Here is a 41,903-nt window from a genome sequence, read left to right as displayed (position 1 = left end):
CCACCGTCGCCGAGAACCTGCGCCGGGACGCCCCGCTGCGCACGGCCACGAAGGACCACGTCCGTGTCTGAGCCCTACGACTCCCGGTTCACCCTGCCCTCGATCGACGACGCCCCCTCGACCGAGGCCGGGGTGATCCTGATGGGCCTGGACGCCGAGCGGCTGCTCGCCGGTGTCGGGCTCGCGCGGCTGGCCGACGAGCCCGCGCTGGTCGCCCTCGCCGTGGACCAGGCCCGGCACGACGCGCTCGACCTGAGCACCGAAGCGCTGGCCGAAGCCGGGATCCTGCGCTGGCGCGCCGTCCGCCCGCTGATCGAAGCAGGTCCGGAGATGACGGCGGCCGGTTCCCTGCGCCGAGAATGGGAACACACCACCGCGCGGGTCACCGCCACGGTGACCGGGCTGGGACCGGCGTCGGTGGCGTGCCTCGCGGCCTGCTGGCTGCGTCGCGACGACATCGACGACTTGGCGAAGTCCGCCCGGCACGGGCGGGCACCGGAAAAGGGGAGCGGTACACACGATGTCCTATCTCGGGTCTTTGCCGACTGACGCCACCTTGCTCCAGGTCTTCCAGAAGTTCCCCGCCCCCGCGTCGAAACTGCTGGACTTCCACGAACTGATCATGCGGGCGCCGTCGGCGTTCGACGCGGGGCAGCGGGAACTCATCGCGGCCTACGTCTCCGGCGTCAACGATTGCCGTTACTGCCATGGGGTCCACACCGTCACCGCGGAGGCTTTCGGTGTGCCGGAAGGACTTCTGGCGGCCGCGCTGGCCGATCTCGACTCCTCGCCCGTGGACGCGCGCATGAAGCCCGTGCTGGCCTATGTGGGCAAGCTGACGCGCACGCCGTCCCAGGTGACCGACGAAGACGCCGAAGCCGTCTTCGCGGCGGGCTGGGACGAAAGCGCGCTGCACGACGCCGTACTCGTGTGCGCCTTGTTCAACTTCATGAACCGGATGGTCGAGGGGCTCGGGATCCGCGCCGACGCCGCTTACGCGCAGACCTCGGGCGTCCGGTTGAAGGAGGGCGGGTACGCCGGCCTGGCGCGCCTGCTCGCCGGATGACTACGCCATCCAGGTGATGAAATCGGCATGGTGACCACAAGCGGTCACCATGCCCCCAAAGGCTCAGTCAGACACGTTCCGTAATCGAAAACGGCCTCCACTACTCCGTTCGACGTCCATGATCGCGGAAGTGGAGTAGCCGACCCCAACCTTCTGGCGTAGGCGAAAAGCACATCTTCACGGTGATGCATGCCACTGGCCGCGAACAGGCCCCGCGAGCACGATTTCCTCATCGAAGGAAAACCGCCGAAACGTCTGGGAGCCACTCGATGAAGAACGCTGTGACCGACAACGTCCGCTCGCTCTTCGCCGTCCAGGGAATCGACACCGGTACCGCGGGGGACCAGGTGGAGCTGGTCATCGACCGTTTCGACCACTGGACCAACAAGTCGCGTGGTGAAGCCTTCAACTGTTTCACCGGCGCCTGTTGTACCGCTCCGCCGCTGGCGGAGGCGAGCTGAAGGAGCCCCGGCCGGCCGTTTCCCGATGGCGGGAAACGGCCGGTTTCGCGCGTGGGAGGGAACCGTGATGAGCACAGCCGGGCCGAATCCATGGCGCGTCCTCGGCGTGCTCTGTATCGCGAATTTCCTCGTGTTGCTGGACACCACCATCGTCAACACCGCCGTGCCCGACCTGATGACCCGGCTCGACGTCGGGATCGGCGAGATCCTCTGGATCCTCAACGGCTACCTGCTGGCACTGGCTTCGCTGCTGGTCTTCTTCGGCAGGCTCGGTGACCTGGCAGGGCCGCGGCGGCTGTTCGTACTGGGGCTCGCGGTGTTCACCCTCGCCTCCGCGCTCTGCGGCCTGGCGGACGACCCGGCCTGGCTCATCGCCGCCCGTGTCGCGCAGGGGATCGGCGCGGCGATCCTGAGCCCGCAGGCGTTCGTGCTGATCGCGGCGATCTTCCCGCCCGCCCGGCGCGGTGCCGCGTTCGGCCTGTTCACCGCCGTCGCCGGGATCGCCGCCATCAGCGGGCCCACCCTCGGCGGGCTGCTGGTCACCGAATTCGGCTGGCAGTCGGTGTTCCTGCTCAACGTCCCGGTCGGCCTCGCCGGAATCGTCCTCGCGCTGCGGGTGGTGCCGGACGCGCGGACCGGCAGACCGCACCGCTTCGACGTCGTCGGCGTGCTGCTGGTGACCGCCGGCCTGGTCGGCGTCGTCTACGGGCTCATCGAGAAGGCGGGGACGGTCGAGGGCTTCGCCGTCGCGATCGTCGCGCTGACCGCGTTCGTCCTCTGGGAGCGGGGGAGAAAGGATCCCCTGATCCCGCTGGGGCTCTACCGCGACCGCGGCTACCGGATCGCCACCGTGCTCACCGGTGCGACGGCGTTCTCGATCGCCGGTTTCCTGCTGGTCTTCGTGCTCCTGACCCAGAACCTGCTCGGGATGAGCCCGCTGATGTCGGGCGTGGCCGCGTTGCCGTGGACGCTGGCGCTCAGCGCGGTCGCCCCGGTCGCGGGGCGGCTGGCCGACCGGTTCGGCGGCCGCTGGCTGCTCGTGGGCGGCCTGGCCTTGTACGCGGCGGGCGTGGCCGCGACGGCGTTGCTGCCGGACGAGACCTCGACGGCCGCGGTCTTCCTCGCTCCGCTGATCGCCGTCGGCGTCGGACAGGGTCTCGCGATCGCGCCCGCGACGACCGAGGCGCTCCGCGCCATCCCGCCGGACACCGTCGGTGCCGCGTCGGGCGTGCTCAACACCGCGCGCCACGTCGGATCGGCGCTCGGGGCCGCCGTCTCGGGCGTGCTGTTCCAGGCCGGTCTCGCCGACGGCGAACTCGCCGCGGCACGCACCACGTTCCTCGTGCTGGCGGTCGTGCTCGCGGCCGCGGCGCTCCTCGCGGTGCGGATCCCAGCCAGGACGACGGAAAGTCACCGACCGAGTACGGAATCCGTAGCCGTGTGACTCGTTTGCCGTAACGCCTTCGAAGTGGACCAAGCCGACTCACCACCCGAACGGTGGAACGCGTTCCGTGCGGGCGTGTTTATGTTGGGGCGCGGGGGCGTGCTCGAAAAGGGGGCGACGCGATGGTGATCAGAGTTCTCGTGGCCGAAGACATGCACATCGTCAGGGGAGCGCTCGTCGCGCTGCTGCGGTTGGAACCGGATATCGAAGTGGTGTCCGAAGTGGCGTCCGGAGACGAGATCCTCACCTCCGCCAGGACTTCTCGCGCGCAGGTCGCGATCATCGACATCGATCTGCCCGGTAAGGACGGGCTCACCGCGGCCACGGAACTCCACGAACAGCTCCCCGAGGTCAGGACGCTGATCTTGACCAGCCTCGGCAGGCCCGGGACGCTCCGCCGGGCCCTGGCCGCCAAAGTGAACGGGTTCCTGTTGAAGGACGCGCCCGCGGAGAAACTCGCCAGCGCCGTGCGCGGGGTCGCGGCCGGACGGCGGATGGTCGACGGCGATCTGGCGCTCGCCGCCTGGGACACCGTGGAATGCCCGCTGACCCCGCGAGAGATCGACGTCCTGCGGCTGACCGCGGAAGGCCGCGACACCCTGGAGGTCGCGGCGAAAGCCTTTCTCTCCACCGGAACCGTGCGGAACTACCTGACCACCATCGTTTCGAAGCTCAACGCTCGCAACCGGGTCGACGCGATCCGCATCGCCAAAGAGTCCGGCTGGATCTGACCGCGAGCTAGACGGGCACCACCGCGCGCAGCCGGAACCGCCCGTCCGCCTCGACCCCCGCGGTCAGTTCGCCGCCCAGCCCGGCGACCCGGTCGGACATGTTCGTGATGCCGCTGCCCGCGGCCTCGACCCGCACCGGCTGCTCCGGCTTCGGCCGCCCGTTTTCGACGCCGTCGTTGACGATGTCCAGCGCGACCCCGTCGCCGATCCGCCGCACGGCGATCTCGCAGCGTTCGACCTTGCTGTGCCGCAATACATTCGTCACGCCCTCACGCAGCACCACGGCCAGCACCGTCCGCACCGTCGCCGGCAGGTCCTCGTGCTCGATCTCCAGCCGCACCTGGACGTCGGCGGCCACCAGGACCGCCTGTGCCGACCGGGACTCCTGATCCAGCGACAGTTCGCGGTAGCCGCTCGCCACCGAGCGTACGTCGGTCAGCGCCTGCCGGGTCAGCCCGAGGATCTCCAGCAGCTCGTCGGAGGCACGCGTGGTGTCGATGTCCATGATCCGGCTGGTCAGCTCGCTCTTGAGGGCGATCGCCGACAGGCTCATCCCCAGCAGGTCGTGCAGGTCGCGGGCGAACCGGAGCCGCTCCTCCGCGACCGCGACCTCGGCGAGCCGCTTCCTGGTCTCGCCCAGTTCGGTCACGAGCCGGATCAGCCAGATGAGACCGAAGACCATCAGGCCCGTGTTCAGGATGGACGCGAAGCTGTAGAAGGCGCCGATGAAGTCGGTGCCGTATTCGAACCGGACCAGCACCACGCTGGCGGCGGTGAGGGCGAACGCCGACCATCCCAGCAGCGGCGGCAGCACCAGCAGCGCGGTACCGGCGAACAGGCTGGGCAGGCTCACCCAGGTGCTCCCGAGCGGGATCAGCGGCAGGAAGGTCAGACAGGCCTGGACGAGCAGCAGCGCGTAACTCTGCCGTGAGCGCAGCCGGACGTTCGGCCGGGCGAAATAGGACAGTTGCAGGGTGACCAGCGCGATGAGGTAGCCGGCGGTGAACGCGATGTACCAGGTGTCCTGGGTGAGCGCGGTCCACAGGTCGGCGTACCCGGTCAGCATGAAGGCGCGGGCCATCGCGGACAGGCCGAAGAGGATGAAGACCGCCGTCAGCGTCCATTGGACGTTCCTGGCGTCGATCCGGGACCAGTGGTCGGACGCCTGGGCCAGCGCGGTCTCGGTGGGTTCGGCCTGGTCGGGCACCGGGAGCTCCGCTTGCAGCCGCCACCGGCCCGCCGCGTCGGGGCCAGCGCACAGCGTCCCGCCGTGCCCGGAGACCTCCGCGGTCACCTCGCGCAGGCTCTCGGCCGTTTCGGCCGGGACGTCTTCGTGCGCGCTTCCGTCGTGGACGATCTCCAGCACGACCCGGCCCGCGCTCTCGCGCACGGTGATCTCGCACTGCTCGACGCCGGTGTAGCGGAGCACGTTCGTGACGCCCTCCCGCAGCACCTTCGCCAGCAGCGTGCGCAGCTTCACCGGCAGTTTGACCTGCTCGAGGTCCAGCCGCACCGCCACGTTCGACGCCGAGAGCAGCGACACCGCGGTCCGCGATTCCTTGTCGAGCGACAGCTCCCGGTACCCCCGGGCCACCGACCGCACGTCGGACAGCGTCCGCTGCGCGATCCCGGTGATCTCGGCGAGTTCCTCACGCGCCCGGTCCAGCGACTTGCGCAGCAGCCGGTGCACCAGCTCGCCCTTGAGCGCGATCGCGGACAGGCTGAGCCCGAGCAGGTCGTGCAGGTCCCTCGCGAAGGCCAGCCGCTGCTCGGCCACGGCCCGCCTCGCCAGTTCGGTCCTGGCCTGGTGCAGCTCGGTGACCAGCCTCGCGAGCCAGGTCAGCAGGTAGACGACCAGCGCGTAGAAGATCGCGGTGATGATGTCGAAGATCGCGCCGAGCCAGGTGTCGTCGTAGGTCCACAGGATCCACGTCGTCCCCGCCATGAACACGGCGAACACCGTCCAGCCGGTCCGTGGCCGGAACAGGAGCAGCGCGCTGCCCGCCGCGAGGGTGGTCAGCGAGCTCAGCGCCGCGTCGAAGTGCAGTGTCGGCAGATAGGCGAGGCACGCTTGGATCACCAGCATGGCCTTCGCGAGCCTGGTGTCCAGGCGGACCGCCGGACGGCTGAAGAACAGCAGCTGGATCGCCAGCACGGGCGCGACGTACAGCACCGCCAGCAGGCCCTGCCAGAAGTCCACCCCGGGTCGCAGGAGCACCGCGAGGAGACCGAACAGGCAGGAGTTGACGAAGACGACGGTGATGATCAGCCCGGCGAGGAGCAGTGCTCTCCGGGGGCGCCGGTCGATCCCGGCGGTACCCAGAGGTTCGGCGGTCACCGCGAGCTGTTCCGGCACAGGCACCCCAGTGGTAACGGAAGACGTCTTGATCCTTGTCGTGCGGCCCTCGCGGCGGAGGCCGCCGCGCGACCTCCATCGCGGTGTGATTCGGATCGTAACCCATGTTCGTTACCCGGGTTGCCGCTTTCGAGGAGGGGAAGAGGCGGATCGAGGAGAAGTTTTCCCTCCGGGGACAGGGAAAATCACCATGCTCACCCGTGCGAGTGTGGGACATTCGGCCCACGCGGAGGATCGCGGAACACGCCACGATGGAAGACATGGGCGGTTCCGGGATTCCATTGTGTACGCCACCGCGTACGCCACGCCGGGCGGGCTCTCGCGGCGGGCGAGGGCCACTGGCCCTAAGCTCGGCGCATGGCCAGGTATTTCGACGTACATCCGGAAAATCCGCAGCGGCGCGCGATCGGACAGGTCGTCGACATCCTGCGCGAGGACGGGCTCATCGCGTATCCGACGGACTCCTGTTTCGCCCTCGGCTGCCAGCTGGGGAACAAACAGGGCATCGACCGCATCCGGAGCATCCGCAAACTGGACGACCGCCACCATTTCACCCTGGTGTGCCAGGACTTCGCCCAGCTGGGGCAGTTCGTGCACGTGGACAACGCGGTCTTCCGCGCGGTCAAGGCGTCCACGCCGGGCAGCTACACGTTCATCCTCCCGGCCACCAAGGAGGTTCCGCGCCGTCTGCTGCACGCCAAGAAGAAGACCGTCGGCGTGCGCATCCCGGACCACGTGGTCACCCAGGCGCTGCTGGGCGAACTCGGCGAACCGCTGCTGTCGAGCACGCTGCTGCTGCCCGACCAGGAGGAGCCGATGACCCAGGGCTGGGACATCAAGGAACATCTGGAACACGTGGTGGACGCGGTGATCGACTCCGGCGACTGCGGGGTCGAGCCCACCACGGTCATCGACTTCTCGTCGGGCGAACCGGAGATCGTGCGCCGGGGCGCCGGCGACACCTCGCGCTTCGAGTGACCGTGCGGGACCGGTCGCCCGGTCCCGCCACGGAGGCGCCTTCAGTGCGTGAGGAGCCCTTCGACCTTCGACGGGGCCGAGGGGATGTGGAACAGCCGGGTGAACAGGTCCAGCATCGCCGGGTCGCCCTTGATGGCGACAGCGCCGCAGGTGAGCGCGCTCGTGGCGTCCAGCTCGCCGTTCAGCAGCTTGAGCATGACCGGGCCGCGCGGCTCGATGACCAGGTCCGGGTCCGGATGCGTGCCCTCACCCGCGGTGATCGCGCCGTCCTCGACCACCGCGTGGACGATCATCTGGTCGCCGTAGCGCAGCTCGAAAGCGCGCCGGACGCCGCGTGCCGCGTCCGGCTGGAACGTCGTGTACAGCGACAGGATGGCGGCGTCGAGGGTGAACAGGTCGTCCGCCGCCGGTTCGGTGAGCGAACGGGCGCCCCACAGGCCCAGTTGCAGCACGATCTGGTCGAGGTCGTTGCCGTACTCGGTCAGCTCGTAGACCACCCCCGCGTCGAGCTGCGAGAGCACCCGGCGCTGGACGACGCCGTGCCGTTCGAGTTCGTTGAGCCGGGTCGACAGGATGCTCGTCGGGATCTTGGGCAGGCCCTGCTGGAGTTCGTCGAAACGTTTGGGGCCGAGCAGCAGGTCGCGGATCATGAGGAGGGACCAGCGTTCCCCGATGATCTCGAGCGCGCGGGCGAGGCCGCAGAACTGGCCGTAGGTGCGAGCGGTCATGCTTGACTCCTCAACTTCCTTGATCTGGTGGCGGGGTGGTGCTGGTTCAGCGGATCGGGTTTCCCTCGGAAAGCAGTTCGCGGTGCAGCTCTCGCAGTTCGGCGCAGGGTTCCACCCCCAGCTCGTCCTCGAGTCGCGTCCTCAGCCAGTGGTAGGCCGCCAGCGCGTCGCTGCGCCGCCCGCTGAGTCCCAGCGCGCGGATCAGCTGGCCGTGCAGGGTTTCGTCGAACGGGTTCGCGGTGGCTAGCGAGCGCAGCACGCCGAGCATCTCCCGGTGCCGCCCGGACCGGATCTCGGCCTCGATCCACAGGTCACGGGCGTTGCGCCGGTGCTCCAACAGATAGACGGTGTACGCGGCCAGGGTCGGTCCACAGTGGATGTTGGCCAGTGGGGGACCGGACCACAGGTCCAGCGCGGTACGGAACGCTTGCGCCGCGGCGGTGTTGTCGCCTTCGTCCAGCAGATCGCGCCCGAGCCGGTGCAGTCGCTGGAACTCCGACACGTCGACCATGGCGGGATCGACGTCCAGCCGGAACCCGGGCGGGCCGGTGACCAGGATCCCGCCGTCGCCGCCGGGGTCGAGGTGACGGCGGAGGTGGTGGACGTAGGTGTGCAGGGTCCGGCGGACACTGCGCGGGGGAGCGTCGTTCCACAGCTCGTGGACCAGGGAGTCGACGTGCACCGTCTTCCCGGGACGGATGAGCAGCATCGCCAGCAGTTGCAGGAGTTTCGGCGTGGTGGGCGCGCGATCGGCGCCGCCGGCGTGCAGTTCCAGCGGTCCGAGCAGCCGCGCGCGCACCGGGTCCGGCTCTCGGTTCGAGGCGACCGGCGCGGCGGCCGAGTCTCCCGGTTCGATGGTCATCGCGTGCATCCCCTGCCCCTCCGGCGGACTCCCCCTCTGTGACGGTGACAGAGTCCGAACCTCCGGGACAGTGCCGGAAACACCGGCGAACCGTGATTTCTCCGTTGCGCCGTATGCGATCGTCACGACCGGGGGTCGCGGAACCTTTGCCGCAAAGGAGAAGACGCGGTGTGGGTCAGAGCCAGTCGGAATCGGTGGCGATGCGGATGGCGTCGACCCGGTTGCGGGCGTTGAGTTTCGTGACCACCGTGGCGAGATAGTTCCGCACGGTGCCCGGTGAGAGGAACAGTTCCGCCGCGATGTCGGCGACCGTGCGCCCGTTCGCGGCGAGGCGGAGGATCTCGGCTTCCCGCGGGGTCAGCGGACAGTCTTCCGTTTCCCACGCGGACAACGCGAGTTCACTGTCGATCACCCGGCGGCCGATGGCGACCGAGCGGACGGCGTTGGCGAGTTTGTCGGCGGGCGCGTCCTTGAGCAGGAAGCCGTTGACCTTCGCGTCGAGCGCGCGGCGCACGGTGCCCGGGCGGCCGAGCGAGGTGAGGATCAGCGTGCGGACGCCGGGAAGTTGCTGGTAGAGCTCGCAAGCGGCGGAGAGTCCGTCCTTGGCTGGCAGGTCGATGTCGATGATCGCGACGTCCGGGAGGTACTCCGCGGCCATCGGGAGGATCTTGTCACCCGAGCAGACCTCCGCGACGACCTCTATGTCCTGTTCGAGGTTCAGCAGAGCGACCAAGGCACCGCGGACCATGTGCATATCCTCGGCCAATAGGACTCGGATCACTCCGGCCTCCTCTTCCCCCAAATGCCCCCAAAACGCGCTAACTCTCAGTGTACATAGCAAACCCGGAAGAGTGAATCTGAATCGCACGATTCAAGGTTGTGCTTTTCCGGGCGACCTGGGCGGGCGATCAGTGCCCTGGTGAGCTGCGGTGATGGCAAAGGTTCGACGTTCATAGAACTGCTATCGATCGATTACTCAGTGTCAGGCCAGGAGACGGTAAAATTGCCACCACGAGTGCTTTCCATTCCTGGTCGAGTACGTTCCACTCCGGTGAATTCATCCGGCGAACGGGTGAAATCCTTATTGTCGGAGTGTGGGGATCGACTGTTCGGCGGTACCGGCGCCTGCCTCGATCGGCCGTCGAGTGGGCGGCCAGCGCGACGTGGTCTCCTCGGCGGGAGCCGAGTTCGCGCGAAGCCGCCACTATCCACAAAGGACGTATGTGATGAGCTCATTGCTGGGTGCCCTCCGACAGGCCCTGTTCGCCCCTTCGCTGGCCTCGGTCGGTTTCGAGGGACGCGGCTTCGGGGTGCCGCCGACGCCGGCGACCGCCAGGCTGGAGTCGATCCCGCAGGCGGTGGTGTGCGGGTTCGAATGGGGGATCCACGGACCGGCGCTGTGGGAGGCCGAGCGGCGCCTGGACATGGTCGAGCAGGAGATGCGTGGCTTCGCCTACGAGGGCGCGGCGATGGCGTTCACCATCCTCGACGTCATGCCCGGCGGCCGGAAGGACCGCACGGCCGAACTGATGAGCGGTCCCGGCCTCCCGCACGTGTTCCTGACCTACATCGGCATCGGGTTCGCGATGGCCCGGCTGCCCCGGCCGCTCTGGAAGAAGGTCCTGCCGGACCTGGACGGGGTGCCGTTCCACCCGACGATGAGCTGGCTGGCCGTCGACGGCTACGCGTTCGACCGCGCGTACTTCGACACGCGCAAGTGGGTCGATGGGCAGTTCGTCCCCAAGCCGTACCCGTGGGCGGACGCCCCCGCGTACTTCCCCCGCGCCTGCGATCAGGGCATCGGGCGGGCGCTGTGGTTCATCAACGGCGCCGACCCGGTGAAGGTCGCGGCGGCGGTGAACCGCTTCCCCGCCGGACGCCGTCCGGACCTGTGGGCCGGGGTCGGGCTGGCCTCGACCTTCGCGGGCGGCTGTGACCAGCCCGGGCTGGCCAGGCTGCGCGAGTCGGCGGGGGAGCATCAGGACGAACTGGGGCTCGGCGTCGTGTTCGCGGTGAAGGCGAGGACGTTCTCGTCGTTCGTCCCCCCGCACACCCGCCGCGCCGCCCGGGCGCTCGCCGGGCTGAGCATCGAGGAGGCCGTCGACCTGGCCGACTCGACAGAGGTCGTCGTGAACGCCGCGGACGGGACGCCCGCCTATGAACTCTGGCGGCGGAACATCCGGGAGGGTCTCGCGCCTTCGGTGGGCCGTCTGTCCGCCTGAGGTCCCGCGGATGTCATGAGGGGTCCCCTTCGGACATTTTTCGTCCGATGGGGACCCCTCATGACACCCGGGAGCGGGGTCAGGCCGCGTGCTTGACCGGCTCCGGGCGGTACCGCAGGTCGGGCAGCGCGATCAGGACCGGAGGGTCGAACAGGCGCTTCGGGCGCACCCGCAGGTCGGCCAGCCGCGCGGTGACGCCCGGCTCGACGGTGATCGGGCCGTGGTGCCCGGTGTAGCCGGTGCCGCGGCGGGTGAGCGGCCCGGTCGCGCAGTGCGCGACGAGGTGCCAGGTGCCCTCCGGGACATCGGTCAGCTGGTAGGCCCCGGGAGCGTCGATGACCGTGTAGCGCACGGGCGCGCCCTCGGGGATGCGTGTCGGGAAAAGACCGACGAAGACCAGTCCGGGCGAGATCTCCGGCGGCGCCGACACGAAACCGCGGACGATCGCCGGCCTCGTCCCGGGACGAGGTTCGCCCGTCAGGCGGCGCTGGAAACCGCCCTGCTGGCGGTACGCGGAAGGAGAGAGCCCGACGCGGCCGCTGAACCGGGTGCTGAAGGTGCCGACACTGTTGTAGCCCACGCGGTGGCTGATGTCGGCGACCGTGATCGAGGTCGTCAGCAGCAGGCGCTTGGCCTCGTCGAGCCGGAGCGCGGAGAGAAACCTGCCAGGCGAGACACCGGTGGCCTGCTGGAACACCCGGGTGAAATGAAATTTGCTGAACGTCGCGGCGCGGGCGATGTCGTCGATAGTGAGCTCTTCGCCCAGTTTCTCGTTCATGGCGGCAATGGCTCGCTCCACGGCTCGCCGGACAGTCTCATCCATTGTACCGTCCTTTCGCTCGAGGAATTCTGGCGTGCTTTGCGGTTTCCGACAGTAGTGTTCGCCGCCGCTTCTCCTGAAGTGCTTGATTCACCGGCGGATATGGATTCATGTGTGCGATGACGTGAAAATTTCACGGTCGCCGTGAGGTGTCCGGGGAGGCCGCACATCATGGGATGACCATGCGAAAAGCACAGGTCGGCGGTGGTGCGAACACTGGATCTTCCTGGTGGGAGGCCGCAAAATTCCTGGTAGCGCATTCACGCCGGAACAACCCGGCCGTGTTGGCGCGGTCCGAAGAACGTATTCCCGCGGCAACACAGAACCGGCCCTTGACCGCGACCCCCGCGGCGGTCAAGGGCCGGTTTCCATTTCGCGGTAAGGTTGTGTGAGGATAGTATTGTCGGCCCGTGGGGCGGGCACAGGCGAAAGGCAGATGGGGTCGATGATCAAGGTCCTGGTGGCGGAGGACATGCACATTGTCCGTGGGGCCCTGGTCGCGCTGCTCGGACTGGAAGCCGACATCGAGGTCGTCGCGGAATGCGCCAGCGGTGACGAGATCCTCCCGCTAGCCCAGTCCGCGCGCCCCGACATCGCGCTCATCGACATCGACCTGCCGGGCAAGGACGGCCTCACCGCGGCCGCCGAGCTGCACGAGCAGCTGCCCGGAGTGCGCACGCTGATCCTCACCTCGCTCGGCAGCCCCGGCACCCTTCGGCGGGCGTTGGCCGCGAAGGTCAACGGTTTCCTTCGCAAGGACGCACCCGCCGACAGGCTGGCCAACGCGGTCCGCGGGGTCGCCGCCGGCAGGCGCGTCGTCGACGGCGATCTCGCGCTCGCCGCCTGGGACAGCGAGGAATGCCCGCTCACCACCCGCGAGATCGAGGTGCTCCGGCTGGCGTCGGTCGGCTCCGACCCGACCGAGATCGCGGCGGAACTGTTCCTGTCCGCCGGTACCGTGCGGAACTACCTGACGACGATCGTGTCGAAACTCAGCGCCCGCAACCGGGTCGACGCGGTGCGGATCGCGCGGGAGTCCGGCTGGCTGTGACGCCGGTCCGCCTCACCGGGTCGGCACGTTCATCGTCGCGTGGGCGAGATCCGCGGCGAATTCACCCGGGGAAGCCGCTTCCGCGAGCAATCGGCGTTGCCGCGCCGCGCCGGTCCCGTGTTCGAACAGCGAGTCCAGTCCTCGTTCGACGTCCTCCGTGTCACCGGCGGCGTCGAGGGCGGGCCGGATGAAGGCGACGAGTTCGCCGAGCAGGTCCCGCTGATCGGCCTCCTCACCGGTGAAGACGTCGACGCCGGGCCCGTCGAGGCCCCGGCGCGCGGCGGCCGTCAGCGCCGCTCCGATCCGCGATCCGCGGGCTCGCGGCAGTACCGCGGTCTCGGCGCAGGTCGCGACCAGCCCGCGTACCAGCGCCGCGAGGAGTACGGCGTCGTCGACGGCCAGGCAGACGTCGGCGATCCGTACTTCCACAGTGCGATAGCGAGGGGAAAGGCGGGCGTAGAAGTAAACGCCCGCCGCGTCGAGCGCGGCGCCGTGACGCAAGGCGTCCCGGATGCTCCGGTCGTAGGCGGCCGCGCCGGGCCATTCGTCGGGCGGTCTCGCCGTCGGCCACCGGTCCCAGATCGGGAAGCGCCTGCTCGACCATCCGGAATCGGCGCCGTGCTCGACCGGGGAGTTGACACTGAGCGCCAGCAACGGCGCGAGCCACGGCCGCAGCCCGGCGAGGACCCGCGCGCCGACGTCCCGCGACGGCAAGCCGACGTGCACGTGGCAGGCGCACGTTCCCGCCGCGTCGATCAGCTCGGGGAACGCCTGGGCCAGCCGCCGGTACCGGGGTTCGGGCGTGAGCGCGTCTCCCCGCAGGTCACCGGGCGGGACCCCCGCCGCCACCATCAGGCAGCCGTCGGCCTCCGCCGCCTTCGCGACGGTCTCCCGCAGCCGGGTCAGGTCCGAGCGCACTTCGTCCAGTCCGTGGCAGATGCCGGTCGCGGTCTCGATCTGGAACCGCATCAGCTCACCGGTGACGTCCGTTTCGGGGGCGAGGTTTTCGAGGAGAGCGGGCGCGCGTAACGCGACCGAGCCGTCCGACGGGTCCAAGAGGACGAACTCTTCTTCCACGCCAAGGGTGAAGTTCATACCGTCAAGCGCCATGGTTCTCCGTTTCTGGTGATTTCGCCGGTATCGATGAATCTCCCCCTTCCGACGCGGCGAAGAAAGGGCCGGTGTGCTGAACTTCGTTGCGGCGAAAGTGTTTCGCGCTCTCACGGACGGTCTAGGCTGGCTTCATGATCGACCTGTATCCGCCCGTCGAGCCTTACGACGAGGGGCTGCTCGAAGTAGGTGACGGCAACCGCGTCCACTGGGAGACCTGCGGGAACCCGGCCGGGAAACCCGCGGTCGTGCTGCACGGCGGTCCGGGACAGGGCTGCACGCCGGGCATGCGGCGGATGTTCGACCCGGCCCGCTATCGCGTCGTGCTGTTCGACCAGCGAGGCTGCGGCCGCAGCACCCCGCACGCGAGCGATCCGGCGACCGACATGCGCCACAACACGACGGCGCATCTCGTCGCCGACATGGAACGTTTACGAGAACACCTGGGCATCGAACGCTGGCTCGTCACCGGCGGTTCGTGGGGTACGACGCTCGCGCTCGCTTACGCCGAACGCTTTCCGGAGCGGGTCACGGAGATCATCGTCAGCTCGATCAGCACGACACGTCCTTCCGAGATCGACTGGTTGTATCACGGTGCCGGCCGGTTCTTCCCCGAAGAATGGGCCCGCTTCCGCGGTGATCTCACCGGCGACCTCGTGGCCGCCTACGCGCGGCTCATGGCGGATCCCGACCCGGATGTGCGCACCGAGGCCGCTCGTTCCTGGTGCGCCTGGGAGGACACCGTCCTTTCGCTCGAACCCGGCGCGACCGTCCACAATGGTCCCATCGGCGAATGGGAACTGGCCTTCGCGCGCATCGTCACGCACTACTACTCCCACGCGGCCTGGCTGGAACCCGGCGCGCTGATCCGCGACGCCGGTCTGTTGAAGGACATTCCCGGTGTGCTGATCCACGGGCGCCGGGACCTGAGCTGCCCGGTGGACACGGCCTGGGAACTCGCCCGCGCCTGGCCCGGCGCGGAACTGCTGATCGACGACGACTCGGGACATCATTCGAGCGACCTGAAACGCGGCTGGAAGCTGGAGGCGCTGGACCGTTTCGCCGGCTGATTCCCGGAGCGTCTCGGGGGCGGATGGTCCCCAATGTGGCATTGGGGACACTCAGCGTCTCCAATGCCACATTGGGAACGGGGTTCGGAAACAGGCGACACGGCACGGTTGCCTTACCCCTCAACAGAACTCAGGCGGCGCGCTGAACGACGATGTCGTCAAGCCGAGTGCGCGCGTACACCTTGACCCCGCCCTCGCCGCCCGCCGCGAAGGAGTTGCGCACCGAACCCTTCTTGCTCTCGGCGTCCACCGACGCGGTGTCCCCGTCGATGCCGACCTCGATGCCGCCGGACGCGTTCACGAGCTGGGCCGCGCCGTGCGACAGCCGTCCGACGCGGATCGGGCAGTTGGCCGCTTTCGCGATGACGTCGCCGTCGGCGCGGTCGATGTCGAAGCTCCCGCTCGAACCGGCGAGGTCGACGCTGGACCGGGCGTGCCCGATCCAGATCTTCCCGGTGGCACCCACGTACTTGACGGCGCCTTCGGCCTCGCCGATCCGCAGTCCCGCCGTGCCGCCCTCGACGTTCACGGTCCCGGAGACGTGCCGGACGACGACCTCGCCCGCCGCCACGTTGCCTCGCACCGCCGCGACGCGGTCGACCTGGATCCGGCCCGATCCCACCTCGAGTTCGCAGTCGCCGAACCGGCCTTCGGCGAGGATCTCCGACCAGGCCGTGTTCAGGACCAGTTTGGAACCGGTGGGCACCTCGATCGTGATCGCCACTGATCCGCTCTTGCCGCCGGCCTTCTTCGTCTCGATCGAGAGCTCGCCACCGGCGAAGTCGACCTTGGTGTTCTCGGCGACCTTCACGTCCGACTTGCTCGTGCCGTCGATCGGCTCGACGAGCACCACCGTGTCCGGGCGGTCGCTGGCGGCGACGCGCACCCGGGCGCCGGCGGTGGTCAGGATGGCGGTGATCGGCGACGGCGTGGTGAAGACGGACATGATGGGGACTCCCTCGGTGGTGGTGATCTCTTGCTGGTGAAGCAACGATCGCCGACCGCCCTGACACCGGACCGCCACGGCGCTGACACGCCGGGGACACGGCGTCAGTCGTGCGAGTGGACCCGTGCGCCGAGCGCGATCACAGGTACGGGGTAGGCGTCTCGCCGCCACCGGCCGTGCTCGAACAGGACGACCATCGAAGAGGCCGTGCCGCCGACCCAGGCTTCGAGCAGGCGCTGCCCTTCCTTGTGCTGGGCACGGTAGGTCGACTCGACCGTCCGCAGTTCGATCGTGCTGCCGTCCTCGAACCCGACGGTGATCACGGCCGGTCCGAGGAAGCCGTCCTCTTCCCTCCGGACGGTGACCCATTTCGCGGGGTGCCAGCCGGTTTCCAGCACCGCCCGGTGTCTTTTCGCCCAGCCTCGCGCCGCCGCCGCGTTCATCGGAACCGCGAACACGGCCACCACCATCGCGAGGAAATGCACCGCCGCCTGGAAGCCGTTGAAGACACCGGCGCCGATGCCGACGCTCGTGCCCGCGACCAGGAAGGTCACCGCCCAGAACGCGGCGAACCGTCCCGCGTTCCGGCTCAATACGCGCAGCCTCCGGGTGGCCGCCTCGATCGCGACGCCGTCGGTCCGGCTCAGCCAGGTGGTCTTCGCGAACCGCCGGATCCGGCGGCCCTGTCGCGCGGCCGCGACGCCGGCCACCACGCCCAGGATCGCCGACGCCGACGACGCGGTCAGGTCGATCACGAACTCGGTGCTCCCTGCCCAGGATCGGCCGTACTCGTTCATGCCGACCCAGAGCATCACTCCGAAGACGAGGAAGCCCAAGGCGCCCGCGGCCGCCGCGCAGATCAGCTGATGGCGCCGCCACATCGAGATCTCCACCGGATGGCGACCGTCCGCCGGGGACGAGGCGGCTTCGTGCCCGGGAGGGGCCGAATGCCGCAGGTGTGCCGCTCGCCGTTGCCGCCGGGTCATCGGCCTGCCCGTCCGCTCCTCGGTCATGTCGAGGACACGCCTGATCGTCGACGGGGGTTGCCCCGGCCGCCGTCAGCCGTGAGCCGGAAGCACGACGTCTCCGGGGGTCTTGTCCGCCCGCAGCCCCCGCCAGGTCGTGTGCCGCAGCCGTCCGTCCGGGGTCCAGTTCCGGTGCACGACCTCGCCGACGAGCTCCGGCTCCACCCAGCGCGCCCGCCGCGCCCGATCGCGCGGGACCTCCGAGGCGAAAGGAGGCGTCTTCCGTTCCAGCGGGGTGAGCCTGCCGTACAGGTCGTCGAGGACCTTGTCGCTGAACCCGGTCCCGACATCGCCGATGTACCGCAGCTCGCCCGCCTCGTCGTGCGCGCCGAGCAGCAGCGCGCCGAGCGTCCCCGAACGCCGTCCCTCGCCGGGGCGCCACCCGCCGATCACGACCTCCTGGCCATGCCACAGTGCCCGCTTGATCCACTGCCGTGTCCGTTTGCCGGGGTGGTAGTGGCTGTCGAGCTTCTTCGCGATCAGTCCTTCGAGGCCGTGCTGCCGGACGACCTCCAGCAGCTGATCGGGTGAGATGTCGTCGTCGGTGTACCCCGGCGGGATGACGACGCGGCCGCCGGCGTCCAGGGAGGTCAGCAGGTCGCGGCGGGCGGCGTACGGCGTGTCGAGCAGGCTCTCACCGTCGAGAAGCAGCACGTCGAAGGCGAAAAAGTGCACCGGGCTGCGTTCCAGCAGCGACGCGTCCGGAGTGCGCAGGTGCCGGGTCTGCAAGAGCGGGAAGCTGGGCCGCCCTTTGTCGTCGAGGACGACGATCTCGCCGTCGAGCACCACCTCACGGCCATCGAGCGCTTCGCCGGTCACGTCCGGGTACGTCGCCGTGATGTCGAGGCCGCGACGGCTGGTCAGGCGCGTCTCGCCGCCGCGCGCGACCCGCAGGCAGCAGCGATAGCCGTCCCATTTATATTCGTACCCCCACCCGCCGGTGGGCAGGTCGCCGTCGGTCGCCAGCATCGGGGCGATCGCGTCCGGCACGGTACTCATGCCTCACGGTACCCCGGAAACGCCGCCGGTGATCTATCGTCGAAGGGTGCCTGAGGAGCGGATAACGGTCGAGGTCGAGGGACGGCGGCTGGGGCTGTCCAATCTGGACAAGGTGCTGTATCCGTCGCACGGTTTCACCAAACGCGAGGTCCTCGACTACTACCGCCGGGTCGCCCCCGCCATGCTGCCGCATCTACGCGATCGGGCCGCCACGTTCCGCCGGTTCCCGGACGGTGTCGACGGCGAACCGTTCTACGAGAAGAACGTCTCCCGGCACGTGCCCGACTGGGTGCGCACCGCCCGGCTCACCAAGCACAGCCGCCGGGGCGGGGAGGAGACGCTCGACTACCCGGTGGTCGCGGACCTCCCGACGCTGATGTGGGCGGCGAACCTCGCCGCGCTGGAACTGCACGTTCCACAATGGACGGTCGGCCCGCGTGGCGCGCGGAAACCACCGGATCTGCTGGTGTTCGACCTCGACCCCGGCCCGCCCGCGGACGTCGTCGACTGCTGCCGGGTCGCCGAGACGCTCAGCGACCTGCTCACCGGTGACGGCCTGACGGTGTACGCGAAGACCAGCGGCAACAAGGGAATGCAGTTGTACTGCCCGGTGCGCACCCGCTCCGACGAGCGCACCTCCGAGTACGCCAAGGCGGTCGCGGAGGAGCTCGCGCGCCGCTCACCGGAAACCGTCGTCGCCAGGATGACGAAGGCGATCCGCCCCGGCCGCGTGTTCATCGACTGGAGCCAGAACAACACCGCCAAGACCACCATCGCGCCCTACTCGCTGCGCGGCCGCGCCATCCCGACCGTGTCCACTCCGGTGACCTGGGAAGAGGTCGAGGCCTGCCGCAAGGCCGCCGACCTGCTCTTCACCGCCGATCAGGTGATCGAGCGCGTCGAGGAGATGGGCGATCTGTTCGGTGACATCGCCGAGCACCGGGCGGCCGTCCCCGCCCGGTGAGCCCGCCCCGGCGTTGTCCGGAACCGGACAGGATCCGGCCCCGAAAAGACCACTGTGGACTCACGCCGTTCCGCATACGATCGGCGGATCGGGCGCGCGGGGGTGCGTGCCCACCGGGCTGGTACCTCCGGGGCCGGTGAGGATGTGGGTGTTGACCGGATATCACACGCTGGCCGAGACCGAGAACGCCGTGCGCGCCAAGCTGGGCGGAATCCCCTTGCTGTGGGAGCGGATGGAGGCGGTGGCCAACCTCCACCGCGCGGCCATCGCGGTCCGGCTGCACTTCGAGAACTCGGTGCTGCGCACCGCGGGCCTCACCTGGACCGCGTTCGTGGTGCTCTGGGTGGTGTGGATCTTCGGCGAGAAGGAGACCAGGCACGTCGCCGCGGAATCCGGGATCACCAAGGGCACGCTGACCGGCGTGATGAAGACCCTGGAAGCCCACGGCCTGGTCACGCGGCGCAAACATCCCGAAGACGGACGCCTGGTGCTGCTCGCGCTGACACCGGAGGGGGAGCGGCTGATGCGGGAGCTGTTCCCGGAGTTCAACCAGGAGGAAGCGTTCGTCACCGACAGGCTCAGCCCGGCGGAATGCACCGAGTTGGCGGTTTCGCTGCGGGAGATCGTCAAGCAACTGGAAGAGAAGGGCGAAGAACGGCGCCAGGCGGCGGTCGCCAAGGGGCCCTGACCCCTACCGAAGACGGTTGCGCGAGACCTCCGGGGACTCTTACGTTTTTTGGAGCCGAACGATCGAAGGGCGCCCTTGATGGACTTCCGGTACTGGCTCGGGCAGGCGTTGACGTCGAACGAGGCGTGGGCGGAGACGTTCACCCCCGTGCGGCCGCATCCGTCGCTGGAGATCTCCGACGGGCGGTTCGAGACCGCGTTCGAGGAGCTCACCGAGCGCCTGAAGGACAACTACCCGTTCTTCCACCCGTCCTACGCGGGCCAGATGCTCAAACCGCCGCATCCGGCCGCGGTGGTCGGCTACCTGACCGCGATGCTGGTCAACCCCAACAACCACGCGCTCGACGGCGGTCCCGCGACGGCCGAGATGGAACGCGAAGTGGTTCAGCAGCTGGCCACGATGTTCGGCTACCCGGAGCATCTGGGGCATCTGACCACCAGCGGCACGGTGGCGAACCTGGAGGCGTTGTTCGTCGCGCGGGAAACGCATCCGGGCAAGGGGATCGCGTACAGCGCCGAGGCGCACTACACGCACGGCCGGATGTGCGGCGTACTCGGCGTCGAGGGGCATACGGTGCCCGCCGACGCCCGCGGCGCGATGGATCTCGACGCGCTGGAAGAGCTGTTGCGCACCGGGAAGATCGGCACCGTGGTGGTCACCGCGGGCACGACGGCGCTCGGCACGGTGGAGCCGGTCCACGAGGTGCTGGCGCTGCGCGAACGCTACGGCGTCCGGGTGCACGTCGACGCGGCCTACGGCGGTTTCTTCCGGCTTCTGTCCGGTTTGGACGGTCCGGAAGGGCTGCCCGAAGCCCCGTGGCTCGCCATCGCCGAGGCCGATTCGATCGTGATCGACCCGCACAAGCACGGCCTCCAGCCTTATGGTTGCGGCGCGGTGCTCTTCAAGGATCCGGCGGCGGGCCGGTTCTACCTGCACGATTCGCCGTACACCTACTTCACCTCGGAAGACCTGCACCTCGGCGAGATCAGTCTCGAATGCTCCCGGGCGGGCGCGGCCGCCGCCGCGTTGTGGCTCACCTTCCGGGTGCTGCCGCCCACGCCCGACGGGCTGGGCCGGGTCCTCGCGGCAGGCCGCCGCGCGGCGCTGCGGTGGGCGAAGCTGCTGGAGGACTCCGAGCGGTTCGACCTGTACCAGCCACCGGAACTCGACATCGTCACCTACTTCCCTCGCACGGAACCGCTTTCGCTGTCGAAGATCGACGAGGCGAGCGCGCGGATCATGCGCGTCGGGATGGCCGCGGCGAAGGATCCGGTGTTCCTCAGCACGCTCCGGGTGAGCGGGCCGCAGTTCGGTCTGCGTCACACCGGGGTCGACGCGGATGCGGACGGCGCGAGGATCCTGCGTAGCGTGCTGATGAAGCCCGAAAGCGAGGACCACGTCGACCGGCTGCACGAACGGCTGGAAGAGTTGTCCCGCGGTTGAGCTCCTCAGTACCGCCGCGAACGAATGGATCCACCATGCCCGCACCAGGTCCCGCCGAACCCGTGACCGCGATCGAGACCCGGTCGCTCGGCACCGGCTTCCGGCGGCGGCACGTCACCATGCTGGCCATCAGCGGGGCGATCGGGGCGGGCCTGTTCGTCGGCACCGGCGCGGGGATCAAGACCGCGGGCCCCGGCATCCTGCTGTCCTATGTGGTCGCCGGCCTGCTGATGGTGCTCGTCATGCGCATGCTGGGAGAGATGGCGGCCGCCGAGCCGAGCAGCGGTTCGTTCTCGGTGTACGCGGAGAAGGCGCTCGGCCGCTGGGCCGGGTTCACCGTCGGCTGGCTGTACTGGTCGCTGCTGGTGGTCGTGGTGGCCGCCGAGGCGACCGCGGCGGCGGGGATCGCGAACGGGCTGCTGCCCGGGATTCCACAGTGGACCTGGGTGCTGCTGTTCATGGCGGTGCTGACCGTGGTGAACCTGTTCGCGGTGCGCTCGTTCGGGGAGTTCGAGTTCTGGTTCGGCGCCATCAAGGTGACCGCCGTGGTCGGCTTCCTCGTGCTCGGCACGCTGGCGGTGTTCGGGATCCTGCCGGGGACGACGCCGGTCGGCCGGAGCAATCTCACCGGACACGGCGGTTTCCTGCCCAACGGCCTCCAAGGTGTGCTGACCGGCCTGCTCGCGGTCGCGTTCTCCTTCGGTGGCATGGAACTGGTCACCATCGCCGCGGCGGAGTCCGAGGATCCGGCCGACTCGATCCGCCGCACCACGCGCACGGTCATCGTGCGGCTGCTGCTGTTCTACATCGGCTCGGTCGCGCTGATGGTGTTGTTGCTGCCGTGGGAATCGGCTTCGGCCAACACCAGCCCGTTCGTGACCATCCTGGAGCAGATCGGCGTGCCGGCGGCGGCGTTGCTGATGAGCTTCGTCGTGCTGACTTCGCTGCTCTCGGCGCTGAACGCGAACCTCTACGGCGCCTCGCGGATGGTGTTCTCCCTGGCCGAACGCGGTGAAGCGCCGCGCGCGATGCTGAAGCTGTCCGGCTCGGGCGTCCCCCGGACCGCGGTGCTGTCGTCGGTGGCCTTCGGGTTCGTGGCCGTACTGCTGAACTTCCTCGCGCCCGAACACGTGCTGCCGTTCCTGCTCAACGCCATCGGCGCGAACATCCTGCTGGTGTGGATCTTCGTCGCCGTTTCCCAGCTGCGGCTGAGGAAGGCGGCGGAACGCGACGGCACGGCCGCGGATCTGCCGGTGCGGATGTGGGGCTTCCCGTGGCTCAGCTGGGTCGCCCTGATCGCGATGGCGGGCGTCCTCATTCTCATGTGGACGGACGCCGACGCGCGGGCGCAGCTGTTCACCAGCGGCGCGGTGGCCGTGCTGATCGTGGTGATCAGCCTGCTCAGGCGACGTCCGCGACGCTGAACAGTTCGCGTTCCACGCGGCTCAGCGCCAGCCGTACCGCGCCGAGCGCCACCGAGTCCTCGCCGAGCGTCGACGCCTCGACGCGCACCGGGAACAGGCACAACCGGGTCAGTTCGGCGCGCAGTGGCGCGGTCAGCCAGTCTCCGGAGCCGCCGATCACCACCAGTTGCGGGTCGACGGCGAGCACGCTCGCGGCGACCAGCTCGACGAAACCGCCGCCCCGCCGCAGGACGCCGATCTCGCCCGCCGCGCCGTGGTGGCCGTCGTGCAGCTTCCCGCCGAGCAGCAGGCCCAGCGAGACGGTGCGCCCGGCCCGCACGTAGACGACGTCGTCCACACCGTGCGCGACGCCGCGCCAGTGCTCGGCCAGCGTCGCGAGCTTGGTGTCGTTCCCGGCGAGCACCGGGCAACCACCGCCGAACTCCGTCGGCAGGTCGACGCCGGTCCAGCCGGGAAGACGGTCGTCGCGGACGACCTTGCCGCCGGACACCACGCCGGTGGTGCCGATGCCGAGCACTCGCACGTTCGCGTGGCCCCGGACGGCGACGTCGAGCATCCGGCGGGCGGTGCCGAGCCGGTCGGACGCGTCCATCTCCGGGGTGAGTTCGGCCCTCGCCCGCCCGATGACCTCGCCCCGCAGGTCGGCGACCAGGCACAACGCCCGATGCGGGCCGACTTCGAGGCCGGCGACCTGTCCGGCTTCGGGACGGAAGCGGTAGCGCTTCGCGGGTCTGCCCACCGGTCGCGGCGCGCCGGGGGAGAGCGGGACTTCCTCGACCAGGCCCTGACCGCCGAGGTCGGTGGCGATCTCCTCGACCGTCGGCCGGGAGACCTCGCTCGCTTTGACCAGTTCCGCGAGGGTGAGCTCCTCGGCCGCGTACAGCGCTCGCAGGACGGCGATGGCGTTGAGCCGCCGCAGCAGTGACGGATCCCCTCCGGACAGTCTGGCCATACGGCTCCCTAGGCGTTGACGCGTTTGTCGTACTGGTCGCGCGCGAGGGCGATCTCGCTCCGGTGGTCTTCGGTCCAGGTGACCAGCGACTGGATGGTCTTGTGCAACGTCATGCCCAGCGGTGTCAGCGCGTAGTCCACGCGGGGCGGCACGACCGGGTAGACGGTCCGGGACACGAGCCCGTCGCGTTCGAGGTGACGCAGTGTAGTGGTGAGCATCCGCTGGCTGATGCCGTCGATCTTGTACTTCAGCTCGGTGAACCGGAGGGTGTTCAGGTCGAGCAGCGCGATGACCAGCAGCGACCACTTGTCCGCCACCCGGTCCAGGATCTGGCGGACCTCGCAGTCCTCGCGGGTGTCCCACTGGAAGGCCTCGTAGTCCTCCTCGGTGAGTTCACAACGACTGGGTGAGTTCAAAGTGCCTTCTTCCATGGTCACCGATAGTGTCCGAAGATCTCCTTGGTTACAAGAGGGAACCGACTGGCATTCGGGTAACCGTCGGTCCCTTGTCCACCGAGGGAGAACTGAACTTGACTACAACACGTGCCGCCGACCGGATGAGCGGACGTGCCTGGGGCGTGCTCCTGGTGCTGTGCGGCGCCATCTTCCTGGAAGGCATCGACATCGCGATGCTGAACGTGGCGCTGCCCTCCATCCGGGCCGAACTCGGCCTGTCGACCGCGACCCTGAGCGGCGTGGTGAGCGCCTACGTGCTCGGTTACGGCGGGTTCATGCTGCTGGGCGGGCGCGCCGCGGACCTGTACGGCCGCCGCCGCATGTTCCTCACCTGGCTGGTGGTGTTCCTCGTCTTCTCCGGGCTGGGCGGGTTCGCCACCGAAGGCTGGATGCTCTTGCTCGCCCGGTTCGTCACCGGGGTCGCGGCGGCCTTCATGACCCCCGCCGGTCTGTCGATCATCACCACGAGCTTCGAAGAAGGCCCGAAACGCACCAAGGCGCTGCTGTTCTACGCCGGCACCGCGGCCGGCGGTTTCGCGCTCGGCCTCGTCATCGGCGGACTGCTGACCGGGATCGACTGGCGCTGGGTGTTCTTCACGCCGGTGATCCTGGCCGCGGTCATCCTGGCCGCCGCGCTCTGGCTCATCAAGGAGCCGGTGAAACAAGCCCGCGCCGCCCGGGGCCTGGACTTCGGCGGAGCGGTCACGGTGACCGCGGCGATGCTGCTGCTCGCCTACGGGGTGATCCGGCTGGAACATCCCGGGCAGGGCTGGGGCTGGACGGTCGCTTCCTTCGCCGGGGGAGCGGCGGCGCTGGTGGTCTTCGTGGCCATCGAACGCCGCTCGCCCGCGCCACTGGTGCGGCTGGGCATCCTGCGGTCGGGACCGTTGCTGCGGGCGAACATCAGCACCCTGCTCTACGCGGGCTCGTTCTTCGGGTTCCAGTTCCTCGTGACGCTGTACCTGCAGGAACTCCGCGGCTGGTCGACGCTGGAGACGAGCCTGGCGCTGCTGGCGACCGGGATCGACGCGATCCTCGCGCCGACGCTGACCCCCCGGCTGGTGGCGAAGTTCGGCAACACGCGGGTGATCTTCGGCGGCATCGTGCTCGCTGTCGTGGCGTACGCGCTCTTCCTGCCGCTGGGCATGGACTGGACATACGCGGCGATGTTCCCGTCGATGATCCTGTTGGGACTCGGGTTCGCCCTGGCCTACGGACCGCTGACGATCGTCGCCACCGACGGGGTCGCCGAAGACGAGCAGGGACTGGCGGGCGGCCTGCTGTACACGTCCTTCCAGTTCGGGGCGGCGCTCGGGCTGTCCGCGGTGACCGCCGTCAGCACCGCCGCCCTCGGGGACGGTTCGCCGCAGGCCGCGCTCGGCGGTTTCCGGGCGGCGCTGGTCGTGCCGCTGGTGATGGCCGTCCTCGCCGCGATCGTCATCGCGCCCCGCCGTCAGCGGGCTTCGGCGAAGGAAGCCAGATTGGCCAAGGAGGAGGCGATCCCGGCTTCGTGATCCGCCTGGCCGATGCCGGACGGGACGTCCGTCGCGGTGACGGTCACTTCGGTGCCGTCACCCGCGGCGGCCAGCTCCCAGGTCATCGTCATGGTGCCCGCGAACGCCGGGTCCTCGGACTCGAAAACGGCCAGCTGCACCACGCGTTCTCGCGGCACCAGATCGGCGAAGCCGACTTCGACGACGTCCGTCGCGTCCGACGATTTGCCGGGCGCGGCGGACGCGTCGAGGTAGGTCAGCGTCATCCGGAAGCCGCCGCCGGGCCGCGGATCCCAGCGTTCGATCCGGCCGCGCATGCCTTCGGGCGGCAGCCAGGCTTCGAGGGACTCCCGGTCCAGTAAGGCTTCGTAGACGGTCGCGGGCGGTGCGGCGATCACCCGGCTGCCGCTGTCGATCCTGTCCATGGGCCCGAGTCTAGGGCGGATAGGCTGATCACCGGGGATCACGGACGTCGGTGATCCGGGGAGGGGTGATCCACATCGAGTACTTCATCGCCTGGTCCGCCTTTCTCGGCGGCTGGCTCCTCGTCGCCGGGCCGATGTACCAGGGCGCGCTCGAACTCCGCGAGGAGAGCGAGCGGTTCGGCGATCTGCGGTCGGTCAAGGAGGCGCCTCGCCCCTCCTTCGGCAAGCCCGTTTCGCGCTGGTGGTGGCTGCTGCCGCCGGTGGCCATCGCCAAGGAGCGGCGGCGGCGGGCCAAGGCGCACCGCGAGATCATGAATTCGCTCACGACCGAGCAGCGGCGCACCATGGCCACCTTCGCCAACAAGGCCCGCGGCTGGTTCATCGTGACCGGGGGCGCGTTCTTCATCGCCCTCAAGGAAACCTGGCACCTGAACCATCTGTACCACTGGCCTTTGTGGACCTATTTCGCGCTGGTGCTCGTCCCGCTGGTGCTGAGTTTCGCCCACACGTCACGGGGTGTCCGGCTCACCGTCCTCATCATGGGTTCCGAGGAGTGATGGTGTCGCGGGTGATCGACTCGACGTTCTCCTGCGCCTTCTTGGCGTCGGTGACCCAGAGCTTGTAGAAGTCGAACGGGCAGTCCGCGACGCCCTTGTCGCCTTCGTCCGCGTCCTGCACGCCGGTGTAACCGCGGTGCAGCAGCTTGAAGATGTGGTTCTGCGACTGGTCGTAGGTGCGCGCGTCGCGGATCGCCGACACCGAAAGCTGCGCGTACTGGATCCCGTACTCCTCTTCGCCGGTCTCGCCGAGCGTGCGCCCGTCGAAGCCGATGATCGCGGAATGACCGAAGTACGAGTACACGCCGTCGAAACCGGCGGCGTTCGCCACGGCCACGTAACAGTTGTTGGCCCACGCCATCGCCTTGGCCATCAGCACCTGCTGTTCCTTGGCCGGATACATGTAGCCCTGGCAGCGCACGATCAGCTCGGCGCCCTTCATCGCGCAGTCGCGCCAGATCTCCGGGTAGTTCCCGTCGTCGCAGATGATCAGCGAGATCTTCATGCCCTTGGGCCCGTCGCTGACGTAGGTCTCTTCGCCGGGGTACCAGCCTTCGATCGGGCACCACGGCAGGATCTTGCGGTACTTCTGGACGATCTCGCCGCGGTCGTTGATGAGCACGAGCGTGTTGTACGGCGGCTTGTCGGGGTGGTCCTCATGCCGCTCGCCGGTGATGGAGAAGACGCCCCAGGTCTGGGCTTCCCGGCAGGCCGCGGCGAAGATCTCGGTTTCCTCGCCGGGAATCGTCGCCGCCGTCTCGTACATTTCCTTGGGGTCGTACATGATGCCCTGCGTCGAGTACTCCGGGAAGATCACCAGATCCATCCCGGGCAGACCGGACTTCATGCCCACCACCATTTCGGCGATCTTGCGGGCGTTGTCGAGGACTTCGGCCTTGGTGTGCAGTCGCGGCATCTTGTAGTTGACCACCGCGACGCCGACCGTGTCCGGGCTGGCGGAAATGTCACCGTGTCGCATGAAGACTCCTTTTCTCGGAACGGTTTTTCAGGACGTCGAGGGAACCGGCCGTCGCGATCAGTGCCACCGCGATCGCGGCCGCCAGCAACGCCGTCCCGGCGTCGCTGCGATAGGCGCCGGTCAGGCCGAGGAAGGCGGGCACCGTGCAGGTCGGCTGGCTGAGCAGCAGCACGGTCCACCCGGTGAACCGGGTCAGCCGCTCCATGCCGAGACCGAGCACCAGGAAGAACAAGGTCCACAGCAGCGCCCAGGACAGCCAGATGACACCGAACACCGGATCGTCGTCGCGCCAGAACGCGATTCCCGCGTACACCACGGCGGCGCCCGCCACGAAGAGCGAGAACCAGCCGATGCCTTCCGGCTCCAGGCCGGCGAGGTTCGCGATGCCGACGTACAGGTAGGTGAAACCGAACAGGTACAGCCCGGACGCGGCGAGGACCGCGTCCGGATTCCCGTTCGCCTGGACGATCAGCACGGTCGGGGTGACGCATTGCAGCGCGCCGACGAACAGGTTCAGCACCGCCGCCGACCGTGGCGGTATCCGGCCGAGCAACATCAGGCCGTTGATCATCAAGGCGGCGCCGACGTAGAGCAGGCCCACGTTGCCCATGCTCACCTCCGCGTAACGTGCATCACGTGGAATAATTTCAAATGAAAGTATGTGGTGTGCCGGAGCGAGTCAAGAGGGTCTGGTTCTACAGCCGGGTGAGGACTTCGAAGTCGTAGCCGTCGGCGACCGCGAGGTGGACGTGCTGGTCGGCCTGCTGCCCGCGGAACTCGATCGTGCCGCGCGGGCCGTGGTAGGCGACGCCGTCGATCGCCGCGTTGAGCGCGGGCAGTTCCGGTGTTCCCGCCCGGCGGACGAGTTCCGCCAGCGTGTGCAGTCCCTCGTAACAGGATTCGGCGGCGTTGTTCAGGGCCGGCGCGCCGGGACCGTTGCGGTCGACGTAGCGGCCGAGCAGGTCCATCGCGTCGGCGGTGACCATGGAACGGAAGTAGGCGGCGGAGACGTAGAGGCCGCCGGTGGCGTGCGCGCCGCTGGCGAGGAGCATGTTCTCCTCCATCAACGGGCTGAAGCGGATCAGGCGGTCACTGAGCCCCTGTGCGGCGAAGGCGCGATTGAAGCGGACCGCGTCCTGTCCGACCAGCAACATGAGCACACCGTCGCTTGTGGACTGTTCGACCGAACGGACCACTGTGGACATGTCGCCCTCGCCGAGCCCGACGAACGCCTCGCCGGTGATGTGCAGGCCGAGATCCTTGGCGTAGTGCCGGATCGCCCGCGCCGACCGGTGCGGCCAGACGTAGTCGTCGCCGACGACGAACCAGCGGCGGGCGCCGAGATGGTCGCGCAGCCAGCGCAGTGCCGGTTCGATCTGGCACCGTGGTGTCTCGCCCGTGCAGAAGATGCCCGAACGCCGCTCGCCGCCTTCGTAGAGCGAGGTGTACACGTACGGGATCCTGTCGGCCACCACCGGCGCGAGCGCGTTCCGGACCGAGGAGATGTGCCAGCCGCTCACCGCGTCGACCCGCCCGCCCTCGACCAGGCGTCGCAGGTCTTCGGCCACTTGCCCTGGGCTGCGGCCGCCGTCGACCACTTCGGCCTCGACCTGTCTGCCGAGGATGCCGCCGGACTCGTTGAGCTCGTGGACGGCCAGCTCCGTGATCGCCTCGCAGGACGGGCCGAACAGCCCGGCGGGCCCCTGCAACGGGACCACCATGGCCACGCGCCAGATGTCGTCGCGGGGCCGTGTGGCGAGGCGTAGGGGCATGGCGCTCCGTGCGGTGGCCCGGTAAGGTCAAAGTGCTTTCACCTGGAAGTATTGCGAGGGTGTCCGGTTTTGGCAAGGGGACGGGATATGGGGACACGCGGCGTCGCGACCGCCGGAATGTCGGTCACCGGCTCGCTCACCCGTGCCGCCAGGGCCGTCGCCGCCAGGGTCGAGCAGGTGCTCGCCAAAGAAGGTCTCACCCTGGACCAGTGGCTGGCGCTGGACGCGCTGAGCGGCAAGGGTGGTCTCGCGATGGCCGATCTCGCCGACCGGACGCTGGCCACGGCCCCGACGCTGACCAGGGTGGTCGACAAACTGGTGACCACCGCGCAGGCCTACCGCGAGGTCGACGCCGCCGACAGGCGCCGCGTGCTCGTCCACCTCAGCGCCCGTGGCCGGGCGACGCACCGGCGCGTGGCCGCGAAGGTGTCGGAAGTGGAAGCCGGGCTCGAAGTGCCGGACGAACTGCTCGCGGCGTTGCGGAGTCTCGGCAGCTGAAGGTCAGGGGCGCGCCGGTGTCTTCACCTTGACCAAGGCGACGATGCCGAGGACTCCGGCGACGACGAGCGCGACGAGCACGAACAGCGCGGCCACCACGAACACCACGCGGAAACCGGTGGCGTCCGAGAGCAGCCCGCCGAGGACAGGCGCGATCACCAAGGCGAGGACACCGAGGCCCGCCGTGACTCCGGCCGCGGCGCCGCGGCCGGAGTGGAGCCGCCGGATCAGAGCGACGGTCACCCCGAGGACGGCGCCCGCGCCGAGTCCGCCGAGCACCCGGCCGACCAGGAGCAAGCCGCTGCCGGGCACGAAGGCGACCAGCGCCACGCCCATGAGCATTAGGGCGATGGCGGGCACGGTCACCGGCGTCGGGAAGCGCCCGCCGAGCAGCAGACCGGCGGGGAAGGCGATCGCGGCCGCGACGAGGTACGAGACGAGGCCGTTCAGCAGCAGGGACTGGCTGGACATGCCCAGGTCGATCTGCAGGGCCGACTCGCCGTCGAAGCGGTAGATCACGGTGGCCAGGAAAAGGCCGATGAGCGCGGCGAAGCCGGGCCCGATGACCAGCCACCAGGGAGGCCCGGCGGTCGGCTGAGAGTCGCGCTGCGTCGGCGTCGGCACGTACATGCGCCAAAACCTATAGCGCCTGGCGCTGCCGATGGACCACTTCGCCGAGAATGCCGTGGCTTCTGCGTTCGTGGCGTTACGGGGCGCGGCCTCTGGCTGGTCGAAGCCGTTCGTGGCTTGGGAACACGTTTCCGGTGACAGGACGGCGGTTCAAGTGGATAATTGACCTCGAACTGGGAAACCTCGATGGATCTTGACCATGTCTTCGGCCCGTGAACTGCTCGCTGGGCGAGGCGGCCGACGTCACAGTCGCTAAGTCCAGTGATGGCAGCCTGAAGCAGGCGGCTTCAGGGTGAGTCATGAGGATCGGGGACCCCTGGCCACTTTCGTGACCAGGGGTTTCCCTCTGGCGGCGTGCCCCCGGCAGGACTTGAACCTGCGACCTAGAGATTAGAAGGCTCTTGCTCTATCCAGCTGAGCTACGAGGGCCGACGTCGGCGACGTTGGGTGTCGCCCAGCATCGGCAGCTTAGCCGTCGCCAACCTGTCGATCGTTCGACACCGCCAGATCGTTTCAGGTCGAGCCCACCGTTTTTTGGAACGCCCGTGAGCGCGTCACGACGCGGGGTGACGCGCTCACGGGCCGGGGCCGCTTCGGGGGAGCGGCCCCAGGGTTCGCGCAGGTCGCGAGTCGACTCTTCCGCGAGCGACCGTCGCGAACCGCCGGGGTGGTCAGTCCCAGATCTTGAGGGCGCGGATCACGAACGGTCCCTGGGGTACATAGGTGCCGCCACCCGGATAGGTGATGAAATCTCCCTCCGTCGTGCATTCCTCGCTCTGGTAAATCGTCACGTCCCGGCTCAGCCGGTTGACGAACGAATGTCCGTCGAACCCTTCGGGTAGCGGAATGCATTCCTCGGGATTGGAGGTGCGCAAGTCGAATTTATGCACGGTGCCGCCGAAAGATTCTTCGCCCCAGACGCAGAACTCGCCCTTCTGACAGGCGGGTGCGGGCGGCGCGGTGGCGGCGCTCGCGACCCCGGTGCTGGTCAGCAAGCCGAGCATGGCGAGCAGGAGCACGTGCGGGAGTCGGGCGCGCAGGTTCGTCAAACGTCGTTGCATGGCTGGGTTCTCCCCCGTGGATCGGCGGCTCGTGGGCCGTCGGTGAATGTGTGATTCCACGATGGCGCGCCCGGAAGGGTTTGTCTGCCCGCATTTCTACTTCTGTGGATAAGTAGTTGTCCGCCGCTCGATCGGGGCGAGTTGTCCACATATCACCGGGACCGCCTTGCGCGTACCGAAATCGGCTGCTAAACGCGCGCGGTGGACTCCCGGACGACCAGTTCGGCGGGGATTTCGGCGGGAGAGGGCGCCTTCTCCCCGCGCAGCAGGGTCAGCACCAGATCACCGGCCGCCCGTCCCTTGGCGGCGAGATCCTGCCGGACGGTCGTCAGCGGTGGTTCGGACCAGCGGGCGGGCGGGACGTCGTCGAAGCCGACGACGGAAAGATCACCCGGAACCGACAGGCCGAGATGTCTGGCCGCCGAGATCGCCGCCAGCGCCAGCAGATCCGACATGCACAACAACGCCGTCGGTCTCGGGTGCCGGTCCAGCAGGCCGAAAGCGCTCGGCAGCGCGCCCTCGACCGAGAGCCCGGACGCCTCCCAGATCGGCACGTCCGTCGCCGGGACACCCGCTTCGGCCAGCGTCTCCAGGTAGCCGGCCATCCGCTCGCGATTGTCGTGGAACCGGCTGTTCCCGGCCTCCGCCGCGCTCAGTTCGCCACCGCGCGGCGCCGAGAGGCACTGTGCCGAGAAGATCCCGATCCGCCGGTGCCCGAGTTCCAGCAGGTGCCGGGCCGCCGCGGCCGCCCCGGCCCGGTCCGCCACGCCGATCCTGGCCGAACCGCGGATGTGCGGCTGGTCGATCACCACCAGCGGCAGGCCGCGATCGCGGACCGCGTTCAGCGCCGGCGCGCCGTCGGCCAGCGAATACGCCACCGCGATGTCGGCCTGTGCGGTCAGGATCCGCTCCGCGCGCGGTCCGCCGCTCTCGCCGTCGCCGGGGAGCAGCAGCAGAGCGTGGCCTTCGGGGTCGACGACGGTCGAGAGCGCGTCGAGGGTGAGCGACAGAGCGGGATCCGAGAACGCCGTCGAGAGATTCGTGTCGAGCAGGACGGCGATCGCGCCGGTGCGGCTGGTGGCCAGGCTGCGCGCCGTCGGGTTCGGCCCCGCGTAACCGATCTTCTTGGCCGCGCGAAGCACCTCTTCCCGCAGCTGGGCGGACAGCTGATCGGGCCGGTTGTAGGCGTTGGAGACGGTCGCCCGCGACACCCCGACGGCGTCGGCGACATCGTCCAACGTCGGCCTTCGCCGTCGGGTGCTGGTCACCGGCGCAGTCTAGGCGCTGTCCGGTAAGTCCGTCCGCGGTCTTCGCGCGAACGGACTTACCGGACAGCGCCTAGTCGCGGTCAGGACCGATGGACTTTCTGAAGCGCTTAAGTCATTCTGGGGGAACAAGAACCGGAAGGAGACTGGGGTCTATGCGTGACCGTACGGCCGTTTTCGTCGTGTTCGCGCTCAACGGGGCCGCGCTCGGCTCCTGGGCACCGCGGACTCCGGCGCTGTCGGAAAGGGTGAACGCCTCACCGGGTGTCTTCGGCCTGGCCCTGCTGGGCGCCAGCGTCGGCATGCTGATCGCGGCGTCGGTTTCGGGGCGGCTCATCGAGCGGCACGGCGCCCGCGCCGTGGTCGCGGGCAGCACGATCATCGCCTGCGCCGCGCTGCCGATGATCGGTTTCTCGACGGCGGTCGTGCTGCTCGCCGGGGCGTTGTTCGTCCTCGGCGCGAGCGTCGGCGCGCTGGACGTCGCGATGAACGTCGCGGGTGTCGAAGTGGAGCGCCGGTCCGGGCAGGCCATCATGCCGGTCCTGCACGCCGGGTTCAGCTTCGGCGCGCTGGCGGGTTCCGTCGCCGCCGGATTCGCCGCGTCGCACCAATGGTCGCCGGGGCGGCATCTCACCGTGGCCGCGTTGGCCGCGCTCGTCGTGCTCGCCTTCGTCATCGTGGCCGTGCCCGGCGCGCGGCCCGAACACGCCGGACCCGTCGAAAAGCCGCGCGTGGCCCCGGTCAAACGCCCCGTCCTCTGGCTGCTGGCCGCCATCGCGCTGTTCTCGGCGATCGCGGAAGGCGCCAGTTCGGACTGGTCCGCCCTGCTGATGACGTCCGTGCACGGGGTCGGCGACGGCGCCGCGGCCTTCGCCTACTCCGGATTCGCCCTGGCCATGGCGCTGGCCAGGCTCGCGGGTGCCTGGCTTCAGAATCGCTTCGGCGCCACCCGCGCGCTGGCGGTGGGCGCGGGGATCGCCGCCGCCGGGCTCGTGCTCGCCGCGCTTGCGCCGCTTCCCGTGTTCGGGTTCGTCGGCTTCGCGCTGGCGGGTGCCGGGCTGGCCGCGGCCTTCCCGATCGCGTTGAGCCTCGCGGGGGCGTCGGGCAAACGCGCCGACGGCACCGGAGGCGAGCGGGAACTGGCCTTCGTCACGGCGATCGCCTACACCGGCTTCCTCGCCGGGCCACCGCTGATCGGCGGGATCGCACAGGTGACGTCGCTTTCGGTCTCGTTCCTGTTCGTCGGGCTGACCGCCGCGCTGATCGTTCCGTCCGCGGTGGCCGCGGCGCGGGCGCGGAAACGCGAGGAGGTCTCGGAACCCGTTGCCCGTTGACAGCCGCGCCGGACCGCGGGCAAGCTGCTCGGTAAACTGAGATGAATGCGACCTGGTCGCAGTTTCAGGGCGGCTGATCCGGGGGAGGAGCGGCGTGAGGGTGCTGATGCTCGGGGGTGGCGTGGGGATCCCGGCGAGGCTGGTGCAGACCACGCTGCCGCGGCTCGCTCTGGTGCCGGTGGTGTTCCGGCTGGTGATGCTGGCGCAGGCGCTGTGGACGGCCGGTCTCACCGGATCCCCGGTGCTGTGGACGTTCGCGGTGCTGCACTTGGTGCCGAACGTCGCCGAAGCGGCCTGGATCTTCCGCTGGTCCCCGGCCGGCACGCGGCTGGTGCCGGTGGCCGACGCCGGGATCGCCGTCCTCTTCGTCCTGGGCGCCACGCTGGTCGAGCAGGACGCCCTGATCACGTCGATCACCTGGACCCATCTGATGGGGACGGTGATGATCTGGACACTGCTGCGCGGCGCGCCGGCGGGGGCGCTGGTCCTCGGCGGCGCGGTGGCGCTGCACACCGTGCTGGACCCGGATTCCTCGTTCGCCCTGGTTCTCACGCTCGCGACAGCGCTGGTGGCGTCGCTCGCGCTGGTCGGCCTGGTCGGCGCGTCGATGCGGTTCGCGCTCGGGTTCGGGGAGCAGCAAGGGCGCGCGGCGGAACGGGAACGGCACCGCCGCGACGTCCACGACACGGTCCTCCAGGTGATGGAGTCGTTCGCGATTCCCGCGCCCGCCGACGAACTCGATCCGGCGGCCAGTCTCGACAGGCTCCGCCGCACCGCTCGCGCCCAGGCGATGCGCATCCGGATCAGCCTCGAACACGAACCCACCGGACCGGTCGGGCTGCACCAGCGCCTCCGGCTGCTCGCCGCCGAAATGGCCGCGGAAGGGCTGCGCGCCGAAGTCGTCATCCAGGACGACTGCGGTCCGGAGCTTCCGGAGGAGGCGGCCATGGCCCTGCACGACTCGGCCAGGGAGGCCCTGCGCAACACGTTGAAGCACTCCGGGACCAGGCGCGCCGTCGTCAGCGTCGAAGAGATCGGCGGCGGGGTTTCCTTGACGGTGCGCGATCACGGCGCCGGTTTCGACGTCGGTGACCGGCGTCGCGGCTTCGGTCTCGAGAACTCGATCATCGCGCGGATGGCGGAAGTCGGCGGCTTCGCGCGGATCGAATCGAGTCCGGGGCTGGGGACCAGGGTCGTGCTTCTCGCCCCCTCAGTCCTGAGTCTCCCCGTCGGGTGAGTCACGCCACTGGCGGAACGGACGGTCCAGCGTCCACTTGTCGCCCACCCGCTCGACGACGCGGTATTCGCAGGTCGTCGGGTTGGACAGGGACTCGAACAGCTCGATGCTCCAGCCGAAGAGCCGACGGCACAGCAACCGGATCGTCAGGCCGTGCGAAACGATCAGCACGGTTTCGGGGTGATCTTCGCCGCACGCAGCCAGTTCGCTGAGGAACGCCGCGACCCGGTCGTCGACGTCCGCCCCGGATTCGCCGAACGGGAGCCGGTAGAAGAAGTGCCCGAACTCGTGACGGCGTTGCTTCTGGACCTCCTGCTCCTGCGGATCCTGGAGGTTGCCCCAGTCCTGTTCCCGCAGCCTCGGCTCCGGGACGATCCGCTCGCAGTCGTCCCGGATGTCCAGTAGCCGCAACGTTTCCCGTGTCCGCAGATACGGGCTGACGTAGACCGCCGGACGCTGCCCGCCGAGGACCTCCTCGATCTCGGGGCCCGCCAGCCTGGCCTGCTCGCGGCCTTGATCGGTGAGCGGGAGGGCGTGGTCGGGGATCCGGGTGTAGGCGAGCTCGTCGACGTTGCCGAGCGACTCGGCGTGCCTCAGCAGGATGATCCGCACGCCGCCATCTTGCCCGTTTCGCGTCCGGCTTACCCTCGTGACGTGCCTTCAGACCCCGAGACGACACCGGCCCCACCCGCACGGAAGGCCGGTGTCCTGCCGCTGGTGTCGATCGGGGCGCTCCTGGCCGCGGTGGTCGCCGTCGGCTTGGTCGCGCTGACCGGTGGCGCCGGTTACGTCATCGCCGGCCTGCCGGATCCGGGGCTGGTGACGCGCTACGGCATCACCGTCGTCCGGGTGCTGGCCGAGGCGGCTTCGGTGCTGTGCGTGGGATCGCTGCTGCTCGCCGCGTTCCTCGTCCCGCCGCAGAAATCCGGCACGCTCGCGGCGGACGGCTACTCGGCCATCCGCGTCGCGGGTGTCGCCGCTTGGGTCTGGTTCTTCGCGGCCGCCGCGTCGATCTTCTTCTCCGCGGCCGACGGCGCGGGGCGCCCGTTCACCGAGGTGCTCTCGCCGCAGGTGCTGATCGACCTCGTGGACGCCATTGAGCAGCCCAAGGCCTGGCTGTTCACCGCGTTGATCGCGCTGCTGGTCGCGCTCGGCTGCCGTCTCGCGCTGACCTGGGGCTGGACGACGGTGGTCTTCTTCCTGTCCGTCGGCGGCCTGGTCCCGGTCGCGGTCACCGGGCATTCCGCGAGCGGCGGCTCGCACGACATGGCGACCAACAGCCTGCTCTACCACCTGGTCGCCGCCGCGCTGTGGGTCGGCGGCCTGGTGGCGCTGCTCGCGCTCGGCTGGCGCCGCGGCGAGAACCTCAAGCTCGCCGCGACACGGTTCTCCAAACTGGCGCTGGTCTGCTGGATCGTGATGGCGGTCTCCGGCCTCGTCAACGCGCTCGTGCGGATCAGGATCGCCGACCTGTTCACCACCGACTACGGCCTGCTGGTGGTCGCGAAGATCGTCGCGTTGCTGCTGCTCGGCGTCTTCGGTCACCAGCAGCGGCAGAAGGGGGTCGCCGGGCTGGTGAACGGCGCCGGAGGCGGGCAGTTGCTGCGGCTCGCCGCCGTCGAGGTGCTGATCATGTTCATCACGATCGGCATCGCCACCGGGCTCGCGAAGACCCCGCCGCCGCAGGAATCGTTCACCCAGCCGTCGACCACGGAACTGCTGATCGGCTACGACCTCTACGGTCCGCCGACGGTCTTCAGGCTGCTCACGGACTGGCGGTTCGACCTCGTCTACGGCACCCTCGCGATCGTTCTCGCCGGGCTGTACCTCGCCGGGGTGCGGCGGTTGCGGCGCCGCGGCGACACCTGGGCCACCGGCCGGATCGTCGCGTGGCTCGCGGGCTGTTTCGTGCTGCTGATCGCGACGTCGTCCGGCATCGGCCGGTACGCGCCCGCGATGTTCAGCGTGCACATGGGCAACCACATGCTGCTGTCCATGGTGGCGCCGGTGCTGTTCGTCCTCGGCGGACCCGTGACGCTCGCCCTGCGCGCGCTGCCCGCGGCGGGCAAGGACGCCCCGCCCGGACCGCGTGAATGGCTGCTCGCGTTCGTCCACTCGCCGCTTTCGCGGTTCCTGACGCATCCGATCGTCGCGCTGCTGCTTTTCGTCGGTTCCTTCTACGGCCTGTACTTTTCGGGCCTGTTCGACTCCGCGCTGAACTACCACTGGGCGCATTTGGCGATGAACGCCCACTTCTTGCTCGCCGGATACGTCTTCTACTGGCCGGTGATCGGGGTCGACCCGGCGCCGCGTCGGATCCCGCCGCTGGGACGGCTGGGGATGATGTTCGCCGCCATGCCGTTCCACGCGTTCTTCGGGATCGCGCTGATGAGCATGCAGACCGTGCTGGGCCAGGACTTCTACCGCGGGCTCAAACTGCCGTGGGTCACCGACCTGCTGACCGATCAGCGGCTCGGCGGCGGGATCGCGTGGGCGTCCGGCGAGCTGCCGGTGCTGCTGGTGCTCGTCGCGCTGCTGGTGCAGTGGGCGCGTCAGGACGAGCGGGAGGCCCGGCGCAAGGACCGGCGCGAAGACGCCTCGGGCGACGCGGATCTCAACGCCTACAACGCGATGCTGAAGAACCTCGCGGATCAGGGGCGGGGGCAGGGGAAGAGCTCTTAGCGGTCTAAAGGTGTCCTGCCGTGTTGCCGAGTCCGTGAAGGCCTCCTTGCCTACCCTCAAGGTAGGGAAGGAGGCCTTCACGGACTCGCCACCCGACAGGACGCCCTTGCCGGGCGCCTCAACAGCCGTCCTCACCGCTCATGAGTGCCGCTAGCACATCTTCCGGCCGGCCCGCGTCTTTCGGCCCGAGTTTGTCCACAGGAAGCCCACAACACCCCCAGTTGTCCACAGATCCCGTTCGCGCCCGTTTCCGCCCCTTGATCCGAGGCAGTCTGTGATCAAGGGAGACACCGGGAGCGGCCCGGATCGAGGAGAAAGGCGAGTGTGATGGCGATGGGCGAGACGTGGGTGACCATGATCGGCAACCTGACCAGCGAACCGGTCCACCATCCGGAACGGGTGCACGGGCACGACGTCGTGTCGTTCGGCTTGCGGAGTGTCGAACGCCGGTACGACAAGGAAAGAGGGGAGTGGGGCGAGGGGCGGCAACTCGCGGTCAAGGTCACCTGCTGGCGGAAGCTGGCGATGGCGGCGTTCGCCTGCCTGAGCAAGGGCGATCCGGTGATCGTGGCCGGGCGATTGCGTGGTGCCGAGACCGCCGAGGAGATCCCGGTACCTCTCGGTCTACCTGAGCTTGAGGCCTTCTCCATCGGGCCGAATCTCGCGCGATGTTCGGCGGAGATCCAGCGCGCCGGGCGTGATCGGCCCCGGGCGATCCCGATGACTCCGCAGTCACCCCAAGCACACCAGTCACCGCCGTTGTCTCCGCCGCAGAGGGGGAATCCCATGGTCACCGCGCTCGAGGACGCGCCCGTGTGACGAGGGTGCCGATGCTCGCTCAGTGATGTGAGGCTGACTGTCGGTAGTTCGGTGGTGACCGCCGTCAAGGTCCCGATCGGCTCGCTCTACGATCGCTTGTATGGCCGAGTTCATCTACACCATGAAGAAGGTGCGCAAGACCGTCGGGGACAAGGTCATCCTCGACGACGTCAGCACCGCGTTCTACCCCGGCGCCAAGATCGGCGTGGTGGGGCCGAACGGCGCGGGTAAGTCCACCGTTCTGAAGATCATGGCGGGGATCGAGCAGGCCAGCAACGGCGAAGCGTTCCTCCAGCCTGGCGCCAGCGTCGGCATCCTCATGCAGGAGCCGGAGCTCAACGAGGCGAAGACCGTCCGCGAGAACGTCGAGGAGGGCCTCGGCGACATCAAGGTCAAGCTCAACCGCTTCAACGAGGTCGCCGAGCTCATGGCGACCGACTACAGCGACGAGCTGATGGAGGAGATGGGCAAGCTTCAGGAGGAGCTCGACCACGCCGACGCGTGGGAGATCGACTCCACGGTCGAGCAGGCGATGGACGCCCTTCGCTGCCCGCCGCCGGACGAGCCGGTCACCCACCTCTCCGGTGGTGAGCGCCGCCGGGTCGCGCTGTGCAAGCTGCTCCTGTCCGCGCCCGACCTGCTGCTCCTCGACGAGCCCACCAACCACCTGGACGCCGAAAGCGTGCTGTGGCTGGAACAGTTCCTCGCGAACTACGCCGGCGCCGTCCTCGCCGTCACCCACGACCGGTACTTCCTGGACAACGTCGCGCAGTGGATCATGGAGCTCGACCGCGGCCGCGTCGTCGGCTACGAGGGCAACTACTCGACGTACCTGGAAAAGAAGCGCGAGCGCCTCGAGGTCCAGGGCAAGAAGGACGCCAAGCTCGCCAAGCGGCTGAAGTCCGAGCTCGACTGGGTCCGGTCCAACGCCAAGGCCCGCCAGACCAAGTCGCGGTCCCGGCTGGACCGCTACGAGGAGATGGCCGCGGAGGCCGACAAGCACCGCAAGCTCGACTTCGAAGAGATCCAGATCCCGCCGGGGCCCCGGCTGGGCAGCGTGGTCGTCGAGGTCGAGAAGCTGCGCAAGGGCTTCGACGACCGCGTGCTGATCGACGGGCTGTCGTTCGACCTGCCGCGCAACGGCATCGTCGGCGTGATCGGGCCGAACGGCGTCGGCAAGACGACCCTGTTCAAGACGATCGTCGGGCTCGAGGAGCCGGACGACGGCCGGGTCAAGATCGGCGAGACGGTCAAACTGTCCTATGTGGACCAGAACCGTGGCGGGATCGACCCGAAGAAGACGGTATGGGAGGTGGTTTCGGACAAGCTGGACTACATCCACGTCGGGCAGACCGAAATGCCCTCGCGTGCCTACGTCAGCGCGTTCGGTTTCAAGGGGCCGGACCAGCAGAAGCCGGCGGGCGTGCTCTCCGGTGGTGAGCGCAACCGGCTGAACCTGGCGCTGACCCTGAAGCAGGGCGGGAACCTGATCCTGCTCGACGAGCCGACGAACGACCTGGACGTCGAGACCCTGGGCTCGCTGGAGAACGCTCTCGAGCAGTTCCCCGGCTGCGCCGTGGTGATCTCGCACGACCGGTGGTTCCTCGACCGGGTCGCCACGCACATCCTCGCCTGGGAAGGCACCGACGAGAACCCCTCGCAATGGTTCTGGTTCGAAGGTAACTTCGAGGGCTACGAGAAGAACAAGGTCGAACGTCTCGGTGCCGAGGCGGCTCGTCCGCACCGCGTCACCCATCGCAAGCTGACCCGCGACTGAGGGCCGGGGGTTCCCCGTGGAAGCCAGCAAGCGCCAACGGCCGGGCTCGCCCACCACCATGGTGGGTGGGCGGACGGCTGCCACCGGGGGAACCCTGTCCGCTGTCGGCAGGTTGATCGAACGCGCGGACGCCCTGCACCTGAGGGCGCCCGAACTCGCCTTGGTCCTCGGGGAGCGCGCGGCCGCGCTCGCCGAGGCCGCCGGTGCCGACGAACAGTGGATCCGTGCGGAGAGCCTGGTGGTGTCCGCACGGGTGCGGCTCGGTGGCCGTCCTCGGACGGTCGGCCGCGCGGTGGCCGCCTTGCGCGCCGCCGAGCACGCGGGCTACGGCGACATCGCCGCCCGGCTGAGGATCGACCTGGCCGTCTGCGCGCGCAGTGTCGGCATCCCGCTGACCGGGCTGGCCGCCCTGCGGCCGCTGCTGGCGGATCCGGCCGTGTCACCGGCGCACCGGGCCGAGGCGTTGTGTCACCTCGTCGGCTGCCTGGCGCAGTTCGGCCGCAAGGCGGAACTGGACCGGGTGCTCGCCGAGGCGGACAAGCTCGTGCTCGGCGACGGCTCGATGACGGCGGATTCGCAGCTGCTGATCCGCGCGATGCTGCGGGTCGGGGTGTCGGCGCACCGTCGAAGGCACGGGGATCTGACGGCGGCCGCCGACGCCGCGCGGACCGGGCTCGGCATGCTCGAGAAGCTCGGAAACCCTGACGACGACGGAGGTCTCGTCCGGATCAGGCTGATCCTGCAACTCGTCTGCACGTTGCTGGACCGTGGCGACACGGACATGGCGATGGAGGTCGCGCAGCCGATCCTCGACGCGCCCGTCCGCGCCGCCGGGATCGCGCCGGCCGCGTGGCTGAGGCTGGCCGTGGCCACCCGTGTCCTGCTGCCCGCGGGATCCGGGGAAGCCGCGGGCATGCTCGTCCGCGAATCGGTCGCCGCCACCGAGGACCACAACCTCCACGCCGTCACGGCACGGCTGTGGCTGGAACTCGCGCAGATCGAGGAGCGGCTCGGCCGGGCCGAGGAGGCCATCGGCTGCCTGCATCGTTCGCGTGCCGCCGAGCATCTGCACGCCCGCGTGCGCAGGCAGGCGTGCAACGTCCTGGTCGGCGAGTTCGGCGCGGCCGAGAACGCCGCTGTCGACCTCGACGACGTCCTGCGTTCCGTGGCCGCGCGGCAGCCCGCCGCGCCGGCTCCCAAGTCCGCCCCCGTTCCGACGCCGGTGCCCACACTCGAGCAGGCCGAGGTGACCGCGGTGATGGCGGCGATCGACGTGGCACCCCCGAAGCGGGCTGCCGCCGAACCGCCGGTTCGTCGCGAGCCGCCGCGGCCCGTGCGGCAGGCAGAGCAGCCGGAACCCGCGCGGGCCGAGCCTCCGCGTCCCGCGGCGCCTCCGCGACCGGCGGAGCCACCCGTGCCACCGGTCGCGGAAAAGCCTGCCGCGGAAAAGAAGGTCGAAGCGCCGGTGCTCAAGCCGCCGTCCCGTCCTGAGCCGGTTCAGGAGGCAGCGGCGTCCGACAGTGACTGGCGTCGCCGGGTTCCGAAGAAACACCGGGAACCCCAACCGGCGACACGGTTC

40 protein-coding genes, 1 tRNA gene and 1 pseudogene are annotated in these 41,903 nt (G+C 69.2%); 22 read left to right on the top strand and 20 right to left on the bottom strand.

The window, feature by feature from the left end:
- Positions 1 to 63 precede the first annotated feature (63 nt).
- The 5 genes from CFP71_RS24285 (at position 64) to CFP71_RS24265 (ending at position 3,702) form a co-directional block, all read left to right on the top strand.
- Positions 64 to 549, top strand: a complete 486-nt coding sequence (locus CFP71_RS24285; RefSeq protein ID WP_093936248.1) for a DUF6187 family protein — start codon at positions 64 to 66, stop codon at positions 547 to 549.
- On the top strand, positions 521 to 1,066 hold the full coding sequence (locus tag CFP71_RS24280) for a carboxymuconolactone decarboxylase family protein (protein WP_093936247.1): 546 nt from the start codon (positions 521 to 523) through the stop codon (positions 1,064 to 1,066). The genes CFP71_RS24285 and CFP71_RS24280 overlap by 29 nt, the downstream gene beginning before the upstream one ends.
- A 269-nt stretch (positions 1,067 to 1,335) precedes the next feature.
- Entirely contained in the window at positions 1,336 to 1,527 is a 192-nt protein-coding gene (locus CFP71_RS24275) for a hypothetical protein (protein WP_093936246.1), read from the top strand.
- A 67-nt stretch (positions 1,528 to 1,594) separates the two neighbouring features.
- Positions 1,595 to 2,971 (top strand): MFS transporter, encoded by a 1,377-nt coding sequence (locus CFP71_RS24270; RefSeq protein WP_167406254.1) that lies wholly within the window; start codon positions 1,595 to 1,597, stop codon positions 2,969 to 2,971.
- Between the two features lie 125 nt (positions 2,972 to 3,096).
- The gene (locus CFP71_RS24265; protein WP_093936249.1) at positions 3,097 to 3,702 is read left to right on the top strand and encodes a response regulator transcription factor; all 606 of its coding nucleotides are present in this window, start codon (positions 3,097 to 3,099) and stop codon (positions 3,700 to 3,702) included.
- Positions 3,703 to 3,709: 7 nt separating this feature from the next.
- Here CFP71_RS24265 and CFP71_RS24260 read toward each other — a convergent pair whose 3' ends face one another.
- Positions 3,710 to 6,058 (bottom strand): histidine kinase, encoded by a 2,349-nt coding sequence (locus tag CFP71_RS24260; RefSeq protein WP_093936244.1) that lies wholly within the window; start codon positions 6,056 to 6,058, stop codon positions 3,710 to 3,712.
- 357 nt (positions 6,059 to 6,415) lie between these two features.
- Here CFP71_RS24260 and CFP71_RS24255 point away from each other — a divergent pair, with 357 nt between their 5' ends.
- Positions 6,416 to 7,036 carry an L-threonylcarbamoyladenylate synthase gene (locus tag CFP71_RS24255; RefSeq protein ID WP_005154159.1) on the top strand — a complete coding sequence of 207 codons (621 nt, stop codon included), beginning with the start codon at positions 6,416 to 6,418 and terminating at the stop codon, positions 7,034 to 7,036.
- A 41-nt stretch (positions 7,037 to 7,077) separates the two neighbouring features.
- Here the strand turns inward: CFP71_RS24255 and CFP71_RS24250 are convergent, their stop codons facing one another.
- From CFP71_RS24250 to CFP71_RS24240, 3 genes are all read right to left on the bottom strand, one after another.
- The gene (locus tag CFP71_RS24250) at positions 7,078 to 7,764 is read right to left on the bottom strand and encodes a winged helix-turn-helix transcriptional regulator (RefSeq protein WP_093936243.1); all 687 of its coding nucleotides are present in this window, start codon (positions 7,762 to 7,764) and stop codon (positions 7,078 to 7,080) included.
- A 46-nt stretch (positions 7,765 to 7,810) separates the two neighbouring features.
- A complete protein-coding gene (locus CFP71_RS24245; RefSeq protein WP_093936242.1) occupies positions 7,811 to 8,635 on the bottom strand; it encodes an AfsR/SARP family transcriptional regulator in 825 nt (274 codons plus the stop codon).
- Positions 8,636 to 8,801: 166 nt separating this feature from the next.
- Complete coding sequence (locus CFP71_RS24240) at positions 8,802 to 9,407, bottom strand: response regulator transcription factor (RefSeq protein ID WP_093936241.1); 606 nt, start codon at positions 9,405 to 9,407, stop codon at positions 8,802 to 8,804.
- A 445-nt stretch (positions 9,408 to 9,852) separates the two neighbouring features.
- Between CFP71_RS24240 and CFP71_RS24235 the strand changes: the two genes are divergently transcribed.
- Positions 9,853 to 10,848, top strand: a complete 996-nt coding sequence (locus CFP71_RS24235; protein WP_167406253.1) for a DUF1702 family protein — start codon at positions 9,853 to 9,855, stop codon at positions 10,846 to 10,848.
- Positions 10,849 to 10,927: 79 nt separating this feature from the next.
- On the opposite strand, the gene CFP71_RS24230 is transcribed toward CFP71_RS24235, so the two are convergent.
- On the bottom strand, positions 10,928 to 11,626 hold the full coding sequence (locus tag CFP71_RS24230) for an AraC family transcriptional regulator (protein WP_093936239.1): 699 nt from the start codon (positions 11,624 to 11,626) through the stop codon (positions 10,928 to 10,930).
- A 487-nt stretch (positions 11,627 to 12,113) separates the two neighbouring features.
- Here CFP71_RS24230 and CFP71_RS24225 point away from each other — a divergent pair, with 487 nt between their 5' ends.
- A complete protein-coding gene (locus tag CFP71_RS24225) occupies positions 12,114 to 12,719 on the top strand; it encodes a response regulator transcription factor (protein WP_039924162.1) in 606 nt (201 codons plus the stop codon).
- Positions 12,720 to 12,731: 12 nt separating this feature from the next.
- On the opposite strand, the gene CFP71_RS24220 is transcribed toward CFP71_RS24225, so the two are convergent.
- Positions 12,732 to 13,829, bottom strand: a complete 1,098-nt coding sequence (locus CFP71_RS24220) for a carboxylate-amine ligase (protein ID WP_093936238.1) — start codon at positions 13,827 to 13,829, stop codon at positions 12,732 to 12,734.
- 134 nt (positions 13,830 to 13,963) lie between these two features.
- Between CFP71_RS24220 and pip the strand changes: the two genes are divergently transcribed.
- Positions 13,964 to 14,899: a prolyl aminopeptidase gene (gene pip, locus CFP71_RS24215; protein WP_093936237.1), complete on the top strand. Its 936-nt coding sequence runs from the start codon at positions 13,964 to 13,966 to the stop codon at positions 14,897 to 14,899.
- A gap of 130 nt (positions 14,900 to 15,029) precedes the next feature.
- Here the strand turns inward: pip and CFP71_RS24210 are convergent, their stop codons facing one another.
- The 3 genes from CFP71_RS24210 to ligD (CFP71_RS24200) all read right to left on the bottom strand — a co-directional run bounded on the left by CFP71_RS24210 (position 15,030) and on the right by ligD (CFP71_RS24200) (position 17,869).
- Complete coding sequence (locus CFP71_RS24210; RefSeq protein ID WP_093936236.1) at positions 15,030 to 15,845, bottom strand: DUF4097 family beta strand repeat-containing protein; 816 nt, start codon at positions 15,843 to 15,845, stop codon at positions 15,030 to 15,032.
- Between the two features lie 104 nt (positions 15,846 to 15,949).
- Positions 15,950 to 16,858, bottom strand: coding sequence for a hypothetical protein (locus CFP71_RS24205; RefSeq protein WP_093936235.1), 909 nt, complete (start codon positions 16,856 to 16,858; stop codon positions 15,950 to 15,952).
- 45 nt (positions 16,859 to 16,903) lie between these two features.
- Positions 16,904 to 17,869 carry a non-homologous end-joining DNA ligase gene (gene ligD / locus CFP71_RS24200; RefSeq protein ID WP_093936234.1) on the bottom strand — a complete coding sequence of 322 codons (966 nt, stop codon included), beginning with the start codon at positions 17,867 to 17,869 and terminating at the stop codon, positions 16,904 to 16,906.
- 46 nt (positions 17,870 to 17,915) lie between these two features.
- Between ligD (CFP71_RS24200) and ligD (CFP71_RS24195) the strand changes: the two genes are divergently transcribed.
- From ligD (CFP71_RS24195) to CFP71_RS24180, 4 genes are all read left to right on the top strand, one after another.
- The gene (gene ligD, locus CFP71_RS24195; RefSeq protein WP_093936233.1) at positions 17,916 to 18,833 is read left to right on the top strand and encodes a non-homologous end-joining DNA ligase; all 918 of its coding nucleotides are present in this window, start codon (positions 17,916 to 17,918) and stop codon (positions 18,831 to 18,833) included.
- A 142-nt stretch (positions 18,834 to 18,975) separates the two neighbouring features.
- Positions 18,976 to 19,521, top strand: a complete 546-nt coding sequence (locus CFP71_RS24190; RefSeq protein WP_093936232.1) for a MarR family winged helix-turn-helix transcriptional regulator — start codon at positions 18,976 to 18,978, stop codon at positions 19,519 to 19,521.
- A gap of 78 nt (positions 19,522 to 19,599) precedes the next feature.
- Complete coding sequence (locus CFP71_RS24185; RefSeq protein WP_093936231.1) at positions 19,600 to 20,964, top strand: pyridoxal phosphate-dependent decarboxylase family protein; 1,365 nt, start codon at positions 19,600 to 19,602, stop codon at positions 20,962 to 20,964.
- Between the two features lie 35 nt (positions 20,965 to 20,999).
- Positions 21,000 to 22,388, top strand: a complete 1,389-nt coding sequence (locus CFP71_RS24180) for an amino acid permease (protein ID WP_093936230.1) — start codon at positions 21,000 to 21,002, stop codon at positions 22,386 to 22,388.
- On the opposite strand, the gene CFP71_RS24175 is transcribed toward CFP71_RS24180, so the two are convergent.
- Positions 22,366 to 23,340 carry an ROK family transcriptional regulator gene (locus tag CFP71_RS24175; protein WP_093936229.1) on the bottom strand — a complete coding sequence of 325 codons (975 nt, stop codon included), beginning with the start codon at positions 23,338 to 23,340 and terminating at the stop codon, positions 22,366 to 22,368. The two genes, CFP71_RS24180 and CFP71_RS24175, sit on opposite strands and share 23 nt — an antisense overlap.
- Positions 23,341 to 23,348: 8 nt before the next feature.
- Positions 23,349 to 23,771: a winged helix-turn-helix transcriptional regulator gene (locus CFP71_RS24170; protein ID WP_093936228.1), complete on the bottom strand. Its 423-nt coding sequence runs from the start codon at positions 23,769 to 23,771 to the stop codon at positions 23,349 to 23,351.
- Between the two features lie 125 nt (positions 23,772 to 23,896).
- Between CFP71_RS24170 and CFP71_RS24165 the strand changes: the two genes are divergently transcribed.
- Positions 23,897 to 25,309 carry an MFS transporter gene (locus CFP71_RS24165; RefSeq protein ID WP_093936227.1) on the top strand — a complete coding sequence of 471 codons (1,413 nt, stop codon included), beginning with the start codon at positions 23,897 to 23,899 and terminating at the stop codon, positions 25,307 to 25,309.
- Here the strand turns inward: CFP71_RS24165 and CFP71_RS24160 are convergent.
- Positions 25,249 to 25,713: an SRPBCC family protein gene (locus CFP71_RS24160; protein WP_093936226.1), complete on the bottom strand. Its 465-nt coding sequence runs from the start codon at positions 25,711 to 25,713 to the stop codon at positions 25,249 to 25,251. The two genes, CFP71_RS24165 and CFP71_RS24160, sit on opposite strands and share 61 nt — an antisense overlap.
- A 65-nt stretch (positions 25,714 to 25,778) precedes the next feature.
- On the opposite strand from CFP71_RS24160, the gene CFP71_RS24155 reads away from it, so the two are divergent.
- Positions 25,779 to 26,270, top strand: coding sequence for a hypothetical protein (locus CFP71_RS24155; RefSeq protein WP_093936225.1), 492 nt, complete (start codon positions 25,779 to 25,781; stop codon positions 26,268 to 26,270).
- On the opposite strand, the gene CFP71_RS24150 is transcribed toward CFP71_RS24155, so the two are convergent.
- From CFP71_RS24150 to CFP71_RS24140, 3 genes are all read right to left on the bottom strand, one after another.
- The gene (locus tag CFP71_RS24150) at positions 26,251 to 27,249 is read right to left on the bottom strand and encodes an aliphatic amidase (RefSeq protein ID WP_093936224.1); all 999 of its coding nucleotides are present in this window, start codon (positions 27,247 to 27,249) and stop codon (positions 26,251 to 26,253) included. The genes CFP71_RS24155 and CFP71_RS24150 overlap by 20 nt on opposite strands.
- Positions 27,236 to 27,859, bottom strand: coding sequence for an AmiS/UreI family transporter (locus tag CFP71_RS24145; protein WP_093936223.1), 624 nt, complete (start codon positions 27,857 to 27,859; stop codon positions 27,236 to 27,238). Before CFP71_RS24145 ends, CFP71_RS24150 begins: the two co-directional genes overlap by 14 nt.
- A gap of 85 nt (positions 27,860 to 27,944) precedes the next feature.
- On the bottom strand, positions 27,945 to 28,970 hold the full coding sequence (locus tag CFP71_RS24140; RefSeq protein ID WP_093936222.1) for a substrate-binding domain-containing protein: 1,026 nt from the start codon (positions 28,968 to 28,970) through the stop codon (positions 27,945 to 27,947).
- A 138-nt stretch (positions 28,971 to 29,108) separates the two neighbouring features.
- Here CFP71_RS24140 and CFP71_RS24135 point away from each other — a divergent pair, with 138 nt between their 5' ends.
- On the top strand, positions 29,109 to 29,519 hold the full coding sequence (locus CFP71_RS24135) for a MarR family transcriptional regulator (protein ID WP_093936221.1): 411 nt from the start codon (positions 29,109 to 29,111) through the stop codon (positions 29,517 to 29,519).
- 3 nt (positions 29,520 to 29,522) lie between these two features.
- Here the strand turns inward: CFP71_RS24135 and CFP71_RS24130 are convergent, their stop codons facing one another.
- The 4 genes from CFP71_RS24130 to CFP71_RS24115 all read right to left on the bottom strand — a co-directional run bounded on the left by CFP71_RS24130 (position 29,523) and on the right by CFP71_RS24115 (position 32,448).
- On the bottom strand, positions 29,523 to 30,149 hold the full coding sequence (locus CFP71_RS24130) for an MFS transporter (protein ID WP_093936220.1): 627 nt from the start codon (positions 30,147 to 30,149) through the stop codon (positions 29,523 to 29,525).
- 355 nt (positions 30,150 to 30,504) lie between these two features.
- Positions 30,505 to 30,578: transfer RNA gene (locus CFP71_RS24125), tRNA-Arg, on the bottom strand.
- A gap of 242 nt (positions 30,579 to 30,820) precedes the next feature.
- Positions 30,821 to 31,210, bottom strand: a complete 390-nt coding sequence (locus CFP71_RS24120; RefSeq protein WP_093936219.1) for a peptidase inhibitor family I36 protein — start codon at positions 31,208 to 31,210, stop codon at positions 30,821 to 30,823.
- A gap of 188 nt (positions 31,211 to 31,398) precedes the next feature.
- Complete coding sequence (locus tag CFP71_RS24115) at positions 31,399 to 32,448, bottom strand: LacI family DNA-binding transcriptional regulator (protein WP_093936218.1); 1,050 nt, start codon at positions 32,446 to 32,448, stop codon at positions 31,399 to 31,401.
- Positions 32,449 to 32,630: 182 nt separating this feature from the next.
- On the opposite strand from CFP71_RS24115, the gene CFP71_RS24110 reads away from it, so the two are divergent.
- Together CFP71_RS24110 and CFP71_RS24105 are read left to right on the top strand one after the other, a co-directional pair.
- Positions 32,631 to 33,809 (top strand): MFS transporter, encoded by a 1,179-nt coding sequence (locus CFP71_RS24110; RefSeq protein ID WP_093936217.1) that lies wholly within the window; start codon positions 32,631 to 32,633, stop codon positions 33,807 to 33,809.
- A gap of 100 nt (positions 33,810 to 33,909) precedes the next feature.
- Entirely contained in the window at positions 33,910 to 35,046 is a 1,137-nt protein-coding gene (locus CFP71_RS24105; RefSeq protein ID WP_093936216.1) for a sensor histidine kinase, read from the top strand.
- Here the strand turns inward: CFP71_RS24105 and CFP71_RS24100 are convergent.
- Complete coding sequence (locus tag CFP71_RS24100; protein WP_093936215.1) at positions 35,020 to 35,658, bottom strand: histidine phosphatase family protein; 639 nt, start codon at positions 35,656 to 35,658, stop codon at positions 35,020 to 35,022. The two genes, CFP71_RS24105 and CFP71_RS24100, sit on opposite strands and share 27 nt — an antisense overlap.
- A 42-nt stretch (positions 35,659 to 35,700) precedes the next feature.
- Here CFP71_RS24100 and CFP71_RS24095 point away from each other — a divergent pair, with 42 nt between their 5' ends.
- From CFP71_RS24095 to CFP71_RS24080, 4 genes and pseudogenes are all read left to right on the top strand, one after another.
- Positions 35,701 to 37,728 carry a bifunctional copper resistance protein CopD/cytochrome c oxidase assembly protein gene (locus tag CFP71_RS24095; RefSeq protein ID WP_093936214.1) on the top strand — a complete coding sequence of 676 codons (2,028 nt, stop codon included), beginning with the start codon at positions 35,701 to 35,703 and terminating at the stop codon, positions 37,726 to 37,728.
- Between the two features lie 333 nt (positions 37,729 to 38,061).
- Positions 38,062 to 38,547, top strand: a complete 486-nt coding sequence (locus CFP71_RS24090) for a single-stranded DNA-binding protein (protein ID WP_244199806.1) — start codon at positions 38,062 to 38,064, stop codon at positions 38,545 to 38,547.
- A gap of 100 nt (positions 38,548 to 38,647) precedes the next feature.
- Positions 38,648 to 40,324: an energy-dependent translational throttle protein EttA gene (ettA, locus tag CFP71_RS24085; RefSeq protein WP_005158250.1), complete on the top strand. Its 1,677-nt coding sequence runs from the start codon at positions 38,648 to 38,650 to the stop codon at positions 40,322 to 40,324.
- Between the two features lie 16 nt (positions 40,325 to 40,340).
- Positions 40,341 to 41,903 (top strand): annotated as a pseudogene (locus CFP71_RS24080) (hypothetical protein); the annotation flags it as partial.

The organism is Amycolatopsis thailandensis, from assembly GCF_002234405.1.
Lineage (GTDB): Bacteria > Actinomycetota > Actinomycetes > Mycobacteriales > Pseudonocardiaceae > Amycolatopsis > Amycolatopsis thailandensis.
The sequence above is the reverse complement of the archived record's forward strand: the minus strand, read 5'-3'. Positions and strand labels throughout refer to the sequence as shown.

Excerpts from the sequence above, each read along its gene's own strand:
- CFP71_RS24280 (WP_093936247.1), top strand. The coding sequence starts at position 521 with ATGTCCTATCTCGGGTCTTTGCCGACTGACGCCACCTTGCTCCAGGTC.
- CFP71_RS24275 (WP_093936246.1), top strand. The coding sequence starts at position 1,336 with ATGAAGAACGCTGTGACCGACAACGTCCGCTCGCTCTTCGCCGTCCAG.
- CFP71_RS24270 (WP_167406254.1), top strand. The coding sequence starts at position 1,595 with ATGAGCACAGCCGGGCCGAATCCATGGCGCGTCCTCGGCGTGCTCTGT.
- CFP71_RS24255 (WP_005154159.1), top strand. The coding sequence starts at position 6,416 with ATGGCCAGGTATTTCGACGTACATCCGGAAAATCCGCAGCGGCGCGCG.
- CFP71_RS24250 (WP_093936243.1), bottom strand. The coding sequence starts at position 7,764 with ATGACCGCTCGCACCTACGGCCAGTTCTGCGGCCTCGCCCGCGCGCTC.
- CFP71_RS24245 (WP_093936242.1), bottom strand. The coding sequence starts at position 8,635 with ATGCACGCGATGACCATCGAACCGGGAGACTCGGCCGCCGCGCCGGTC.
- CFP71_RS24235 (WP_167406253.1), top strand. The coding sequence starts at position 9,853 with ATGAGCTCATTGCTGGGTGCCCTCCGACAGGCCCTGTTCGCCCCTTCG.
- CFP71_RS24230 (WP_093936239.1), bottom strand. The coding sequence starts at position 11,626 with ATGAACGAGAAACTGGGCGAAGAGCTCACTATCGACGACATCGCCCGC.
- CFP71_RS24225 (WP_039924162.1), top strand. The coding sequence starts at position 12,114 with ATGATCAAGGTCCTGGTGGCGGAGGACATGCACATTGTCCGTGGGGCC.
- CFP71_RS24220 (WP_093936238.1), bottom strand. The coding sequence starts at position 13,829 with ATGGCGCTTGACGGTATGAACTTCACCCTTGGCGTGGAAGAAGAGTTC.
- pip (WP_093936237.1), top strand. The coding sequence starts at position 13,964 with ATGATCGACCTGTATCCGCCCGTCGAGCCTTACGACGAGGGGCTGCTC.
- CFP71_RS24210 (WP_093936236.1), bottom strand. The coding sequence starts at position 15,845 with ATGTCCGTCTTCACCACGCCGTCGCCGATCACCGCCATCCTGACCACC.
- CFP71_RS24205 (WP_093936235.1), bottom strand. The coding sequence starts at position 16,858 with ATGACCGAGGAGCGGACGGGCAGGCCGATGACCCGGCGGCAACGGCGA.
- ligD (WP_093936234.1), bottom strand. The coding sequence starts at position 17,869 with ATGAGTACCGTGCCGGACGCGATCGCCCCGATGCTGGCGACCGACGGC.
- CFP71_RS24190 (WP_093936232.1), top strand. The coding sequence starts at position 18,976 with ATGTGGGTGTTGACCGGATATCACACGCTGGCCGAGACCGAGAACGCC.
- CFP71_RS24185 (WP_093936231.1), top strand. The coding sequence starts at position 19,600 with ATGGACTTCCGGTACTGGCTCGGGCAGGCGTTGACGTCGAACGAGGCG.
- CFP71_RS24180 (WP_093936230.1), top strand. The coding sequence starts at position 21,000 with ATGCCCGCACCAGGTCCCGCCGAACCCGTGACCGCGATCGAGACCCGG.
- CFP71_RS24175 (WP_093936229.1), bottom strand. The coding sequence starts at position 23,340 with ATGGCCAGACTGTCCGGAGGGGATCCGTCACTGCTGCGGCGGCTCAAC.
- CFP71_RS24170 (WP_093936228.1), bottom strand. The coding sequence starts at position 23,771 with ATGGAAGAAGGCACTTTGAACTCACCCAGTCGTTGTGAACTCACCGAG.
- CFP71_RS24165 (WP_093936227.1), top strand. The coding sequence starts at position 23,897 with ATGAGCGGACGTGCCTGGGGCGTGCTCCTGGTGCTGTGCGGCGCCATC.
- CFP71_RS24160 (WP_093936226.1), bottom strand. The coding sequence starts at position 25,713 with ATGGACAGGATCGACAGCGGCAGCCGGGTGATCGCCGCACCGCCCGCG.
- CFP71_RS24150 (WP_093936224.1), bottom strand. The coding sequence starts at position 27,249 with ATGCGACACGGTGACATTTCCGCCAGCCCGGACACGGTCGGCGTCGCG.
- CFP71_RS24145 (WP_093936223.1), bottom strand. The coding sequence starts at position 27,859 with ATGGGCAACGTGGGCCTGCTCTACGTCGGCGCCGCCTTGATGATCAAC.
- CFP71_RS24140 (WP_093936222.1), bottom strand. The coding sequence starts at position 28,970 with ATGGTGGTCCCGTTGCAGGGGCCCGCCGGGCTGTTCGGCCCGTCCTGC.
- CFP71_RS24135 (WP_093936221.1), top strand. The coding sequence starts at position 29,109 with ATGGGGACACGCGGCGTCGCGACCGCCGGAATGTCGGTCACCGGCTCG.
- CFP71_RS24130 (WP_093936220.1), bottom strand. The coding sequence starts at position 30,149 with ATGTACGTGCCGACGCCGACGCAGCGCGACTCTCAGCCGACCGCCGGG.
- CFP71_RS24120 (WP_093936219.1), bottom strand. The coding sequence starts at position 31,210 with ATGCAACGACGTTTGACGAACCTGCGCGCCCGACTCCCGCACGTGCTC.
- CFP71_RS24110 (WP_093936217.1), top strand. The coding sequence starts at position 32,631 with ATGCGTGACCGTACGGCCGTTTTCGTCGTGTTCGCGCTCAACGGGGCC.
- CFP71_RS24090 (WP_244199806.1), top strand. The coding sequence starts at position 38,062 with ATGGGCGAGACGTGGGTGACCATGATCGGCAACCTGACCAGCGAACCG.
- ettA (WP_005158250.1), top strand. The coding sequence starts at position 38,648 with ATGGCCGAGTTCATCTACACCATGAAGAAGGTGCGCAAGACCGTCGGG.